Annotated in this window: 56 protein-coding genes, 1 pseudogene and 2 riboswitches (1 of these 59 running past the window's edge); of the genes and pseudogenes, 10 read left to right on the plus strand and 47 right to left on the minus strand. The window is 39.9% G+C overall.

The window, feature by feature from the left end:
• Positions 1–185: 185 nt before the first annotated feature.
• A complete protein-coding gene (locus JN080_RS19315) occupies positions 186–392 on the minus strand; it encodes a gamma-glutamyltransferase (protein ID WP_309144700.1) in 207 nt (68 codons plus the stop codon).
• 125 nt (positions 393–517) lie between these two features.
• Between JN080_RS19315 and JN080_RS19320 the strand changes: the two genes are divergently transcribed.
• Positions 518–1,567, plus strand: coding sequence for a DUF3231 family protein (locus JN080_RS19320; protein ID WP_256237613.1), 1,050 nt, complete (start codon positions 518–520; stop codon positions 1,565–1,567).
• A 40-nt stretch (positions 1,568–1,607) separates the two neighbouring features.
• On the opposite strand, the gene JN080_RS19325 is transcribed toward JN080_RS19320, so the two are convergent.
• The 6 genes from JN080_RS19325 to JN080_RS19350 all read right to left on the minus strand — a co-directional run bounded on the left by JN080_RS19325 (position 1,608) and on the right by JN080_RS19350 (position 7,635).
• Positions 1,608–1,733: a DnaB-like helicase C-terminal domain-containing protein gene (locus JN080_RS19325; RefSeq protein ID WP_256237614.1), complete on the minus strand. Its 126-nt coding sequence runs from the start codon at positions 1,731–1,733 to the stop codon at positions 1,608–1,610.
• 770 nt (positions 1,734–2,503) lie between these two features.
• The gene (locus JN080_RS19330; protein ID WP_256237615.1) at positions 2,504–3,298 is read right to left on the minus strand and encodes an XdhC family protein; all 795 of its coding nucleotides are present in this window, start codon (positions 3,296–3,298) and stop codon (positions 2,504–2,506) included.
• Between the two features lie 27 nt (positions 3,299–3,325).
• Positions 3,326–4,195: an FAD binding domain-containing protein gene (locus JN080_RS19335; RefSeq protein WP_256237616.1), complete on the minus strand. Its 870-nt coding sequence runs from the start codon at positions 4,193–4,195 to the stop codon at positions 3,326–3,328.
• Complete coding sequence (locus tag JN080_RS19340; RefSeq protein ID WP_256237617.1) at positions 4,180–4,656, minus strand: (2Fe-2S)-binding protein; 477 nt, start codon at positions 4,654–4,656, stop codon at positions 4,180–4,182. Before JN080_RS19340 ends, JN080_RS19335 begins: the two co-directional genes overlap by 16 nt.
• On the minus strand, positions 4,653–6,815 hold the full coding sequence (locus tag JN080_RS19345) for a xanthine dehydrogenase family protein molybdopterin-binding subunit (protein ID WP_256237618.1): 2,163 nt from the start codon (positions 6,813–6,815) through the stop codon (positions 4,653–4,655). The genes JN080_RS19340 and JN080_RS19345 overlap by 4 nt, the downstream gene beginning before the upstream one ends.
• Before the next feature lie 235 nt (positions 6,816–7,050).
• On the minus strand, positions 7,051–7,635 hold the full coding sequence (locus JN080_RS19350; protein ID WP_256237619.1) for a nucleotidyltransferase family protein: 585 nt from the start codon (positions 7,633–7,635) through the stop codon (positions 7,051–7,053).
• A 513-nt stretch (positions 7,636–8,148) separates the two neighbouring features.
• On the opposite strand from JN080_RS19350, the gene JN080_RS19355 reads away from it, so the two are divergent.
• Positions 8,149–9,591 (plus strand): DHA2 family efflux MFS transporter permease subunit, encoded by a 1,443-nt coding sequence (locus tag JN080_RS19355; protein WP_256237620.1) that lies wholly within the window; start codon positions 8,149–8,151, stop codon positions 9,589–9,591.
• Between the two features lie 288 nt (positions 9,592–9,879).
• Here JN080_RS19355 and JN080_RS19360 read toward each other — a convergent pair whose 3' ends face one another.
• The 10 genes from JN080_RS19360 to JN080_RS19405 form a co-directional block, all read right to left on the minus strand.
• Positions 9,880–10,668: a TerC family protein gene (locus JN080_RS19360; RefSeq protein WP_256237621.1), complete on the minus strand. Its 789-nt coding sequence runs from the start codon at positions 10,666–10,668 to the stop codon at positions 9,880–9,882.
• A gap of 89 nt (positions 10,669–10,757) precedes the next feature.
• Positions 10,758–11,339: a TerD family protein gene (locus JN080_RS19365; RefSeq protein ID WP_256237622.1), complete on the minus strand. Its 582-nt coding sequence runs from the start codon at positions 11,337–11,339 to the stop codon at positions 10,758–10,760.
• A 482-nt stretch (positions 11,340–11,821) separates the two neighbouring features.
• Complete coding sequence (locus tag JN080_RS19370) at positions 11,822–12,736, minus strand: VOC family protein (RefSeq protein WP_256237623.1); 915 nt, start codon at positions 12,734–12,736, stop codon at positions 11,822–11,824.
• A gap of 91 nt (positions 12,737–12,827) precedes the next feature.
• Positions 12,828–13,535, minus strand: a complete 708-nt coding sequence (locus JN080_RS19375) for a DNA alkylation repair protein (RefSeq protein ID WP_256237624.1) — start codon at positions 13,533–13,535, stop codon at positions 12,828–12,830.
• A gap of 29 nt (positions 13,536–13,564) precedes the next feature.
• On the minus strand, positions 13,565–14,776 hold the full coding sequence (locus JN080_RS19380; RefSeq protein WP_256237625.1) for a pyridoxal phosphate-dependent aminotransferase: 1,212 nt from the start codon (positions 14,774–14,776) through the stop codon (positions 13,565–13,567).
• A 385-nt stretch (positions 14,777–15,161) separates the two neighbouring features.
• Positions 15,162–16,544: an NADP-specific glutamate dehydrogenase gene (gdhA, locus tag JN080_RS19385; RefSeq protein ID WP_256237626.1), complete on the minus strand. Its 1,383-nt coding sequence runs from the start codon at positions 16,542–16,544 to the stop codon at positions 15,162–15,164.
• 707 nt (positions 16,545–17,251) lie between these two features.
• On the minus strand, positions 17,252–17,851 hold the full coding sequence (locus tag JN080_RS19390; RefSeq protein WP_256237684.1) for a molybdopterin-dependent oxidoreductase: 600 nt from the start codon (positions 17,849–17,851) through the stop codon (positions 17,252–17,254).
• Positions 17,852–18,680: 829 nt separating this feature from the next.
• Entirely contained in the window at positions 18,681–20,156 is a 1,476-nt protein-coding gene (locus tag JN080_RS19395; protein WP_256237627.1) for a sodium:solute symporter family protein, read from the minus strand.
• Entirely contained in the window at positions 20,153–20,353 is a 201-nt protein-coding gene (locus JN080_RS19400; RefSeq protein WP_256237628.1) for a DUF3311 domain-containing protein, read from the minus strand. Before JN080_RS19400 ends, JN080_RS19395 begins: the two co-directional genes overlap by 4 nt.
• Before the next feature lie 155 nt (positions 20,354–20,508).
• On the minus strand, positions 20,509–21,936 hold the full coding sequence (locus JN080_RS19405) for an amidohydrolase (RefSeq protein ID WP_256237629.1): 1,428 nt from the start codon (positions 21,934–21,936) through the stop codon (positions 20,509–20,511).
• A 277-nt stretch (positions 21,937–22,213) separates the two neighbouring features.
• Positions 22,214–22,315, minus strand: a riboswitch (glycine riboswitch).
• An 868-nt stretch (positions 22,316–23,183) separates the two neighbouring features.
• Between JN080_RS19405 and gad the strand changes: the two genes are divergently transcribed.
• The gene (gene gad / locus JN080_RS19410; protein ID WP_256237630.1) at positions 23,184–24,806 is read left to right on the plus strand and encodes a glutamate decarboxylase; all 1,623 of its coding nucleotides are present in this window, start codon (positions 23,184–23,186) and stop codon (positions 24,804–24,806) included.
• Positions 24,807–25,134: 328 nt separating this feature from the next.
• Entirely contained in the window at positions 25,135–25,305 is a 171-nt protein-coding gene (locus JN080_RS19415) for a hypothetical protein (protein WP_256237631.1), read from the plus strand.
• Positions 25,306–25,491: 186 nt separating this feature from the next.
• Here JN080_RS19415 and JN080_RS19420 read toward each other — a convergent pair whose 3' ends face one another.
• From JN080_RS19420 to queC, 5 genes are all read right to left on the minus strand, one after another.
• Positions 25,492–27,711 carry a glycerophosphodiester phosphodiesterase family protein gene (locus tag JN080_RS19420; RefSeq protein ID WP_256237632.1) on the minus strand — a complete coding sequence of 740 codons (2,220 nt, stop codon included), beginning with the start codon at positions 27,709–27,711 and terminating at the stop codon, positions 25,492–25,494.
• A gap of 341 nt (positions 27,712–28,052) precedes the next feature.
• A complete protein-coding gene (locus JN080_RS19425) occupies positions 28,053–28,493 on the minus strand; it encodes a YaiI/YqxD family protein (RefSeq protein WP_256237633.1) in 441 nt (146 codons plus the stop codon).
• Between the two features lie 599 nt (positions 28,494–29,092).
• Positions 29,093–29,818: a 7-carboxy-7-deazaguanine synthase QueE gene (queE, locus tag JN080_RS19430; protein ID WP_256237634.1), complete on the minus strand. Its 726-nt coding sequence runs from the start codon at positions 29,816–29,818 to the stop codon at positions 29,093–29,095.
• A complete protein-coding gene (queD, locus tag JN080_RS19435; protein ID WP_256237635.1) occupies positions 29,811–30,293 on the minus strand; it encodes a 6-carboxytetrahydropterin synthase QueD in 483 nt (160 codons plus the stop codon). The genes queE and queD overlap by 8 nt, the downstream gene beginning before the upstream one ends.
• Before the next feature lie 4 nt (positions 30,294–30,297).
• Positions 30,298–30,957, minus strand: coding sequence for a 7-cyano-7-deazaguanine synthase QueC (gene queC / locus JN080_RS19440; protein ID WP_256237636.1), 660 nt, complete (start codon positions 30,955–30,957; stop codon positions 30,298–30,300).
• A 56-nt stretch (positions 30,958–31,013) separates the two neighbouring features.
• Positions 31,014–31,056, minus strand: a riboswitch (PreQ1 riboswitch).
• A 543-nt stretch (positions 31,057–31,599) separates the two neighbouring features.
• On the opposite strand from queC, the gene JN080_RS19445 reads away from it, so the two are divergent.
• Positions 31,600–32,076 carry a metal-dependent hydrolase gene (locus JN080_RS19445; RefSeq protein ID WP_256237637.1) on the plus strand — a complete coding sequence of 159 codons (477 nt, stop codon included), beginning with the start codon at positions 31,600–31,602 and terminating at the stop codon, positions 32,074–32,076.
• An 84-nt stretch (positions 32,077–32,160) separates the two neighbouring features.
• Here the strand turns inward: JN080_RS19445 and JN080_RS29930 are convergent, their stop codons facing one another.
• The 23 genes and pseudogenes from JN080_RS29930 to JN080_RS19555 all read right to left on the minus strand — a co-directional run bounded on the left by JN080_RS29930 (position 32,161) and on the right by JN080_RS19555 (position 53,581).
• Positions 32,161–32,751, minus strand: coding sequence for an MFS transporter (locus JN080_RS29930; protein WP_375141706.1), 591 nt, complete (start codon positions 32,749–32,751; stop codon positions 32,161–32,163).
• A 244-nt stretch (positions 32,752–32,995) separates the two neighbouring features.
• Positions 32,996–33,325 carry an MFS transporter gene (locus JN080_RS29935; protein ID WP_375141707.1) on the minus strand — a complete coding sequence of 110 codons (330 nt, stop codon included), beginning with the start codon at positions 33,323–33,325 and terminating at the stop codon, positions 32,996–32,998.
• A 49-nt stretch (positions 33,326–33,374) separates the two neighbouring features.
• Positions 33,375–34,226, minus strand: a complete 852-nt coding sequence (folD, locus tag JN080_RS19455) for a bifunctional methylenetetrahydrofolate dehydrogenase/methenyltetrahydrofolate cyclohydrolase FolD (RefSeq protein WP_256237638.1) — start codon at positions 34,224–34,226, stop codon at positions 33,375–33,377.
• A 322-nt stretch (positions 34,227–34,548) separates the two neighbouring features.
• Positions 34,549–35,418 carry a formyltetrahydrofolate deformylase gene (purU, locus tag JN080_RS19460; RefSeq protein ID WP_256237639.1) on the minus strand — a complete coding sequence of 290 codons (870 nt, stop codon included), beginning with the start codon at positions 35,416–35,418 and terminating at the stop codon, positions 34,549–34,551.
• 215 nt (positions 35,419–35,633) lie between these two features.
• Positions 35,634–35,939 carry a HesB/IscA family protein gene (locus JN080_RS19465; protein WP_256237640.1) on the minus strand — a complete coding sequence of 102 codons (306 nt, stop codon included), beginning with the start codon at positions 35,937–35,939 and terminating at the stop codon, positions 35,634–35,636.
• A 256-nt stretch (positions 35,940–36,195) separates the two neighbouring features.
• Positions 36,196–37,680, minus strand: coding sequence for an aminomethyl-transferring glycine dehydrogenase subunit GcvPB (gene gcvPB / locus JN080_RS19470; RefSeq protein WP_256237641.1), 1,485 nt, complete (start codon positions 37,678–37,680; stop codon positions 36,196–36,198).
• Entirely contained in the window at positions 37,673–39,025 is a 1,353-nt protein-coding gene (gene gcvPA / locus JN080_RS19475) for an aminomethyl-transferring glycine dehydrogenase subunit GcvPA (RefSeq protein ID WP_256237642.1), read from the minus strand. The genes gcvPB and gcvPA overlap by 8 nt, the downstream gene beginning before the upstream one ends.
• A 1-nt stretch (position 39,026) precedes the next feature.
• On the minus strand, positions 39,027–39,419 hold the full coding sequence (gcvH, locus tag JN080_RS19480) for a glycine cleavage system protein GcvH (protein WP_256237643.1): 393 nt from the start codon (positions 39,417–39,419) through the stop codon (positions 39,027–39,029).
• A 128-nt stretch (positions 39,420–39,547) separates the two neighbouring features.
• Positions 39,548–40,660 carry a glycine cleavage system aminomethyltransferase GcvT gene (gene gcvT / locus JN080_RS19485; protein ID WP_256237644.1) on the minus strand — a complete coding sequence of 371 codons (1,113 nt, stop codon included), beginning with the start codon at positions 40,658–40,660 and terminating at the stop codon, positions 39,548–39,550.
• 423 nt (positions 40,661–41,083) lie between these two features.
• A pseudogene (locus JN080_RS19490) lies at positions 41,084–41,625 on the minus strand (PLP-dependent aminotransferase family protein); the annotation flags it as partial.
• Positions 41,626–41,995: 370 nt separating this feature from the next.
• The gene (locus JN080_RS19495; RefSeq protein WP_256237645.1) at positions 41,996–42,148 is read right to left on the minus strand and encodes a hypothetical protein; all 153 of its coding nucleotides are present in this window, start codon (positions 42,146–42,148) and stop codon (positions 41,996–41,998) included.
• A gap of 167 nt (positions 42,149–42,315) precedes the next feature.
• Positions 42,316–42,741 (minus strand): hypothetical protein, encoded by a 426-nt coding sequence (locus JN080_RS19500; RefSeq protein ID WP_256237646.1) that lies wholly within the window; start codon positions 42,739–42,741, stop codon positions 42,316–42,318.
• Positions 42,742–42,878: 137 nt separating this feature from the next.
• Entirely contained in the window at positions 42,879–43,193 is a 315-nt protein-coding gene (locus JN080_RS19505; RefSeq protein WP_256237647.1) for a cytochrome o ubiquinol oxidase subunit IV, read from the minus strand.
• Positions 43,194–43,796 (minus strand): cytochrome (ubi)quinol oxidase subunit III, encoded by a 603-nt coding sequence (locus JN080_RS19510; RefSeq protein ID WP_256237648.1) that lies wholly within the window; start codon positions 43,794–43,796, stop codon positions 43,194–43,196.
• Between the two features lie 12 nt (positions 43,797–43,808).
• Positions 43,809–45,794 carry a cbb3-type cytochrome c oxidase subunit I gene (locus JN080_RS19515; RefSeq protein ID WP_256237649.1) on the minus strand — a complete coding sequence of 662 codons (1,986 nt, stop codon included), beginning with the start codon at positions 45,792–45,794 and terminating at the stop codon, positions 43,809–43,811.
• 18 nt (positions 45,795–45,812) lie between these two features.
• Positions 45,813–46,718, minus strand: coding sequence for a ubiquinol oxidase subunit II (locus JN080_RS19520; RefSeq protein ID WP_256237650.1), 906 nt, complete (start codon positions 46,716–46,718; stop codon positions 45,813–45,815).
• A 270-nt stretch (positions 46,719–46,988) separates the two neighbouring features.
• Complete coding sequence (locus tag JN080_RS19525; protein WP_256237651.1) at positions 46,989–47,249, minus strand: hypothetical protein; 261 nt, start codon at positions 47,247–47,249, stop codon at positions 46,989–46,991.
• Between the two features lie 664 nt (positions 47,250–47,913).
• Entirely contained in the window at positions 47,914–48,726 is an 813-nt protein-coding gene (fdhD, locus tag JN080_RS19530) for a formate dehydrogenase accessory sulfurtransferase FdhD (RefSeq protein ID WP_256237652.1), read from the minus strand.
• A 44-nt stretch (positions 48,727–48,770) separates the two neighbouring features.
• Positions 48,771–48,905, minus strand: a complete 135-nt coding sequence (locus tag JN080_RS19535) for a hypothetical protein (RefSeq protein ID WP_256237653.1) — start codon at positions 48,903–48,905, stop codon at positions 48,771–48,773.
• 32 nt (positions 48,906–48,937) lie between these two features.
• Positions 48,938–49,147, minus strand: coding sequence for a heavy-metal-associated domain-containing protein (locus tag JN080_RS19540; protein WP_256237654.1), 210 nt, complete (start codon positions 49,145–49,147; stop codon positions 48,938–48,940).
• A gap of 19 nt (positions 49,148–49,166) precedes the next feature.
• Positions 49,167–49,661 (minus strand): helical membrane plugin domain-containing protein, encoded by a 495-nt coding sequence (locus tag JN080_RS19545; RefSeq protein ID WP_256237655.1) that lies wholly within the window; start codon positions 49,659–49,661, stop codon positions 49,167–49,169.
• Positions 49,636–52,617 carry a formate dehydrogenase subunit alpha gene (fdhF, locus tag JN080_RS19550; protein ID WP_256237656.1) on the minus strand — a complete coding sequence of 994 codons (2,982 nt, stop codon included), beginning with the start codon at positions 52,615–52,617 and terminating at the stop codon, positions 49,636–49,638. Before fdhF ends, JN080_RS19545 begins: the two co-directional genes overlap by 26 nt.
• 529 nt (positions 52,618–53,146) lie before the next feature.
• Positions 53,147–53,581: a cell wall hydrolase gene (locus JN080_RS19555; RefSeq protein ID WP_256237657.1), complete on the minus strand. Its 435-nt coding sequence runs from the start codon at positions 53,579–53,581 to the stop codon at positions 53,147–53,149.
• Positions 53,582–53,897: 316 nt separating this feature from the next.
• On the opposite strand from JN080_RS19555, the gene JN080_RS19560 reads away from it, so the two are divergent.
• Together JN080_RS19560 and JN080_RS19565 are read left to right on the plus strand one after the other, a co-directional pair.
• The gene (locus JN080_RS19560) at positions 53,898–54,551 is read left to right on the plus strand and encodes a DsbA family oxidoreductase (protein WP_256237685.1); all 654 of its coding nucleotides are present in this window, start codon (positions 53,898–53,900) and stop codon (positions 54,549–54,551) included.
• Between the two features lie 195 nt (positions 54,552–54,746).
• A complete protein-coding gene (locus tag JN080_RS19565; RefSeq protein ID WP_256237658.1) occupies positions 54,747–55,247 on the plus strand; it encodes a hypothetical protein in 501 nt (166 codons plus the stop codon).
• Positions 55,248–55,283: 36 nt separating this feature from the next.
• Here the strand turns inward: JN080_RS19565 and JN080_RS19570 are convergent, their stop codons facing one another.
• Entirely contained in the window at positions 55,284–55,709 is a 426-nt protein-coding gene (locus tag JN080_RS19570; protein WP_256237659.1) for a hypothetical protein, read from the minus strand.
• A gap of 284 nt (positions 55,710–55,993) precedes the next feature.
• On the opposite strand from JN080_RS19570, the gene yjcZ reads away from it, so the two are divergent.
• A complete protein-coding gene (gene yjcZ / locus JN080_RS19575; protein WP_256237660.1) occupies positions 55,994–56,134 on the plus strand; it encodes a sporulation protein YjcZ in 141 nt (46 codons plus the stop codon).
• 350 nt (positions 56,135–56,484) lie between these two features.
• Positions 56,485–56,898, plus strand: a complete 414-nt coding sequence (locus JN080_RS19580; protein WP_256237661.1) for a GlcG/HbpS family heme-binding protein — start codon at positions 56,485–56,487, stop codon at positions 56,896–56,898.
• A 418-nt stretch (positions 56,899–57,316) separates the two neighbouring features.
• Here the strand turns inward: JN080_RS19580 and JN080_RS19585 are convergent, their stop codons facing one another.
• On the minus strand, positions 57,317–57,553 hold the full coding sequence (locus JN080_RS19585) for a hypothetical protein (protein WP_256237662.1): 237 nt from the start codon (positions 57,551–57,553) through the stop codon (positions 57,317–57,319).
• Between JN080_RS19585 and JN080_RS19590 the strand changes: the two genes are divergently transcribed.
• A protein-coding gene (locus tag JN080_RS19590) for a hypothetical protein (RefSeq protein WP_256237663.1) crosses the window boundary here: on the plus strand, positions 57,543–57,671 show its 5' portion. The gene runs 75 nt beyond the window's last position; 129 of the gene's 204 nt are visible here — the first part of the coding sequence; it begins with the start codon at positions 57,543–57,545; the stop codon falls past the right edge of the window. The two genes, JN080_RS19585 and JN080_RS19590, sit on opposite strands and share 11 nt — an antisense overlap.

Consider the following 57,671-nt stretch of genomic DNA (forward strand, 5'->3'; position numbering starts at 1 on the left):
TATTAATTAAAATTTATATTCTTTCAGTTCAACTTAATTTTTACAGTTTTTTCGTAATCCATGCCTCTTCAATCTCCTTCTGAATATCTGCTACCAAACGAAAATGATTTTGATAATGAAAACCACAATCAATCCTGATACAACAACTCCCCCTGGAAAACCAGAATACCAGGATAATGAGTATATCAAGAAATCCTTCCATCCAAATTGATTAAAATATTCAGGATCGACAACGAAGCAAAGCCTTGTGTATTCGGCGGCAGATTATATACGCTGTATCCCCTGTAGTCCACCGAGATTGGATTAACCCAATCTGAAGCTTTGGAAACAAAGTCGTTATCGTTTAATAACCCTCCATTTTCCTGCAGGTCCGCAACGATTTTCTTGGCCAGCTTCCCCTAGGACTGTTTCGGCAGTCCTTTTTCATTATCGTTATAAGTTAAAAGTCAGATTTGTTGGAATTAAATTATTTTCCAATGGTAATCCTAAACAAAAATACGGGAAAAGGGGATTAGTTATGACCACGGATAAAGAATTAAATCCAATGAATGTGATGAAACCACTAAATATAAGTTCAAATGCATTAGATGAGACCCGACCTTTAACAACTTTTGAAATGGGTAAACTTTGGGCTACCTATATGGGAAACAGTATGTCAATTCAAATCTTAAGTTATTTTCTTCAACATTGCGAGGATGAATATATTAGGGCGCTATTGGAAAATGGTTTAGCTTTATCAAAGGATTTCACACAAAGGATTGAAGGAGTTTTTAAAAAAGATCATTTCCCTATACCTACTGGATTTACTAAGGATGATGTAAATCTTGGTGCTCCCCGTTTATACGCAGATGAATTTTACGTTCATTATTTAAAATATGCTGCTAAAGCAGGTATGAGCCTTTACGCAGTAGCAGTTCCATTAGCAATGAGAGAGGATATAAGAGAATTTTTTGTTTATTGTAATCAATGTACTACAGTCCTTCTAGGACAAATTAATGATGTTTTAATGGAAAAAAAATTTATTGCAGAACCTCCTATCATTCCAACACCACAAGGAATTGATAAAATTGATAACCAAAGTTACTTAAATGGATTTCTTAGAAATGTCCGACCATTACAGGCATTAGAAATCATTCATCTTTATGATAACATTGAGAATAACACAACAAGTAAGGCATTATTATTGGGATTCTATCAGATCGTTCAGGATGAAAAGATAAAGGCTTTGTTTAAACGAGGTTTAGACATGACTGATAAAGCTGTAAAGCAGTATATGGAAAAACTGCACATTGAACACATGCAACCACCGTCGTACATAGACCATTTGGTTTCAACATCTACATATCCTCCTTTTTCCGATAAAATAATGCTGTTTCACAAAGTGGACATGTTCGCAATGAAGATAAGGTCATTCGGAAACTCACTGGCGGTAACTGCAAGAAGAGATATCAATATGTTGTATGTAAGAACTCTTATAAACATTGGCTTATTTGTCGATGACGGTATGAATATCTTAATTGATAAAGGTTGGTTGGAATCACCACCAAAAGCGTTTGACAGAATGTAAGTATACAATTGGAACAGCTTGAACAACTTCGAATTGCAAGCTAGTCCCTTGCCATGGTTTTTAATCTCCTGCTGATTTCACTAATTTCCGTCTGGCGGATCGTTTTTCTACAAACATCTCCTCCAATGACTTTGTTTGATCGTTTTGTTCCTTTTTCTTGCTTCATCCATCGTCCCCATCTCTATCACCTTTTATATAAGGAGAAACATCAGCATTGGACAGGATAAATAAAAGATTTTTTTGACAAAGATGTGAACCTATGCTTTCAGCTTATGATCCAAAAAAAGAGTGCGAGCTTTGTTTCGGTCGCACTCCCTGCTTTCTATCGCTATCGGTCGATAAAATGGTCAGCAGAATCGTAAATCAGACGTAATAGATTCCTTTAAAGAAAAAATCGTATGGAATATTTTTCCCTTTCCACACGATTTGAGCACTTTATTATTTACTTCTACCTTTATCGTTTTCCGACAGAAGACTTCATCTGATTTATGTTACGGGCGCAAGCCCAATAAATCAGGTGGAGATGAATGTCGGTTAGCGTAAGCTAACATTATTGTACAATTCGAACAATTGAGCTATTCTACCATTGTAAGTCGTTCCTTGAAAACTGGATATACGAGGTTGTGACAAGAAAAAGCTTTGTCACGTAAAATATCCAAGCACTAATTTGCTACAACGTAAGGCTGTTGCTTCATGCATAGCTTAGTGGGTGCGTCAACCATCCGTGTGTACTCGACTAGTCGGGGCTTGTATGGATCTTTTTGGGAGATGCAAGTGGTACTTGAGTACCAACCAAAAACAGTGATTTGGGGATACCACTCAGAGCGTCACTCGTCTTAGTTTTAGACGAAAAGACCTGAATGGCTAACTCAAGCCCCCACTGAAACAGGAACCGTTAGGTTCTCAGTGGGGGTACGTTGACTTCTTCTGTTCTAATTATCTATCTAATTGTTTCACTTTTAGAGGCTTTTTTTCCCTGCTTGCTTTGATGATTTCTCCGATAATACTGATGGCGATTTCTTCTGTTGTTTCCGAGCCAATTTCCAATCCGATGGGAGAATGGACCTGCTCCAACTGCTCTTGCATGACCCCCTCACTTTTTAATTTTTCAAATATGCTGATCACCTTGCGTTTACTGGCGACCATCCCCACATAGGCACACGGAAATTGCAGAATCGTTTTTAATGCAACATCGTCCCGATCTTTTGTAGCAATCGCTGCATATGATTTTTCATTGAGGTCGGCTGAAAGCAGTGCCTTGCCAATATCCTCGTTCACAAAAAGATTGGTCGCATGAGGAAACCGTTCCTTTGTACAATAACTAACGCGGTCATCGACAATGCAATAAGGATATTCAAGAAAATCGGCGAGCTTTGCCATCGCATAGCTCAAATGACCGGCTCCAACCAGAACGAGTTCTGGCCTGCTTTTATAGATTTCAATAAAGACTCGTAACGTGCCGCCACAATTCATGTGAATTCCGTCTTTTGCCTGTTTATTTAATTTATATTCAATGATTTTCGATTGACCATTTTGGATTGCCTTTACACTTTCTTCGATGATATAGAATTCAGCCAAGCCCCCTCCGACAGTCCCTTCAATCGTACCATCACGGTATACAATCATTTTGCCAACATGCCTGGGAGTCGAGCCCTTTGATTCAATAATCATGGCTAAAGCAAAGGTTTCGTTTTGACGCGTCAGCATCGCCACTTTTTCCATCAGCAGCATGAATAGCTCCCACCTTTTTTGAAAAAATTAAGTCGGTTGATATTGCTTCAAGCTAAGAAAATAGCGTAATAGATTTAAGGCGACTGTTTTTCTGTATACTGCCGTGGAACGCTGGTCGTCGATCGGTCGAATGATTTTTTCAAAGTCTGCTACAATCAAACTGATGTCTGCATCCGGTAATGGGATTCGTTTTCCAAGCAACTTCTTCTCACTATCTATGGAACGAACCATTGTCGGTCCGACTGCCCCGAAGGCTAAGCGAATGTCGTCGATTCGTTCTTTGCTTATCCGGATGTATCCCGCAAACGATACTTTGGCTATGGCATCCGCGTTCCTGTTTCCTACTTTTTCAAAAACGACATGAGAACCATCTTCAAACACTGACGGTAAAATAATCTCAATCAGTATTTCATTTTGAAAGCGTTGGACCCGTCGCGGACCTTGAATATAATCGTTGATGGCAACTACACGATCTCCATTTACGGAGCGCAACAGAAGCTTTGCATTGTAAACATATAACAAAGGAAGTGAGTCCCCGGCTGGAGAGGCGTTACAGATATTTCCACCCAATGTTCCCCGGTTTCGAATGGCCGGGGCAGCAATTGATTTCATTGCATTCTTTAAGGCTAAAGGAGTTAACGGATTTTCAAGTAATTCACTATAGGTACAACAGGCCCCGATGTGTAGATCCTTGTGAATTAGATACACCTGCTTTAGCTCGGTTAGGTGATCAATAAAAACAATTGGTTTGGGAATTTTTGGAGGTACTCCCCTTCGACTTTTGTGAAGAACCATGACATCCGTGCCGCCGGCTATGATGGCACAGTCTTCTTTATTCAATTGGCTCAACGTTTGATCTAAACGGTCGAAGCGATACGCGGTTATTTTCTCTGCCATAAGCAGTCACCTTTTTTCGCCGCCAATTTAACTGCATCAACAATCATATTGTAGCCAGTACATCGGCACAGATTCCCGGAAATACCTTCACGAATTTCAGCCTCTGAAGGATGAGGATTTTGAAATAACAATGCTGCACTTGCCATAATCATACCCGGAATGCAATAGCCGCATTGCACTCCCCCGGCAATGGAATAGCACTCATCTAAAATCTTAAATTGCTCCATTTCAATTAGACCTTCTATCGTTTGAATATCGGTACCAGCAATCGAGCCAATTGGAATAAGGCAGCTGTTTTGCAGGAGGTTATTCACAAAAACACTGCAGGCTCCGCACTCCCCTTCACCACAACCTTCCTTTGTTCCGATTAACTCAAACTCATCTCTCAATAAATCTAGTAATCTGGCAGTGGCAGGGGCGTCCGTTTCTACCGTTCTTCCATTTAGTGTAAATTTAATCAACCATCAGCACCTTCTTCCATCCAAAGACTTTCCATAATGACTTCCGGTGTAATCGGTATTTGCTGATAAGAAGTTTGCAGTGCATTCTCGATTGCAGCTTGGACTGCTGGTGCCCCCCCGATTAAAGTCAGTTCGCCTGCGCCCTTTGCCCCGTATGGACCATCAGCATAGGGATTATCAAAGACCCTGCTTTCGATTGAAACAACATCCATTGAAGTCGGCGGTCCATAATCCGATATGCTTTTTTGTTGGATTCTTCCTTGCTTTGACGTCATCTTTTCTAGATAACCGTACGCTAACCCTTGAGCCAAACCGCCGTCAATTTGACCTTTCATAATCCGTTCATCGATGACTTTGCCCACTTCATAATTGCCGTATACTTTTTCTAACTTTACCATTCCTGTTAACGTATCAACTTCTACTTCAACGAAATTAACACCCCATGAATAAGCCGGGTAGGCATCTCCAGTGAAGGTCAACTCGTTCCATGGAATCATTTCACGGTGAACATAATTCTCTACTACTTCCTGTTCTACATTTGGTTGCCACTGAGCCTTAAGTTTTTTTGCCGCCCGTTGAAGCAATGTTCCAACAATCATTGTCGTCCTGGAGGCTACGGTCGGACCGGAGTCGGGAACCTCCTTTGTATCTGGATAAGGGTACACAATTTCTTCGTACGGGAGGTCTAGTTCTTTGGCGACAATTTTACACAGTGTCGTCAAAATGCCTTGTCCCATATCAGAATTTGAGATCTTTAACGATACCTTGCCGTCCTTTGATTTAACGAGCCTAACCTTTGCTTTAATATGATCTCTTTCGCCGTTGCCTGTAAATCCACAGCCGTGGAGGAACAGCGAAGTTCCGATGCCTTTCTTATAGCGATGATTTTGTTGATTATAACGGAGAAACTCCTCCTTTTTCTTTTGGTATTGTGACGAGTTAAGTAGGTCCTCAATCATCTCTTCCATTAATATTGGGTCTCGGAATTTTCCTTTGGTGATGGTGGGGTCTCCTCGTTTGACGAGGTATTTTCGTTTATATTCAAGCGGGTCGATTTTTGCCAGTTTACTAAGATGTCCAAGATGACTTTCGATTCCGGCAAAGCTTTGTGGAGCACCAAAGCCTCTGAAGGCACCGTTCGGAACTGTATTGGTTTTTAGACAAAAGCCTTTTGCATGAAAATGTGGAATTTTATAAACACCGGCACTGTTTATTAAGGCACGCTGCAGTACGACAGAGCTCAATCCCGCATTCGCTCCGCCATCAAGAAAAACGTCAACACACATGCTCAAAATATTTCCTTCCTGATCCAGGGCAGTTCGATATTTGAGTTTGGCCGGATGCCTTTTCGTCGTAACCACCATATCCTCAGAACGGTCGAACACGAGCATCACTGACTTTTTAACTGCTCTTGCAGCAACGGCTACGTGACAAGCCATCATTGAAGGATAATCTTCTTTTCCTCCAAAACCTCCGCCGGTAGGACTTTGCACAACTCTGACTTCATCGTCGCCACAGGCCAAAGCACTTAGCAATGCATTTTTTATATAATAAAGACATTGCATCGATCCCTGGACGACAATTTCATCATCCTTATAAATGGCGAGCATTCCTTGTGGCTCAAGGTAGACATGCTCCTGATAACCCGTATTATATTCTTCTTCGATGATTTCATGAGTACCCTGCTCGATCGCTGAAATGATTTCTAGGTTTTCACCAAATTCATAGCTTGCCATGGTAACCCCAGGTTTTGATTTTTGATTTATCGCTTCGTCCAATGTGTAAATCGCCTGATGTTCTTCAAATTCAACCTTCACTTCATTCAGCAAACCGTATAGGACATCCAGGTCTTTTCCAACGAGCATAAGAATCGGCTCTCCAATATAATTGACCCACTCATTGGCAAATATGGGCTGATCTTCTTTGATGATTTTGACATAATTCGGTCCGGGGATATGATCTGCTCCGACCGCTTCATACCCTTTCGGAAGGCTGGGTAGTTGAATGGATAGGATTTTTCCATAGGCAATTGACGACCGAACCAAAACACCATAAACCATATTTTCCACTTTCACGTCACTAATATAGGGCAACTGGCCCGATACTTTCCCTTTATGGTCTTTTTTGGGCACTGATGTGCTTATGTCTTTGAGATTCATTGCAACAACACCCTTCGACTCATTTTTTTAAAGGAGACATATGATTAATAAAAACCTCTTCCTACGATTTTATAAATGAGAATGATATTTTATGCTTCATTTTTGTGCTTGAACTAGGTTTATTTCTGCTCCAATCAACAGGTAATAAAATAGCCTCCAACAAAAATGCAGCCTGATTCAACCTGGAAAGCTGATCGAATCAAGCTCCGCTGATAAATGAAAAATATCGAAAAATTCACGTTTTATTATAATCTATGGCTTTTTGGTAATCTTCCGGAGTATCTACATCCAGTAATACTCCCGGATCATCGACATGAATGTATTTCTTTTCGTAACCGGAGAGGACCACACGCAAATTACTTTTTGGATTGGTTTCAAGTATTTTCTCTTTCACTTCGCTTGATAATTTGATGGGGTGACCACCTTTATCGTTAAAGCTTGGAATCACTACGTTTCCCGTGTGTTTTGCCAGCAGCTGAACGGTCTCTTTTTTAACAAGCGGACAATCTCCGGGTGTTAAAAAGAAGGTTGGGGTATTTACTTCGTTGCAGCCCTTTTGAACGGAACGAAACATCCCCTGGGAAAAGTTTTCATTAAACACAAACTTCATCTGAAATGAATAGGCATTTTTACTATTAATTTTTTCCATTTCCTCTTGGATGATCTCCGCTTGAAACCCAGCTACGATGATGACTCTGCTGCACAAACCTTCAAATTTAGCTATCGTTTGCTCCAACACTGTCATTTGCCCTAGTGGCAAAGTCATTTTAAATGCATTCGCTCGGCTGGAATATCCAGCAGCTAAAATGATGGCTTCCATGTTGGTCACCTCCAAGGATAGATCTTGTCTGCCTTTATTAAAAGAATATGATTATACCAATTAAAAATGATGCCACCATGGAATGGCTTTGTTAAGAAGATAGTTTTTATAATGAAGATTCACTCCACAAACCCATTAAACCCCCAGTACCGATCAATAAATAGCGAACGGTTACAGCCTTTCCATTTAAAAAAGTGGCTCACAACCGGGTAAAGCACTTGCTGAATCAGAAGTCCCATGTTTCTGTCAACGTAAAGTTAAACAGTGAAGGAGAAGTCAGATAATCATTTTCGGGTGTCCTACCAGCAAAATGCACTTTCTTGAGGGTACCCCACATTAAGTCCTCTTTCAAAAACATATTGGAAAAATGATTTTATGATAACATCTGCGCCATCATTAATCCCCACAATTAAATTGGATATTTCTCTTAAGCGTTTCATTGGAACTTAAACAGAAAACCAGTTAATCTGTAACAGTACGTTTTTAGAAAGGAACTTTTATGGGGGTGGATAAATGGCAGCATCAGCTAAAAAGCAGTCCACGATTGTGGGACTTTTGCTTGCAGGCACTTTTATTGCGATATTAAATCAAACACTGATGATTACAGCAATTCCTCCAATTATGGATGAAATGAACATAACCGCTAATAGTGCTCAGTGGCTGACAACTATTTTTATGTTGGTGAACGGAATCATGATCCCAATCAGTGCCTTTTTATTAGAACGGTTTACGACAAGACAGTTGTTTATTTCAGCCATGAGTATTTTTGCAGCTGGAACTGTTGTGGGCGGAATAGCTCCAAATTTTGAAGTCCTCCTTTTAGGAAGAATTATTCAGTCGTGCGGAGCAGGCGTGATGCTCCCTCTAATGCAAACTGTATTCTTACTGATTTTTCCGGTAAATAAACGTGGTGCAGCAATGGGGCTAGTCGGTCTAGTGATTTCCTTTGCACCTGCCATTGGACCCGCACTGTCCGGTTGGGTAACATCGCATTTTTCATGGAGAGTTTTATTTTTTATTATTTTGCCCATTGCATTGATCGATATCGTCGTCGCTTTCTTTACCTTAAAAAATGTCACAGTGGTTTCCAAACCAAAAGTAGATGTGATTTCGATTCTTTTATCCTCACTAGGTTTCGGAGGGCTTCTTTATGGATTTACATGTGCAGGAAATTACGGCTGGTTACACACAACAACTCTTCTATCTCTTTCTCTTGGTGGAGTAGCATTACTATTATTCATATTGCGCCAATTACGCTTGAAACATCCAATGCTGGAATTTCGCGTATTTACGTTTTCGATTTTTCCGTTCGCAATTAGTATTGGCATGATCAGCTTTATGGGCTTAATTGGGGCAGAAACGATTATTCCTTTATTCATGCAGCGCATGCGGGAATTTTCCGCTTTTGAGGCGGGGCTGGCTCTATTACCTGGGGCACTTGTTAGTGGGATGATGGCACCAATTGTCGGGAGAGTATTTGATAAAATCGGTGCAAGGTGGCTGGTGATGATTGGCTTAACTATTATGACTGCTGCTTCGTTTTCTTTTACCAATTTAGGCCCATCTACTTCGATGATCTACATTACAGTCTTATACAGTATTAGAATGTTAGGTCTTTCAATGGTCATGATGCCGGTCGCAACCGCCGCTTTGAACCAGTTACCAAAACGATTACTATCTCACGGAGCAGCCATGGATAACACGATGAAAATGATCGCAGCCTCGGTTGGTACTGCCATTCTTGTCACAGTCATGACAACAACAGCGGAATCAGCTAAACTGCGGCCGGAAATTTCTTATCCGGATATACATGGGGCTAATATAGCCTTTATGGTGGTTTCCATTCTTTCGTTACTTAGTCTGATCCTCTCCTTTTTTATTAAAAGTAACCGGCATCCTGAAGATGAAATTGAAAGGAAGAGACCAAGAAAAGCAACCATTAAAATCCAGGAGTAATTTCATGGTCCTGACACACATTTCGGCTGTCAGACACCATTTTTTATGGTAAGGATAAATGCGGATTTACAATCGCAGGGAAATTAAAATATGAAAAAGCCCAATTTCTCTGCATCAATTAAGAAATTGGGCTTTTTTCGTTACTCTAGGAAAGCGAGTTTAATGGAATAACTGATCTGTATAACTCATTCATTTCTCATCCAAGGGGTTTTATGTTAATGAGTTTGGGATTCCGGTTTTTCCCTTCTCATATTCCTCACTTGGTCAAATTAACCTATTGGCCGTCCTCTAATACAGACTGCGACTCCCGTCAGCTCCCCTTTTGACTTTTTTCTTGTTTTTAAAATGAACGATAAAGGTAGCGCCAAACGTTAATAATAAGATAATAAAAAAGTATAGATGGGCGATTTCGATATGGAAGACACCCAGGAACATCTTAACCGAGATAATAAGAATTAAAATATAGGCTGTTGTTTCAAGTTCTGGTACACGATCAATTAATGTCAAAAATACACCGGCAACACCCCGCATCATTAACACTCCAAGCATACCGCCAACAATTAGAATCCATATCTGGTTACTGACACCAAACGCTGCCAAAACGCTATCAACCGAGAAGGCAATATCCATGATCTCAACCGCCATTACTGTTCCCCAGAAAGTTCCAAATAAACGTATTAGCAGGCCGCTTTGGTTCATGCCCTCTACTTCCTCAACATCGTCTGGTTCCCCTTTCCTTTTGTCGATAAAGTACTTGATCGATAACCAGGCAAGATATGATGCACCTAATACCTTTACCCACCATAGCTTAATTAAGAAAACTCCTAAGCCAATGGCAATGAAACGGAAAACATATGCACCCAATAAGCCATAGAAGAGAGCTTTTTTACGCTTTTCAGGAGGCAAATGCTTTACCATTACCGCCAAAACAAGCGCGTTATCAGCCGAAAGTAATCCTTCAAGAATAACTAATGTACCAATAAGTCCCCAGCTAACCGGGTCTGATAAAACCTTTACCCACATATCCAAATTAAAAAATTGAGCATATGTGTCAATAATTCCTTGTAAAACTGACATTAAGTATATTCCTCCAAAGTAGTATATAATCTTGTAAATAAACTTTTTTTTAAAAATCTATTATTGATTGGGTCTCTACTATCTAGTGGTTAACCAATCCGCAATCCAAAATTAGTTGCTAAAGCAGCTAATCCACCTTGATAGCCGCTTCCGATTGCATTGAATTTCCACTCATTGTTGTGTCGATACAGTTCTCCAACAACAATAGCTGTTTCAATCGAGAAATCTTCACCTAAATCATAACGGATAAGTTCTTCTCCAGAAGTTTCATTAAAAATACGGACATATGAATCCGAAACTTGGCCGAAGTTCTGATTTCTTCCTTCGGCATCATGAATTGTGATTGTAAATGCAATGCGCTGAATGTTTGCTGGAACTCCTGTTAGATTAATCTTTATTTGCTCGTCATCATCTTCACCCGCACCGCTGCGATTGTCTCCTGTATGTACCACCGCACCATTAGCGCCTTGTGGGTTATTGTAAAAGACAAAATCAGCTTCATTTGAAACTTTACCATTTTCCCCCAATAAAAAGACAGATGAATCTAAATCAAAATCATTCCCACCATCATATTTATTGATGTCCCATCCAAGTCCAATAACAACATTCATTAAGCCTGGATTAGTTTTCGTTAAATCGACCTTTTGTCCTTTTGATAAACTTACAGCCATTTTTTTATTCCTCCATTTTAGGTAATAGTGTATATACGAGTCTCTCTAAAAAAGGTTCCAAAAGAATTAAATATATTTATTTTGCAGCACTGGTTTCTTATGCTTTTTCTTTAGATAAAAACCAGCCACCTAAAGCAATCCTTATTTAAGTATATAAAAAAGCGAGGAATCTCCAACATTTTTCAGTGAGATTTCTCGCTTTTACGAGTTTGCTATAATACTACTTTTCTAAAACCCTCGGGGAATGTATTCGGAAGACAATTCAGACGCGAAATTTATGGTTGTATTGGACGCTGAATCCGGAGAAAAAATTTCTGAATCTAGAAATTGGGAAGAATGAAAGCAACTCTGTTTACAGAATTGCTTTCATTCTCCTTTGGGGTGATCCTATAATGACGAAAGAGCTTTTAAGCATTTCATTTATCTGAACTCTTCCGTCATTTGTTTGACTCAACTCAGATCTTCCATAGGCCGTATTCTGATTATCCCTTGTATGCTTTTTGCAATTCCACAAGATCAAATTTCTTCATTTTAAGAAATGCTTTCGTTACGCGTGCAAGTTGCTCCGGTGTGCCTTTGCTCATCATCTCGTCCATCTCACTTGGAACAATCTGCCAGGAAATACCATACTGATCTTTCAGCCAGCCGCATTGTTCGGCTTTAGGAACTGCCGAGAGTCTTTCCCAGTAGTCATCTATCTCTTCTTGTGTGTCGCAGTACACCATAAAAGAGATGGCCTCGTTAAAACTGAATTTATGCTCATGTGCGCTATCCATTGCGACAAACCACTGATTTTCTAAGCGAAAATCAGAGAACATGATTGTACCTTCTTTGTCAGGCTCCATGCCTTTATGGTAGCGGGCGATAAGTCCCTGCTCTGCGTTCTTAAATACGGATAAGTAAAAATGGATTGCTTCTTCCGCATGGCCGCATTGATCTCCAACAAATAAAAGTGACGGCACTACTGCAGGTCTCTCTTCACCTTCTGGATTGGTAAGGATTAATTGCCAGGACAAACCATACTTATCCTGGATCCAGCCATACCTCTCACTAAACGGATACTGACCTAGTGGCATTAATGCTGTACCACCTTCGGACAATTTGTTCCAAACCTCATCAATTCTTTCTCTTGCGTTTTTTTCTCGCGATGGGTCAAAATTAACGATGAAAGAGATCGACGGATTGATCTTGAAAAAAGGTCCTGCGCTGATTGCCCTGAACTTCTGCCCCCAAAGCTCAAAAGAGACTATTTCAGAGTCGCCAGAGGGTGTGCCGTGAATTGTTGTTACATCTGAAATTTTTGAGTTTGGGAATATGGAAGCGTAGAACTCGGCTGCTTCTTTTGCCTCCTTGTCAAACCATAAGTGCGGAACGATTTTTTGATTTGTATTTGACATCGTTAAACCTCCTTACTGCTTGCGAGCAGCGACCTTCGAATCATGTATGGAGCGCTCATTTCAGTTAGTATAGTTACACTAACAAGCGTTGCTAACACCTGACATATTTGCGTTTGAAACCAAGTCTCCCTCTATCTATTTCCTTTTGAATATTTTCGGAAGCAAGCAGAATACTGCTTTTTTTCTTGTCCCTTCTTATTTCGACTGGTCCTACTGCCTTTGCGGTTTCAACAGCCTTATCATGGAGGGGTAAATAGGAAATTCCAACTGTGTACATAAAATTATTCATAGCGGATTTTGTTCGATCAGGAGAATCGTGTATCGTGTTTTCTACCTGGTCAAGCATACTGGAAATCTTGCTTGCACTAAATTCACTGTCAGGAAGATTTCCCAAAAGCCAGCAATAACAGCTCCATCCTGCTGACATTCTTAGTTCTTCACCGCTTAAGATCCATTTATCAGTAATATCTTGCGCAATATCGGTTTCAGCCAAAGTTACTGCAACCACAAAATCGGACAGCATATAAAAATATGCCGCATCCATCCAACGCTCAAAATCAGCCTCAGACATTGTCATTGGGTCAGCAATGATGCCGGCAAAATACATGGCATCATAGTTTCCAGTGGAGTATAGCTGCTCGGCTAAAGGCTGATTTTTCTTAATTTTCTTTGCGAGTGGCTTCATAGCGCCTGTGGCCACGCCAAAAAGCGGCTCGTGTGCGCCATTACTAAGGTAAGTCTTTTTCGTTCTTTCCTTGCCTAGCGCTTCCAATTCCTGCATAACCGTTTCACAATCCATCGTTTTACACTTCCTTCCTTTGTTTCATTTTAACGATTGAGCTTATTTTCAGAATTTCCATACTCAGTCCTGACGAATTGTTCCAATGCCGGCAGTGAGCGCTCCACTTTTTCCGTATCGATGCAATAAGCCATTCGGAAATATCCCGGACATCCGAAACTATCGCCCGGAACCAGGATCAGGTCATAGTTTAAGGCTTTCTGGCAGAAAATTTTAGCATCTTCCTCCAGTGCCTTTGGAAAAATGTAAAAGGTTCCTCCAGGTTTTACACAGGTAAAGCCAAGATCGATTAATTTCTGATAAATGAGGTTCATATTCGTTTCATAAACAGACATATCGGCAGTCAAATCCACCACCTCCGAAACTGCGAGCTGAATAATGGAAGGTGGACAGTTGTGCCCGATGCCCCTGGAAATCTGTCCGCACATACTGACAATCAAGTCGGAATCTACGCTGTCAGGATTCACAGCGACATAGCCGATTCGTTCTCCGGGAACTGAAAGAGATTTAGAATAGGAGTAGCAGGACAGTGAGTTGTGATAGAATTTTGACACATACGGTGCGTCTGCACCCTCAAATACAATCTCTCTGTATGGTTCGTCTGAGATAATAAAAATTTCGTGCCCATATTCCTTTTCCTTTTTACTAAGAAAATCTGCCAGTTTCTTAATGGTTTCCGTGGAATAAACAACACCAGACGGATTATTCGGAGTGTTAATCAATACGGCTGCTACCTTCTCCGTTAACATTTCGTCAAACAAAGTAAAGTTAATCTGAAAATCTTCCGTATTGGCAGGAACCACTTTCAGTACAGCACCTGTTAAATCGATATATGGATGGTACTCAGGAAAATAGGGAGCAAATGTCAGCACCTCGTCCCCCGGCTCCGTTACGCATCGTATTGCATGGGCGATTGCACCGGCAGCACCTGTTGTCATAAAAATATGGTTTTTCGTATAATTCATATCAAACCTTCGGTTCAAAGATTGTGCGATTTTTTCTCTAACTGAAGGAATTCCCAAACTCGGGCTATATCCGTGAAGCTCTTTCGGATTTTTACTGGACAGCAGATTCATCATAACTTGAGTAAATTCTTTTGGAACAGGAACAGACGGATTTCCTAAACTGTAATCAAATATATTCTCATAGCCGATCACTTTTCCACGTTCTGCAGCAAACTCAGCCATTTCTCTGATGACGGATTTACCTTCTAGCATTTTTTTGTATTGTTGTGCGATCATGATTATGTATCCTCCTTACTAAGATGGCAAAAACCATAGGTATCTTTTTACAATATCTCATCTCGGTAATATTTTCCATACCGGTCTTTTTTTCCTCATTTAACTAAAGTATATAGAATAATATAAACCTTTTGGTAACTGGAAAGGCAATAATATTTTTTTCTTTGTAAAAATTTAGAATTATCTGTATAAGGTGCCGTCAGCTCCTTTTAAAAAAACAATCCCTCAGATCATAGCCTGTGGCCCTCATATGAATATCTCTGTGAAAAACATTGAAGAAGGAAAGCAACTGATTTATTTTGAGAAAAAGGACCAACTTCTCACCCGCACATGCCCGGAAGAAAAAGTTAGTCCCATCATAAGCTTTCTTATTTTAAAGGATATGTTAAATAACGCCTTGAGCCATCATGGCATCGGCAACTTTGAGGAATCCGGCAATATTGGCTCCGTAAACTAAGTTATCAGGATGGCCAAATTCTTCGGCTGCTTTCACGCTGTTTTGATAGATGTTTTTCATAATTTGATGCAACTTTGCATCAACTTCTTCAAATGTCCAGGATAATCTGGCACTGTTTTGTGCCATTTCTAAGGCTGAAACAGCAACGCCGCCCGCATTTGCAGCTTTAGCTGGTCCAAAAAGAACACCGTTAGTTAAGAAAATATCAATTGCCTCCAGTGTAGTTGGCATATTGGCTCCTTCACCGATTGCGATTACTCCATTTGAAACAAGTATTTTCGCTGATTGTTCATTGATTTCGTTCTGGGTGGCACATGGTAAAGCGATATCACAAGGGATTGACCAGATTCCTGCACACCCCTCTACATATTGTGCACTTGTATGTTCGTTCACATATTCACTGATTCTTTTTCTCTCTACTTCCTTCAAACGTTTTACTGTATCTAGATTAATGCCATTTTCGTCATAAATGTAACCATTAGAATCACTGCAAGCTACTACCGTTGCACCAAACTGAGTTGCTTTTTCAATTGCATAAATGGCTACGTTACCGGATCCGGATACAACTACTGTTTTTCCTTCAAAGCTGAGCCCTTTTTCTATCAGCATTTCATTAACAAAGTAAACTGTACCGTAACCAGTGGCTTCTGTCCGTGCCAAGCTTCCACCGAAGCCAAGACCTTTGCCTGTTAAAACGCCAGCTTCATATCCGCCGCGAAGTCGCTTGTATTGTCCGAACAGGAAGCCGATTTCTCTCGCACCTACTCCGATATCACCTGCAGGAACGTCAACATCTGGACCAATATGCCTGCAAAGTTCGGTCATAAAACTTTGTGAGAACCGCATAATTTCTTTGTCAGACTTGCCTTTTGGATCGAAATCAGATCCGCCTTTCCCGCCGCCAATCGGCTGACCGGTTAAAGAGTTTTTAAGAATTTGTTCGAACCCAAGAAATTTAATGATACTTGCATTAACCGACGGATGGAAGCGCAAGCCTCCTTTGTAAGGCCCGATTGCGCTATTGAACTGAACACGAAATCCACGATTAACCCGAACCTTCCCATGATCATCCACCCAAGGAACCCTAAATGTAATCATTCTTTCAGGTTCTACAAACCTTTCAAGAATTCCCTGCTCCATGTATTCAGGTTTTTTTTCAAAAACCGGCACAAGCGAACTTAAAATTTCTTTTGCTGCCTGATGGAATTCATATTCTAATGGATTACGGGACTTTACATCCTCTAAAACCCTATTTACATAATCCTTGGCAATGGATGACCCTGATTTTGTAACTTCTTTAATATCAAGCATAAAATCTCATTTCTCCTCTTCTTTGAAAATTTAAATAAAATGGGCCTCTGATGGTGAATAGAGTATTTTAAATTTTTTGTAGATAATTGTAGATTTTTCTTTAAGTAATATTTTATAATTTAAGAATAATTTTGACAATACAAATTAACGAAATAATTAATACCAAAATTAGATTAATGAGAAAAAGGATTTTTCTTGGACTTAAGACAGATCCAATATTTTATCGAAGTTGGATCATTATCAACCATCATTAATCTAAAGCACTCAGTATCCAAACTAAAACTAAGCCTATTTCAAGGTTTTGAATGAAATCATTATGGAAAGATATTTGACTACCTCAACAGAAGGGAACCTTAGTGCGGCTGTTACCTCTGCTCCAAAAATTATAGCACGCTAATATTCATTGCAAATATTGCAGGACACACTCCACACATTACACTTGAAGGACCTTTCTTTGGTTGAGCCATAAATGACACGAACATCATCATTATAGAACTTTCCCCAATAAAGGAATCAATATAATAAGTTCCTTTGAGGAAAAAAAGAAAATTTGATTCTGAAAGAATACGTTATTTTTAATATTTCTTCACAAAAACGGCACTACTTATGGGACTATAAGCCGCATATTAGGGAGTAGTGTTTACTATTATGCATTTCTATCTAATCACTGATTACCGATATTCGTTATTCCTTAGTACTATTTCAAACTAAAAATCCGTCCGATATCGTTCTTCTTTAAATGGATTAGCTGTCATGGAATAGCCAAACTCTTCCCAAAATCCGGCTTCGTCTTCTTTCATAAACTCAATCCCTGATACCCACTTGGACCCTTTCCATAAATAAAATGTTTCTGGCGGAATGAACCTTAGCGGATAGCCGTGCTTTGGATCAATATCCTGCCAATCATGATTTTGATCCTTCCAACGGTAGACAAACAGAGAATCGTCCCCTAATAGCGGATCGAGCGGCAGGTTTGCAGAATAACCAAATCTGTCCCCATTGTAATAACCGTAAATTTTAATGTATTTTACACCCTCATTGATTTCAACCAATTTTAACAATTCTTTTAGCGCAATTCCTTCAAACGACGTATCGAATTTAGACCAGGTCGTCACACAATGCATGTTAACCGTAGATATCGTTTTTGGAAGTTCCATGAATTCTTTATAGGAAAGTACCTTTTCTTCTTTTACCTCACCAAACAGTTTAAAATTCCATGTGGCTTTATTAAATTTGGGGACATCTCCTTTGTGTAGGATTGGCCAGTTTTCTGTTTCGAATTGACCAGGTGGGAGCTGTTTTTTCATCATAAACACCATTCCTTTGTTTTAATCGTTACATAACGATAGCGCCTTATTTATACATTTTCAAGAATAGCCTAGGCAAATCGTTAACATTAGCAGCTATACATAATTGATCTATGTATGGACATTACCTTTAGGAAACCTTATCTAAACGTAGCTTTCTTAAAGATTGTTGCCAATTGAGAAAATAGAAGTTTGTCATTACCCATTTATCCTCTCCAATTTGAATCTACCATAGTAACGTTGTTTTTGTGCAGTTGACCACGAAGGCTTCATTTCCGGAGCAATGAGATATCCGCCGCTTTTCGGGATAAATCCGTATCCTTTATCCATATCCGTATCTTTCGATGAGATATCCGTATCCCCGCGCTGAACTCATGTTCAAAAAACAAAATTCCTCTTTAAAGATCCCCTCCCACAAACATATCCGTCTGATTATCGATTTTTTCCGTAAACCCACCTTTGTCCTTCAATGATATGCAGACTTGTCGTAAGCCAAAAATGAATCTGCCATACAATGATTGCCTCCCGAAGGCCAATTTTCATGGCTAAAGATGGAAGATTCCCAACGGGCGTTTCTGAACAATCGCTTTTTCACAAACATCTACTCCAATTTCTTTGTTTGCTCAATGGTTCTGTTTCTCTTTCTTGCTTCATGCATCGTCTCAAACTCCTTTCACCTTTTATACACAAATCAACATTGGAATTGGACAGGATGAATAGAAGGAAGTTGTGACAAAGATGGGGCTGTCCAGATGGTCAGATACTCTGACTTTCTGGACAGCCCCAAATATGAATCATCTTATTCCAAAAAGCAGCTGCACGAATGTATTCAAGCTGTTTTTGAATTTACATGGTTTGATTTAGCACTTTTAGAAGTAACTAGACTGACAATAACTGTTAACACAACATTTATCAATAAAGCAATAATACCAGAATTTAAATCTTTCATAACTTGAGGGAGCGATGGGAATAATGTTGCAATTGTCTCTTGTGTGAGAGTCATGTAGGCAACAGCGATCACCCCGGAAATCATCCCTACTGAAGCACCTGCTTTTGTCACAAAGTTATTTTTCATGAAACTAAAGAGAAGTGCCGGAAGCAATTGTGTAATAAAGCTGTATGCCATTAAAAGTAAGGTAACGATCCCTTGTCCACCGCTTAATGTAAAATAAACACAAATGAGAGATAATACGGGAACCAACCATTTAGCTAAAATGGATACCTGTCTATCTGTTGCTGTCGGAACCATAACTTTATAAATATTTTTTGCCACTGATGTCGAGGCAGACATTAATAACATCGACCCTGGTACAAGTGCGGTTAGTAACCCCGCAGCTCCGATTAATCCAACAAACCATGGATCAAACGTTTTGACAGAAAGCTTTAATAGTGCTAGATCTGTTGCCGGACCAGTGAGGCCTGGAACTTGCCCGATGGCCGCAAAACCTACGAAAAAGATGAAAAGCAACATTAATGTATAGAGTGGTGTTATGACTGAGTTTTTACGTATCGCTTTTGCATTCTTTGCTGAGTAGGTTGCATTAAATACGTGGGGCCACATGACCGCTCCTAAAACCGTCATAACCACTGTAGAAATAAACCAAGAAATACCCAAGCCACTTTTTGGAAGTGTTAAAAAGCCCGGTTTCGTTACCTGAATTTCTTTAAACATTGACTCTATTCCGCCATAATAATGAAAAGGAATATAAATACCAATAAAAAGGACAATCCCAAAGATCATAATGTCTTTAATCACTGCAGTCCATGCTGACCCGTGAATACCAGAAATCATGACATAGATGGTAACGGCAATGGCCCCTATCCAAACAGCGATGTTTGGGGATATCAATCCATAAGAAGCCTCCGAGACAATGATACCAAGTCCCTTTAATTGAAGAACAATGTATGGGACCATTGAGATCACCCCAATTAGGGCAACAATTATTCCGAGAAATGAACTTTTATATTTACTAGTGAAAAAGTCTGATTGTGACATTAAATTATGTTCTTTTGCATATTTCCAAATTGCAGGGTAGATCCAATAAGAAAAAGCATAAATGAGACTCAAATAAGCGATAATATATAGGGCTGGCCCTCCCTTTCCATACGCCCATGAACTGGCCCCAAGGAAAGTAAACGTGGTATACGTTTCACCCGCCATCAGGAGAAATACAAAGATTGTTCCAAATCCCCGTCCCCCAACAGACCACTGCTCCAAATCCATGCTTTTTCCTTTTCTGGCTCGAATGCCTAAGAAGATGGAAAAAAGAAGAAATCCAAAAATAATGTAGATAGCTGCATTCACTCTGTTTCACCCTCCTTATTCGCTGGATCCAGTTTATAGATTATAGCCATGAAAACAGACGTTAGGACTACCCACAATACAATCCAGAATAAGATAAATGGCATCCCAAGAACATAAGGCTCCACTTTGTTAACAACTGGTAACATCCCTAGCATGCCGATAAACGGAATGAGTGATAAAAGATGGATTAATTTCATAGAATACCCTCCCTAATTTTTATATGATTCCATATACTTATTTCAATTATTACAAGGATTCAAACAAATGTATATTGGGAATTATCGGAATATTATTAAAATGTATAATACTTTGTTTCGAACTCCGGTCTAATGTACAACCAAAACTGCAATTATTATAACATTCTAATTAAATCTGTCCTTTTGTTTACAGGGGGTTCTACTTCATCCGGAATTCCCGCTGTGTAAAGCTTCCCATTTGTACTAGCTTTAAATTCTTCTTTTGCTTTGTTTAAACTATTGTCTTTATTTTGTAACAAATCATAAGCAGTCAATGCCATCGTTTTTGCAGCTAAATGCATTCCTTTAAACCCGATGGAAGAACCAAACGACGCTGTTGCCTGCCAAGAATGCAGCTGTACCCCGGTTGGTGCACAGGTTGTCATGACTTGCGCAACAGGAGTAATCCAGCTAACATCACCCACATCTGAAGAGCCCGCTGATGACTTGCCATGTATTTGATTATTGAATTCTGATTCTGTTCGTAACAGCCCCTCCGTGGAAGCTCCAAACAAATTTTTTGACATTTTTACAATAGTAGGATCAATGGTGTCTACTAATTCTTGGGCAAACAATTTTTCCGTCTCTGTATATTCAAATGAATTTGCCATTTTTAAATTTTCAAACATGACTTCATTTAAAACATGATTTGGCAGAGTTTCATAGGCAAATGCTAATATTTCCGAATCAACCTCAGTTTCTGTCATCAAGGCAGCACCTTTAGCAATTTTTCTGATTCTTACGAGCATATCCTCTACTTGTTCTTTTGTAGCTGCTCGTAAGTAATACCATACACTTGCTCGATCAGGCACGATATTCGGTGCGAGCCCTCCATTTGTAATGACATAATGGATCCGTGTTCCGTCCAATACATGCTCTCTCATGTAGTTTGCGCCAATATTCATAAGTTCCACGGCATCAAGGGCGCTTCTGCCAGCATGTGGTGCTGCAGCAGCGTGGGAAGTAGTACCTTTAAAATGAAATTTAATAGAAACCATCGCTTGCATACTCATATTAAAAACGATATTGGAGGTTCCTGGGTGCCACGTTAGGGCGCAATCAAGATCATCAAATGCACCAGCTCTAGCCATATACGTTTTGCCGGAGAGAACCTCCTCGGCAGGACAGCCATAATAACGAATGGTACCACTTATATGATCACTTTCCATTTTATTTTTAAGTGCGATAACGGCCTCAACTCCTGCTGTGCCAAGCAAATTATGTCCACAACCATGTCCAGGTCCATTTGGAATGGCTTCATGGTGTTTCGTACTTACAGTTTGAGATAATCCAGGCAATGCATCAAACTCTCCTAAAATACCGATAATCGGCTTTCCTGATCCATACTCAGCAATAAAGGCTGTTTGTATACCGCCAATATTTGGTTTAATCGTAAATCCGGCTTCTTTTAAAATCTTCATCTGTAATTCTGACGCAAAGGCTTCTTCATAAGCGACTTCAGGATTTTCCCAAATTTTTTGAGCTATTTCTGTAAAAATAGCCTGATTGCTGTCCATCCAATCTAACAACATTTTTTTACTCATTTCTAATCCTCCCCTTTTTACAATTGTTCCATTCCCTTACCAGCAAAATAGTGGTTCAATCCCCATCTAAAACAAACGTTGGTTACATTCACCATTTGTTTTAGATGGGGCAATGCTGATTTCGGGTTTGTCGTGTTTTACAGGTATGTATGTTTTATAATAAAAAAGGACAGAAGAGGGCACTATTACCCTCTCTGTCCTTTTACCTGAAAGTTTGTTCTGCTAAAAGCAGATCCCCTTTGGTGGCATATGCAGACATATGCACTCTCCAGAGCTACGTCATGTAAAGGTCCTTTTACCTGAGAGATTTGTTCCAAGGCTTTTTATGGAACTTGCTCCTTCGGTGGCGATATTTATCACTCTCTCCCAATACAATCAACCGTAAACTATTTAATTGTTTAATACGTAAAGAATATCTTAATGCAATCTAAAATACTCGTTTTATGTAAGATTATCTAACATGGTTTTTTCTATTCGCAGAAAATAAAACTACTATCCTAAAAATGAGGATTTAAAATTCTAATATAATGAATAGTTTAAATATTGAAAATAATTCATGTTTTTATATTCACACAGACTCGTCCTCATGTCAATTTATTATTTTGAATTATTCAAAAATTTTAAATTCAAGTGAAAGCGTAAAGCCATCAAGCTTAGCTCATCGTATACGGTTTATGAAATCACTTTTTTGTTTGTAATACGAAGAAGAACACATTAAATCGCCCTTATCCCGCGGTGATAAATACCTCATCAAACTTTTTAATTAAAGAATTTATTTTTAAAAAATGATTCTGGTGTATAGGAATTTTTTAAATTTTTAGGCAAAGAATTAACTAGAGTAGTGGTACATCAAATAGTGGGTTTTAAAATTGAAGTTTTACAGTGGATTCTCCAGTAATGTTTTGGTCTCAGCAATTTTTTTGTAATAAAAGTCATTATAATTGTAGCCCGAGGATAACTCCAAAGTGTATAATATACCTCTAAACATTTCTACATATGTTCTATAGAAATTCCTCACTGAGTTGCGACTCACTAGGTTTAGAGGTTTCCGTGAGAAATGAACTTTATTCCTTTATCACCTTCTAAGAAAAAGATTCCAGCGCTCTCTTTAATACCTTTCAAAACTTGAATACCTAACAAACGTATGGCATTTAAAATTTGTGTCCCAAAAAAAGGTTTAGAGTATAAACTTCTAGATTAAGGTTTTTCCTCATAATTATTACTAATTGTGAAACAAGGAGGACCTTATGAACAGCCATGATAAAACCTATCGACCCTCTTTTAGCCCTTTTGATCCTTGCCCTCCAATAAAAACCCAAACATACTCCACTCCGCCCCATTTTTATATGGGCAATCAACCGCCAAACTTTTTACCGTCTACTCCCGAAGAAGCACGAAGGGCAGGAACCTTATGGAAACCATTATCTGTTCCATATTACCATCCTCATCAACCGGCATGGGGACACAACCCTGCTTGGCATCCGTGCCGTGTGCAAAGGCTGTTGCCTTACGCACTTGCTGTTAATCCTCCATTCGCTCGTAACGAAGAAGAAGCCGTTTCACGTTTTCGTTTGCGTAAACAAGGCATGCGACCTGAAACCGCGTATCAAATCATTCACGATGAAATCGTAAAAGACGGGAATGCCCGTCTCAATCTCGCGACATTCGTTACTACCTGGATGGAGTCCACCGCAAACCGCTTGTATGCCGAATCCGTCAACAAGAACTTGATTGATAAGGACGAATACCCGCAGACAGCAGCGATCGAGGAGCGATGTGTACGAATATTAGCCAATCTCTGGCATTCGCCCGGCCCCCATAATACGATGGGCGTTTCGACAGCGGGATCTTCGGAAGGATGTATGCTCGGTGGTCTTGCGTTAAAGCGGCGCTGGCAAAACGCACGCAAGAAACAAGGGAAGCCGACCGATCGGCCAAATATCGTATTTAGTTCCGCTGTTCAGGTCGTTTGGAAAAAATTCGCGAACTATTGGGACGTGGAACCGCGTTATGTGAACATTACTCCGGATCACCCTTATATGGGTCCTGAGGGTGTACTCGCTGCCGTAGATGAAAATACAATTGGTGTGATACCGACTCTTGGAGTGACCTATACAGGCCTATACGAACCTGTCGCTGCCATTTCGACAGCCTTGGACGAGCTTCAGTCCAGAACGGGCCTTGATATTCCGATCCATGTTGACGCTGCTTCAGGCGGGTTTGTTGCACCTTTCCTTCAACCGGACATAGTCTGGGATTTTCAGCTGCCGCGGGTGAAATCGATTAATGTGTCCGGTCATAAATATGGATTAGTCTACCCGGGGATTGGATGGATCATTTGGCGTGAGGCAAACGATCTCCCCGAGGAGCTCATCTTTCGGGTTTCCTATTTAGGAGGGAACATGCCGACGTTTGGCCTGAATTTCTCTCGGCCCAGTTCACAAGTGCTTCTGCAATATTATAATTTTCTCCGTTTAGGTAAAGACGGTTATTATCAGGTGCAAAAAGCTTCTCAGGCAGTGGCGCATTTCCTTGCCAAGGCGCTTCAAAGCATGGGACCTTTTGAACTCTTTACAGACGGCTCGGATATTCCGGTATTATCATGGCGATTAAAAGAGGGATATACTTCAAACTGGGATCTTTATGATTTGTCTCGCCAATTGCGTACGTTTGGCTGGCAAGTGCCGGCATATCCATTACCCCCAAGCATGGAAACTGTAACGATTATGCGTGTTGTGGTTCGAAATGGATTTTCCATGGAAATGGCTCAGTTTTTCTTGATGAATTTGATGCAAGCCGTCTCCTTTCTGGATTCAGTGAATAAGCCACTACAACATAACACAAAGGACAACAATGGTTTTCACCATTGATTTTGAACGTTCAAGAATGCAGCTCGGACTGATGTTTTATTATCAGTCCTTTTCACTTTCATAGTGTCGCCATGTTTATTCGTACAATTCGTTGCCATATTGTTTTTTATATTAATTTTTAAATTTTTTAACACAAATTTAAAAAATAGATTTTATAATTAACATGTCCTTACAAAAGGAAACCAAAAAATGGTCGACATGAAATGGCAAAGTAAAATTGTTAATAAAGAAACGTCCATTGCAAATTTCTATTTTTTTGACGGACAATAAACGTTTGGAACTGCTCTATTATTTGAATATTTAAAATGGGGGTCAAGGAGTGAAGAACTTGAAGATTTCTACAAATGATTTCATGGTCATTATTTCAGGCTTTGTCTATGGTATGTATGCATTATTTATAGATAATAACCATCGGTATAGTAATCAAATTGCTGGAATCCTATCCTTTATTATATCTATATGGATTTCTATTTCGTGTGCGCGATCTTTAAAGAACTAAATCCAATATTCTAAAGACAGCTTATGCTAATAATGCGGTACCCATAGGACTTTTTTCTAGATAAAAAAAGGGCCATCCCCCCTATCCCTTCATGCAGTGGAGGACAGCCCTACTTTTTACTTATCCGAATTCCATTTTTTCTAGTTAGACTTTGTTTCTAAAACCGACTTTACGGTAAACTTTTGCTTAATCTTCAATCTGAAAAGCCTGACTGTAATGGATTTTTCCATCCTCGTCTCGAATTTCTACTGTAGCCTGCTTGCTGGCAGGGGCGACTTTAAACACACCAAAGTTAAAGAAATTCCCTTCTGCATACATACTTTCCGGGCCGAAGGTTGGATCAAGCCCCGGTGGATTGATTTTTACAGCGCCGATTGGACCGCTGATGAGCTCATGATAATCGGTTTTACCGTCATGATTCGCATCATATTTAATTACTTGTGCAAAATGAACATCCGTTGTAACAAAGAATACATTCTTAATTCCGTTTTCCACAATAAAATCAGAGATTTCTTTGAACTCAGTTTCATATCCTGTTGGATCGTTCGGGTTAATTTCATTTCCATTCGCCCAGCCATCTCTGGCATTAGCCTTACCAGTTGGAACAGAGATTGGAACGGACGTCGCAACAAACTTAATTTTTGCATCTGAATTTAAAAGCTGCTGTTTCAGCCAATCCAGTTGTTCGGTCCCGAGCATCGTTTTATCCGCTCCATCTGGTTGAATATTCGGATCCCGGTAGCCACGGTTATTAAGAATCATCAGATCAAGTGTATTCCCCCATGAAAACGTTTGGTAGAGCTTGTCCTGATTACTTCTCTCATCTGAAATTGGCCAGTAGTCTTTGAATGCCCGAAGACCGGTCGGCGTTAATGGCTGGGATGGACCGGAAAAGTCATTGATCACTTCATGATCGTCCCAAATTGAATACGTAGAAGTTTTTTGTAAAAGACTGCGCAAACCCGCGTCGGTGCGATTCTCTTTATACTTTGCCCAGAAATCCTGTACCGTTTGGGATGGTGGTGTCGGTACAGCCGGTGTCTTATTATCAGCATAAATCGTGTCCCCACTGAACAGGAAGAAATCCGGATTTATTGCTGACATGGCTTGAAACGTTTTATATGGAGAAATTTCCCCCTGTCCGCCCGTATCACCGCCCCATACCATGGTCATTGGTTTTAAGCTGTTCTCTGCCGGTGCTGTTTTAAATGAACCATTCACGGTATAGTGGCTGGAAACAGCATGAGCCCGGTAGTAATAAGTTGTATCCGGATGCAAGTCATTAATTTTCACTTTAACCGCAAAGTCATGCTCCGCATCTGCATGGACTGTTTTGGTGATAAAAGGATGTTGAAAGCTGCTGTCGGTTGAAACTTCAAATTGGACATTTGCCTGGTCATTTGTACGGGCCCACAGAAGTGCGGATGTTTCTGTTACATCCCCGCTTGCTACTCCATGTGAAATAAATGGTTTTTCCAACAGATCGACTAACTGGTCAGGATTGTTTGTGAATTCGCCATCAACTCCAAGCGAAAGCAGGCCTGCTAAATCGTCCTGTGAATCGACGGTCCAGGGATGGACTAAAAGCTTGTTCTCATGCGCAGCCTCCATGAATGTTGGAACAACCAGCTCTTTACTGGGACCTATACCGGAAGCGTAATCAGAGACCCGCTTGAATTCCTGAAAAAGATCCTTTCCTTGCAGCATGCTTGCAGTGTAAAGTTGAATGAACTTTACATTTGGAGCCATCGTTTTCAACTTCCGAAGGCTGTCCTCACTGAATGATTCAAGAAATAATTTCTGATTATCCAGGACATTATTTGTTTTCAAGATTTCTATCAATCTCTCTTCCATTCCCGGATAGACATCTGGTGCTTTTGTTTCCATGTAGAGACCCACTTTTCCATGACCGTGCTGTTTTACAAACTGAATGGCTTCGTCCAAGGTTGGTACTTGCTGGCCTATGTATTCTTTTTTTGCTTTGTTGGGATAGGCGGCATTAAACCATGAACCGGCATCAAGCCGCTTGATTTCCTCAAGCGTAAAATCTTTTACACGCCATGGCGCGCGGTCTGGATACATTTGTCTTGCATTGGTCGTTCTCGCAAGTGTATCGTCATGCATCACAATTAATTGGCCGTCCTTGGTCATTTGCAAATCGAATTCCACAAAATCAGCTTTCATTTGAATGGCCTTTTTATAAGCTGCTAATGTATGTTCCGGCCCGTATGCAGATGCACCACGGTGGGCAATAACTGCAACATCGGAGGTAATCGGGCGTAACGTGGATTGTCCACTTTCAGTAACAGTGCTTTGGTTTTGGGTCTGTGCCATAACTGCCCATGGAGTTGCCGAGGCTACTGATAGAGAAACGAAAGCGAGACCGGCAATTATATTTTTTTTCACTTTTTATACATCCCCTTTTATTCATATATTTACAATTTTTAGAATATAGGAGAAATGTAAAATGAATTTAAATATGATATTAATGTTTAGTAAAACGATTAAAATAGTAAATTTTACTTATCATGATAGTGAGTAAGAATTCATATCCCCATGATAAATGTACTGAATCAAATAAAAATGAGCAGCTGTTGTCTGCTCATTTTTTTATCTTTTTAAAGATATGAAAGTAAAAAACATAACTGTGGGTACCTGCCATTCACCAAATAAAGTAACCCAAAAGAATCAAAGAACAGCTAAACCTTGCGAATCCAAAATAAGGAAAATAAACCTTGTGGTTATATTTATCGTGAAATAGCTCTTTTAAAAAGCTCCCTGAATTTCTCCCGATCTTCGGATGTAAAGGGCTTTGGTCCCTTTGTACGCTTTCCGCCTTTTCGAGCCATTGCACTTAAATAACGTGTTTGTAATAATTGATCAATGTTTTCATTTGTATAGCTAAACCCTTTATGGTGAAGGACTATACATCCTTTTGCCAAACCTAGCGAAGCAAGACCATAATCTTGTGTAACAATGATATCCCCTCTGTCTACTAACTTCATAATCCGATAATCCGCAGCATCTGCTCCAGAATCAACATAAATGGTTTCCACCCCTGATGGTTGTTCCTCATTAGTAAAATGAGGGAAGCTCGTAACAAGGATCACAGGAAATTCAGCATTCCTACCTTCAGAGATAATAATATCTTTTACCGGACAAGCATCCGCATCAACATAAATTTTCATTTATATCTCTCCTGTAAAATTAGTTCGAATGATTAGACGTGAAAAAATGAGAATCTAATGGTATAATTTCCCCTCGGGTGTCTGACCACCCAATGCGTAAATCAACAAGGGGAAACTGATCTCTCTTTTTTCTAATTTTTATAAAATAATGACCCCGTACTTATCATTAGCATCTTCAATACTATATACCGTTATTTTATCATCTTCGGACAGGTTAAGTGAATTCAAGGGCAATCGAATCTGAACCTGGGTCCCTTTCATCCATTCGAAAAACAACCATTTTTGCGAAAACAGCCTAAACAATAAATCTTATTTACATAATATTATTATAGTAAATTAGTTAAAAGAGTGGTCCTCTTTCCCTTGAAGGAGACGGCAGAGCGATGGTAAACAATTGCGCTTTCCATTAATGCTGAGCAGGATTATAATCCTTGCTCTTCCTCCAAAATTAGAAGTTAAAAAAAGACCTCCATCGGCCTTTTTCAAAAATTTATTGATTGGAAATATACGGGTATTTGCTGAAATGAATGCAAGTAATATACTATTCCTCGCATTCATTTCTCTTCGCCCTTTTCTATCATTACGAGGAGGCAAACTGTCTAAACCCCTCTTTTGTTTCCCCATAATAAAGTGTGCAATTGCGGAAGGACCTTGGCGTTATTAAAATCTGGATCGTCCATTACCTTATCAATTAAGATCTCGTATTTTTTTAAGAGGTGGGATAGCAGTTCCTGATTATTCGTCGTCGAACTGTCATCATTCCCAACCTGCAAGAAAAATGGGATATTCTGATAACGCTGGTGAACGCTTTTCGCATACTCATAGTCTAAGTCATCAAAGATGACAACCTTCAAACTGACATGTTGCCTTTGTTTGTTTTGTTCCAGATTATCAATTATTTTATCTAAAACGAGAAAATCAGTCACCATCGTAGAACTAGGTGGCTTAGGTGAAATTGTTAATTCATCAACCTTCCAAAACCAATCCTGCCACCTGCTACCTTGGGTTTCAAGCGCAATTTTAATATGATGATCCTTCAGGATCGTAATAAAATGATCTAGATTTAGGAGGGCTGGATTTCCTCCTGAAATGGTTACAAAAGAAAAATTGTTGCCGCCGATTCGCTTTAAATCTTCCCAAACTTCTTCTGCTTCTAACATCCGAATATCATCTTTTCCAGTCCCATTCCAGGTAAAGGCAGAATCGCACCAACTGCAGGAGTAGTCGCAGCCTGCCGTTCTGACAAACATCGTTTTTTGGCCGATGACCATCCCTTCGCCTTGAATCGTCGGTCCGAAAATTTCCATAACGGGAATTTTAGTCAATTTCCATCCACTCCCGTCTTGCTTCGGCGTAGCTGGTAGCCGTTTCGTATAATCGAACAAACTCTACTCTAGCTCCCTTGTATTTCATCTGATTTTCTTCCTGCTTCAATGAATCAGCCATTTTTTCATAAATCCACACGACGATGTTTTCGGCTGTTGTATTCATCGGCGGTAATGTTTCATTGAGATATCGATGATCAAGAAAGATTTCAATGTCATTTTTCCAAATTTCCTTAATATCTCCAAAATCTATCATCAGGCCCCGTTCATCGAGAAATCCACTTATTCCAAAAATTACTTTATACGTATGGCCATGAAGATTTTTGCATTTTCCTTCATAGCAATGCAAATGATGAGAGGCATCAAACGTAAATTCCTTACTGACCAGTACTCGTTTTGCATGGTATTTCAATTGATTACGATTGATATCTTCATCGATTTTCTGGAGTTTATCAACAATTCGAAAACCACTCATGCGATTATAACTCCTTTCGTGTGCTTAGGTATTGATCTAGACCACGTTTTCTTAATTTACATGCAGGGCATTCACCGCAGCCGTCTGCTATGATTCCATTGTAACAAGTTAAGGTCTTTTCTCTTACAAAGTCTAAAGCATGAAGTTCATCTGCCAACTGCCAGGTTTCAGCCTTATTCAACCACATTAACGGAGTATGAATAACAAACTGCTTATCCATTGACAGGTTTAACGTGACATTCAATGACTTGATAAAAGCATCCCTGCAATCGGGATATCCGCTGAAATCTGTTTCACATACACCGGTGATGATGTGCCTTGCTCCTAGCTGATGTGCCAATATTCCTGCAAACGTAATGAATAAAAGATTCCGTCCAGGAACGAAAGTGGAGGGCAATTCCCCATTTTCCCCTTCCTTCACTTCTATATCCTTACGAGTAAGTGCATTTGGAGCAAGTTGATTTAATAATGCCATATCTAAAATATGATGCTCAACTCCAAGTTCCTTGGCAATATTTTGAGCACATTCAATTTCGGCTTTGTGTCGTTGATTATAATTAAAGGTTACCGCAATGACCTCTTCAAATCGTTCTAATGCCCAAAACAAACAAGTGGTACTATCCTGTCCACCACTAAAAACAACAATTGCTTTGTCTTTTTTCATATAAAAGCACTCCTTTTAAACATAAAAAAACAGTCCTACTAAAGAAAGCAGTCCTGTTTTCCTTAGTTTTTTTTAGAGGGTAGCTAGAACCTCTACCGCGATTAGCGGATTTTTTATTCATAATGTAATGACTATATCACAATTCTAGAATTATTTCATCAATTCATCGACATCTTTCGACTCACTTTTCGATCATTTCTGGCGGTGTCCTCATTTTAATTCTCTCGGCATCGTTTCAACTTTTACTAACTTTCCGCTCACCTAGTAGGAAAATCCAAAGTCGATGAATATTTTAAAAAAATTTGATAAAGGTGAAAAAGTTTAAGCTTATTTAGGGAAGTTGGGTCGAATTCCTCTTTCCTCTCTTTTTGTTTTCTGGTTAATATTGATTGTCCTGTTTGCATGATAACTGGAGAAGTTGATGATTAATTAAGTATTTAAAATGAATGAATTTCGTATTGTGTATTGGACATAAGATGATCTAGCTATCTCAATTGTGGATAAAAATTATGAGATCGAAGTTGAAAATGTCATCAGGGAGACTTATGAGGTTGATAAAGGATGACATCAGCATGGTTGAATAAGGTAAAAGCAAATTCATACCGAGATTATAGAAATGGACTAAAAGAATAGGGGAGAAACATGGAAGGTAAAACACATATTGTTGGAGGCTTAGCAGCTGGCGCTCTATATTTAAACTTGGGAGGAGCCGTTGGCCATGAAGCTCTTTTTTTTGGCAGTTTAGCTCTTGGTGCTTTAATACCGGATATCGACCACACCGGTTCTTTGATTGGCCGAAAAGTACCGTTCGTTGATAATATAATCAGCTCGGTATTCGGCCATCGTTCCTTTACTCATAGTCTTTTGTTTTTAGTTTTAGCATTCTTCTTATTTCAGCATACTTCCTGGCCTAAAGATATTGAATTAGGAATCTTGCTGGGGATGTTCAGTCATATGGTCCTGGATATGCTCACAAAACAAGGAATTAAGTTTTTATGGCCTTTAAAAATCCATATAGGTATACCTGGTGGAATTCGTACCGGCGGTGCAATTGAACGAGGTTTTTTCACCGTTTTAGTCGTTTATCTTTGTTATGTTGGTTATCAAATTTATTTATAAATCCCGAGGAAAATTACAACACGGAATATGGAGCATCACGACCCACACATTGATCCGATATTTATGATTCCTGTTATGAGTAGTTTAAAGAGCCTTCCTTTCTTTTATTGGTTTCTTGACACCTGCTTTTGGAATCACCGTTACAACAGCTAATAAAGCTAGTCCAGCAAAAATAGCGTTTGCAAGCAGTCCGATACTTGCGGCTGCTTCCATATTTCCAGCCTTTGCAATTGCACTATAAACAGCAACAGATAGCGCTAAACCAAATGAGCCGCCAAGTGTACTAGACATTTTATAAATACCTGCTGCCTTTCCTGCCTTCGCTTCCGGAACATTGTCTACTGCTGTATCTGTTGATGGGGTTGCGTAAAGGCCAAGTCCAATCCCATAAACTGTAAAACCAATAAAAACAACAATAGAATAAATCGAATTTGATGGGGTAAAGGTCATTAAGATAATTCCAGTGATCACTAAAAGACAAGCTAAAACCATTGGCTTTCTTGGACCACTTCGTTGTAATATTTTTTCGCCAACACGAATCATCGCTAATACAGCAACTAAATAGCCAAGTGATAGTAACCCAGATTGAAACGAACTGTAATGTCTTGCCTCTTGGACATACGTATTCGCAACAATGAGTGCTCCAGCTACAGCATTTAGTAAAAAATTTGACACAGCAGCGCCAGTAAAATAATTATTTTTAAATAAAGAAAGATCGACAAATCCGTTAGATTTTCCCGTTACAATTTAAAAAAATACCCCACCGCCAATGACCGCAACAGCCATTAACGTTAACGAAATAGGACTTGTCCAACCGAAGTCCCCTCCACGTGTAATAACAGTTTCTAAGGCAAGCATCACAAGGGCAAAGACAACTAAGCAAGCATAATCAAATTTTGATGACTTGATTTGTTTTGCTTTAGCTCTCTGGTATTTCTTTAATCAAGAACCAAGATAACAAAGTGAAAATGATGGAAAAAATGAAGATCCAACGCCATCCCAAATACGTAGCAATTAGACCCCCAGCAAACGAACAAATGCCCCCGCCGCCCCATGATCCAAAAGACCAGTAGCTAATGGCTCTTTGGCGATCAGCACCTTCAAAATAGGTTTTTACCAAAGCAAGCATCGCAGGCATAATACACGCTGCCGAGAGGCCTTGAATCACACGCCCAATAATTAAGAGAGCCGTATCATGTGCAAAGATGAGACAAAGTGAACCAACTTTTTTTAAAGCTCCATAGGGCACGAGGTGCGGGCGGGGCTTACTATCATGATGGAAAAGGACAGCTGCTTTGTTATCTTATGCTTTCCTTGGCAGATTTTAATGTATTATACATCAGCATGGTTATTGTCATCGGGCCGACCCCTTTTGGAACAGGGGTAATATATCCCGCCTTTTCACTCACCTCATCAAAGGCAACATCTCCGCAAAGCTTGCCGGCTTCATTGCGGTTAATCCCGACATCAATGACGACAGCACCTTCTTTTATGTGTTCTGCTTTGATAAAGTTTACTTTTCCAACAGCAACAACCAAAATATCCGCCTGTGTTGTATGTAGTTTTAAATCCTTCGTTTTAGAGTGACAATAGGTAACCGTGGCATTCTGGTTTAGTAATAATTGTCCAATCGGTTTTCCAACAATATTGCTTCTTCCGATCACCACAGCATTTTTGCCGGAAATAGAAATTCCTGATTCTTCCAATAACACCATAATCCCATATGGTGTGCATGGGAGGAAGGCATTTTGGCCCGTCATCATTCTGCCGATATTGATTGGATGAAAGCCGTCAACATCCTTTGCCGGAATTATTGTTTCAATAACCTTTATTTCATCAATGTGTTTTGGAAGCGGAAGCTGAACCAAAATGCCGTGGATTTTTGGGTCCCCATTCAATTCTTCAATCTTTGCCAGCAATTCTTCCTCACTTGTTTCTTCAGGCATTTCAATTAATAAGGAGTACATTCCAAGTTCTTTACATGCTTTTTGTTTACTGTTTACGTAAGTCCGAGAGGCTTGGTTATTCCCGACGAGAATCACCGCCAATCCAGGAGTTACACCCTCGGCTTTAAGCTGTTTAACTTCTTCGCCGATTTCTATTCTTTTTTTTGCGGCAATTTCTTTTCCGTTGATGATTTTAGCTGTCATTTTTTTCTCTCCTTACCTTTTTGTACTCATCAAGCAATCTTCATCCGGAATATTTTGCTTACCCTTCGAAAGAACACCCTTCACAAACTTGCTTGGCTGGTCATACACATTCATGATCTTCGTTAAAGAATTGTGAGAAACAACCCTTTTTTTCTCCTCCCTACTTTCTTTTGAAATCCTTTAAGCCAGTGGCATCATTTATAGAATTTCAATCAACAAAGTAGAAACGTAAAAGCATCTACATCATGGCAGACAGTTCTTGACTACATCTGTTACAATATGAAATCAGCATTTTGCACGACAGCCGCCCTATAAAATTAACTCATTTGAATACAATCGTTTTATTACCATGGACAAGTACTTTATCTTCTACATGCCAGGCAACAGCTTGGGCGAGAACCCTCTTTTCCACATGACGTCCGGCAGTCTTTAAATCTTCTATTGTATTGCGATGACTAATCCGTTGTACATCTTGTTCAATAATCGGCCCTTCATCAAGATCATTCGTTACGTAGTGGGCAGTTGCCCCTATTAACTTTACCCCCCGGTTAAATGCCCTGACATAAGGATTCGCTCCAGCAAATGCCGGTAAGAAAGAGTGATGAATGTTAATGATTTGATTTGGAAACATTGAAATAAATTTTGGGGAAAGAATTTGCATATATCTCGCTAAGACAATAAAGTCTACTTTTCCTTTTAATAGCTCAACTGCTTTTTGTTCGGCACTTTCTTTTTCTTCTTTAGACACTTGAATATGATAAAAAGGGATTCCGTAACCCTCAACTTCTTCTTTTAGATCAGGATGATTACTTATTACCATAGGGATTTCTACTTGGATTTCCTTTGATTTCCACCGCCAAATAAGCTCCCAGAGGCAGTGATCTGTTTTTGAAACAAAGATGGCCATTCGCTTTCTTTTTAAGTTATTACTCAACCGCCAATCCAAAGTATAATTTTCCGCCAACGCATGTAGATCTTGTTCAAGTTTTTCAAATGAAGCATCGAAGTCTTCCAAATCAAATTCGATTCGCACAAAAAATACACCTGCTCGTGGATCAGTTGTATATTGGTCAAAATGGACAATGTTCGCTTTGTGTGCTAATAAAAAATCCGTTACAGTAGAGATAATACCAGGCTTTTCAGGACAAGAAATTAATAATCTTGCACGGTTAACAGTTTCTGCTTTATTCAATGCTCTTCCTCCACTCTTCTCATTGTTATAATTTAGTTATATATAGTATTGAAACCATTTGAATTATTATGCAAACTTCACCAACGAAAACGTCTAAGCTCGTCCAAGCTCTTGTAATAATAACTTAAATCGTCTTGCAGGTTTTTTGCTTCTCTCATGAGTTCCTCTTCTCTTCGTTCATTCTTACTACTTTACGTTTGCTGCATCTTTGCTTCTCAATCTATTTCAATTGCACATGCACTTGAAGTAAAAGTCTCTCCAACGAGAAAACCGTGTTCATCGGTATAATCAATTTGCGTCTCTTCATCTAAATAACGTTTTGTAAAGCGATCGATTCGAAACTGAATTCCTTCATATTCAATAACCATATCATTTCGTCTCAGTTCATCAAAAACAAGAGTAAATTTGACAGACAGCCCGCATCCACCGGCTATATCGGCATCAATTCGAGGAGAATATTCTTCCTTCAACTCCATTGCTTTTAGCTTGTTTAATGCTGCCTGCGTTAATGTTATAACCATCGAATCATCCCCTGCTCGCCAATGTCCCATCTTACAATAATTACACATCCACTTTTGCTGCCAGGACCTGTTCATCAGCATCATAGGATGGGTGAACAAGCGGTCCTGCTTCACAATGGCCAGGTTTCTGAACATACTCAATAGAGATATCTTTCACTCATATGGAACAGGCATGAAGTTCTTGGTGTTATTTAAACCACCAAGAACGAAATTTTTAACTTAACTTCATTCCCGGTGATTCGTGCTTAATCATTTGTTAAGTCTTTACGGTCTCTTTCTTTTCTGCTTCTTCTTTTATATATCGTAAAATTGGTTGTCTGGCGGCTTTAACTTCATCCAATCGGCCGATCACCGTGGTATGTGGTGCATCTAATACGATTTCAGGATTTTCTTCTACTTCTTTTGCGATTTGAATCATCACATCCGCAAAGGCATCGAGAGTTTCCTTTGACTCGGTTTCTGTTGGTTCAATCATCATACATTCTTCTACATTTAGTGGGAAGTAGATGGTCGGCGGATGGTATCCAAAATCCAGCAACCGTTTTGCCATATCGAGTGTTCTTACCCCTAACTTTTTCTGCCTGGATCCGGATAACACAAATTCGTGCTTACACACTTGCGAATACGGTGCTTCAAAATATGGCTCAAGCTTCTTTCGAAGATAGTTCGCATGAAGGACTGCATCTTCCGATACTTGACGTAATCCTTCAGGTCCCATTGTGCGAATATAGGTGTACGCACGTAATAGAATGCCGAAGTTACCATAATACCCTTTCACACGGCCGATTGAAAGCGGCTGGTTGTAATCCAATACATATTGGCCATTTTCCTTTGCCACTCGCGGAACTGGTAAAAATGGAATCAGCTTTTCCTTTACACCGACAGGACCTGCACCAGGGCCTCCGCCGCCGTGAGGACCAGTGAAGGTTTTATGCAGGTTCAAGTGCACAATGTCAAAGCCCATTTTACCAGGAGTTGATTTTCCTAAGATGGCATTTGCATTGGCACCATCATAATATAATAATCCTCCTGCTTCATGGACAGCATTCGCGATTTCAACTATTTCTTTTTCGAAAAGTCCCAGCGTATTTGGATTTGTCAACATTAGTGCTGCTGTATTCTGATCTACATGTTTCTTTAATTCTTCCAGATCAACTAACCCATGTTCATTGGATGGAATCGTTACGGCTTCAAAACCCGCAACCGATGCACTTGCCGGATTGGTTCCATGTGCTGAGTCCGGAACAAGCACTTTGGTTCTCACTTCACCTTTTTGCTTATGGTAGGCTTTGACCAGCATTAACCCTGTCCATTCACCTTGAGCTCCTGCAGCAGGCTGCAATGTTACGGCGTCCATTCCTGTGATCACGGCTAATTCTTCCTGCAGTTCATATAAAACCTCTAATGCACCTTGCACTGTTTCAGCTGGCTGGTATGGATGAATGCGGCTGAATCCATCCATACGTGCAACATCTTCATTAATTTTCGGATTATACTTCATCGTACAAGATCCAAGTGGATAGAAACCGTTATCAATTCCGTAGTTTTTATTCGAAAGCGCTGTATAATGACGAACAAGCTGTAGCTCTGATACTTCCGGAAGTTCCGCCGGAGTTTCACGAATTAAATGCTTCGGAAGTTTATTATTGATATCGACTTTATCAACGTCACTTTCCGGAAGGCTTGAGCCTACGCGTCCCTGACGGCTAATTTCAAAAATAAGGTGATTATATTCAACCATTTACAGCAGCCTCCAATACCTTGATAAATTGATCAATCTCTTCTCTCGTCCTTTGCTCGGTCACGGCAATGAGCATTTGATTTTCAAAGCCGTAATCACCTGCTAAGTCATAACCTCCGATGATACCCGCCTCAAGCAGTTTTGCATTGACCTCTTTAACAGCAGCAGGAAGCTCTACTACAAATTCATTAAAGAATGGTGCATGATTCGTCACGATAAAGCCTTTCTTTTGCAGACTTTTTGCCATGTAATCAGCTTTTTCAAAGTTAAGTTGAGCCATCTCACGGATTCCCTGTTTGCCTAGTGCACTCATACAGATAGTAGTTGCAAGTGCATTTAATGCCTGGTTCGAACAAATATTGGATGTTGCTTTATCCCGGCGAATATGTTGTTCGCGTGCCTGCAGTGTTAATACAAATCCACGCTGCCCTTTCTCATCTGTCGTTTGACCGACAATCCGTCCAGGGATTTTTCGCATGTATTTTTTATTTACTGCAAAATAACCACAGTGCGGCCCGCCGAAGGACATTGGGACTCCCAATGGCTGCATATCTCCGATCACAATGTCTGCCCCGAGCTCGCCTGGAGCCTGCAGTAAAGCCAGTGCCAGCGGATTGGCACTCACGATCAAAAGAGCTCCATTTTCTTGCGCAATTTTCTTAATTTCTGCCAAATCTTCAATTGATCCGAAGAAGTTAGGATATTGAACAATAACTGCAGCAGTCCCTTTATCAATCTGTGCCTGCAGTTTTTCTAAGTCGGTAACATCAGTAGCAAGATTCACATCCTCTACTGTATATCCATGGCCACTGGCCACCGTATTTAAAATCGCGCGCGATTCAGGATGCACTGCTTTTGATACAAGCACTTTTGAACGTCTTGTTGATGCAGCCGCGAGTGATGCAGCTTCAGCAAGTGATGTAAACCCATCGTACATCGAAGAATTTGCAACATCCATTCCAGTTAACTCACAAACCATAGTTTGAAATTCAAAAATCGCGTGTAATTCACCCTGGCTGATTTCCGGCTGGTATGGTGTATAGGCCGTATAAAATTCAGAACGGGAAATCATAGCGTTGACTACACTTGGAACATAATGATCATAGGTTCCCGCACCAAGGAAGGTTGGGTATTGATTCACATTTTTGTTTTTGGAAGCAAGCCTATACATTTTTTTCAAAAGAACTGGTTCAGGGTCCGCCATTGGGATATTCAGCTCACCTTGAACCCTGATCTCAGCTGGAATATCTGCAAACAGCTCATCGATAGAAGACATATTTAAAAAAGCGAGCATTTCCTCTTGATCTTGTTTCGTATCTGGGAGGTATCGATAAGTGGACGTCATTTTATTCCCCTCCTTCATTAATAAGGGCTTGGTACGAATCTTCATTTAAAAGAGCCTTCAGTTCTTCCGGACTTGACATTTCTACCTCTACTAACCAGCCTTTGCTTAATGGAGATTCGTTAATGGTCTCAGGAGCATCATCTAACTCCTCATTGATCTGAACAATCGTACCTGATATAGGAGCGAAAATTTCAGAAACTGCTTTAACCGATTCGATTGTTCCCATTGATTCACCCGCCGTTACTTTATCATCCACTTGCGGATTTTCAACAAATACGATATCTCCCAGCTGTTTTTGTGCATAATCAGTAATCCCTATTCGCACTCGATTTCCGTCTAATTGTAAAACCCATTCGTGTTCCTTGCTATAAAGTAGATTTGTTGTATTTGTCATTTTTTTCTTCCTTCCACCAATGGTATTTTATAATTTTGAGTGTTCCGTATATATTTGACTTAGCATTTTTTACACTTACACCTGCATCAAGAGACCTTACTCCGCCATTTATTATGAAAATGTCGGCACTAGCCCTTTTTATAGAAAGGTGATTTAACAACAACAGCGTCAATCTTTTTATTACGGACTTCAACTTTGACTGGAGTTCCTATTTCAGCATATTTTGTCAATACGACCGCAAGGCCTAAGCTTTTCTTTAAAGTCGGAGAATGAGTGCCAGATGTAATAACCCCAATTTCCTCCTCATCTGCTGAAAACACCTTGTAGCCGTGGCGAGGAATTCCCCTTCCCGTAACTTCAATCCCTACTACCTTCCGTTTTAATCCTTCCTCTTTTTGTGCTAGTAGACTATCCTTGCCGATAAAGTCACTTTCTTTTTTCGTTTTGACAGCAAAACCAATTCCGGCTTCAAGTGGGCTAATTTCGCTGGTAAGCTCCTGGCCATACAGAGGAAGACGTGATTCAAAACGAAGCGTGTCACGTGCACCAAGTCCACATGGTTTTAATCCATCTTTCTTTCCCGTATCTAGAAGCTTCTCCCAAAGTGCTTCCGCCTTATCTGCCGCTAAATAAAGTTCAAAACCATCCTCCCCTGTGTAACCTGTACGAGATACAAGAACGTCTTTAACTCCGTCAACATCAACATGTTGTGCGAAGTGGAAAAAGCCAATTTTAGATAAATCTATTTCCGTTAACTTTTGTAAAATGCCCTCTGCCTTTGGACCTTGGATGGAAAGTTGAGCAATGTTATTAGAAATATTTTGTAGCGTTACTTCCCCTTTTTTATGCTGTTTCATCCACTCGAAATCTTTTTCAATGTTTGCTGCGTTAATCACGAGTAGATATTTTTCATTCTCTAATTTATAAACAAGCAAGTCATCAACCGTCCCACCATCCGGATAACACATTGCTGTATACTGTGCCTGATTGATCGTTATCTTTGTTACATCGTTTGTCACAAGGTAGTTAATAAAGCTTTCAGCATCTTTTCCTTCAACAAGCACCTCACCCATATGCGAAACATCAAAAAGTCCTGCTTCCTTTCGGACAGCCTCATGTTCTTCTAGTATGCTGGAAAACTGTACCGGAAGTTCCCAACCACCAAAATCAATGATCTTTGCACCATATTTTTTATATGCTTCAAAAAGTGGTGTTCGTTTTAACTCAGTTTCTACTCCCATTGGATAGACCCCCTGTCTAAGATTTTAAATAATTGTTCCTTCACCTGTTTGATTGTCTCTTTTTTGCTAGTCCTTCAAGCACTGGTTCCCGAAGTGTTTTAGGCATATCTTTATAACTCGTGTTTCGCTGTCACGATTGTTATTTTAAGATGGTTATACTATTTGCAAATTCCTTTGATTTCAAACTGGTACTGCCTGCCATACTCTTTTGCTATCTTCAACAAATGTTTTCTCCGTGAATCATCGGTAACTATCCCAAGTAATCACCCAAGAGGCGCTTTATCTGTTCCGTGGGCCTGAATAATGTTAAAACAACTCTGAAATTCCAGCAGCATGCCCCTTTCTTACACTGTGACTACCTGCTGAAATATTGGATAGGCATCACAAATCGATTTAGTGGTTTCCTTTGCTTTTTCAAGCACCAGCGAAATCAATCTTTCTAGGGTAAGCACTTGCCCCCGCAATGATCAATTTAGGTTTTTCCTTTTTGGCGATCGCTTCCAATTCATCATAATCAATCAATTGAGTATCTTTTCTCACGCCGTAGGACACAACTTCAAACCATTTTCCCGAAACACTTACAGGGCTTCCGTGAGTTAAATGCCCGCCTTGCGAAAGGTTCATCCCCATTACTTTATCTCCAGGCTGAAGCAGAGCGAAAAATACGGCAAAGTTTGCTTGTGCACCTGAGTGTGGCTGAACATTTGCATATTTGGCGCCAAACAGCCGAGTGACGCGGTCAATGGCTGTTTGTTCCGCCACATCTACAAATTCACATCCACCATAGTAGCGCTTTCCGGGATAGCCTTCTGCATATTTATTCGTCATCACACTTCCCATTGCTTCCAATACATCTTGACTGACAAAATTTTCCGAAGCAATCAACTCTAGTGTGTTTGATGTTGTCGTTTCCTTTCGTTTTCAATTGCTTCAAAAATGATTCGATCACTCGACTGTAAACTCATTGTTATTACCCCCTCTTTTTTGATTGTCACTGCCAGATTTGTCCCTTGTTTTTTCACGCAAAAAGGGACAGAAAAGGGTAGGACAACACTCCCTTCTCTGTCCCTAACCTGAGTGCTTAACTCTAATAGAGTATTCCCCTCTGGTGGTGTTTTATTTAACGCCAGTTTTTGTTGGTTGAAAGTGGATTCCATCCTTGCTTCCGTGGAAATAGCGATGGTCCCTCCAGATACAAATCCCCCCTAAATTAAAGGTCCTGATGGTGGGAAAGTGCTGCAGCACTTATCTCTCTAGTTGGGTAAATAAATTTGTCCTGGAGGCGCGGCAGCACTCCCATCCCCATTAAAGTACCTCGTTCATTGAAAAAAGCGTCTACTCTTCCATAAATACTCGTGCGTAGTATTCCGTTTCTTCATCCAGCTTATTCTCTTTTCTCAATTCATCAATGGTTCCTTTTCGGTCATCTTCAACGATTTGAAAACTTCCTGATACATTTGGTACTGTTTTCCCTTTGTTTTTATCCATAACATTCGCCCCTATAATTCATCTTATTATTTTGGGAAATCATTTCCCTTTTCATTTTGTGCTTAATTTACCACTTTATACGAACCAATAGTTTATACTTGCCCCTATCTGCAGGGGACAGCCAGCAGTTCTCGACTTACCTCGCCGAAGGTCAATTTCACGAATGATTATGATGAAATTAATGAAACCCCCAAAATTCGAGCAGTTGTTTTAAGATTATCCTGGTTTACCTTTATAAGCTTTGTAATTTTTGATTTATTCTTGCTTCTGATGGCAGCTTCCAGTTCATCGTATTTTTTGTGTATATCATCTGCATACGCTTTGCCTTTTTTCGCCGTTAGCGGAGGCAAAATGGCATCGTGAAACTCATCATAAAGGTTACGTGATATGGTTGTTGCCGATGCATAATCCTCTCTTGCTATATATTTCTCAATTTTTGTAAATCCATAAGAAATATCCGAGACTGGCCTTGTTAAGGAAGACTGAGCGGAATTTATATTTTGAGATTGAACTTTGTTTAGCCCATCACCACAACCTGCAAGACAAAGGACTGATAGTGTCCCCATTATTGCGATCCATATTTTTCTATTCATTTTACACTCCTTCAATATATGTGTTTAATCTTTCATCGCTCGATTAAACACAAAAATGGCCATGATCAGCGTCATTCCAAACAACCCTAAAATAAGAAAAAGTCCGTAATTCATTATTTTCACTCCCTCATTAATTCTTATTGCACCACTTCATTAAATTCCATGATCCAAATAGCACCGATAACGATGGTTAAAACGAAAACGATGCCTAAAATGAGTGCTGCTGCATTGTATCTTGGTCCTTCTCCATCACGAATATGCATGAAGAAAAATAGCTGAATGACAAATTGCAAAACAGCGGCAAGCAAAATACTAATCATTAAAGGCACTTTAGATAACATGTGGTTTAAGACAAGAAAAAGCGGAATAATCGTTAATATAATCGAAAGAACGAAACCAGTGATATACGCTTTTAGGGACCCAGTATGTTCAGCGTTTTCATGATTTGACATTTACATCACCCCCATTAAATAGACAACTGTAAAGATGAAGATCCAAACAGCATCTAAAAAATGCCAGTACAAACTAATAATCGAGATTTTCCGTTTAGTAACCGTGGTGATCCCCCTCTTTGAAAGTTGAACGATCAGGCCAGCCATCCAAAAAATGCCAAAAGTAACGTGGCATCCATGTGTCCCGACAAGAGAGAAAAATGAGGTGAGGAACGCACTTTTCTGTAGTGTGGCCCCTTCTAAAGCCATACTGGTGAACTCATTAATTTCAAGAGCTACGAAAACAGCACCTAATGCAGCGGTAACAATCAGCCAGCCAATAAGACCTTTTTTGTTTCCTTTATGCATTTGTAAAACAGCAAGTCCGCTCGTAAATGAACTAACCAACAATACGAAGGTTTCAATAATAAATCCGGGGATATCAAAATCTTTTGCAGTAAAGCCGCCATTCGTATGACTATGCAAAACGGCATAAGCCGAAAAAAAGGTAGCGAATAAAAGACAGTCGGTGACAAGAAAAATCCAAAAACCTAAGATTTTTAACTCATCCTCGTCAACATGGCCATGCTCGTGACCAGCATGAGCAGATATGCTTTCTTGCATATTTCCAACCTCCTAGGTTACAGTTTGAGGAACTGAACCTTGATTTCTTAAAGCTTTTTCCGTTTGTTCGATTTCTTCAGCAGGTATGTAAAAATCGGTGTCGTACTGGAAAGAACGTACGAATAATGTTACGACTACACCAATCAACCCAGTTATTCCCATCCAGAACCATTCAAATGTAAATCCAAATCCCGCGATAAAGAAAAAACATGCCATGATAAAAGGAATACCAGTGTCTTTCGGCATATGAATAGGTTCATATTTAACTGGTTTTGGTTTATATCCTGCTTTTCCCATTTCCTGTTTTTGATACCACCAAGCATCGCGTCCGTGGACAATCGGAAGTATTGCGAAGTTGTACGCTGGAGGCGGTGATGGAAGCGACCATTCTAATGTGCGCCCATCCCAAGCATCACCCGTAACATCACGTTCGCCGTGTTTGATGCTATAAAGGATTTGCCAAACCTGAAAAATAAAACCTATTCCCATAAAAAAGGCACCGATTGTTGAGATAAAATTTAGCGGGGCCCAGCCCATATCCCAGCCCATCGTTTGGTTGTAGGTATAAATTCTTCTTGTCATTCCCATGAAACCAAGGGCATATTGCGGCATAAAGCATACATAGAAGCCAATTTGCCACAACCAGAATCCCCACTGACCCAATGGTTCATTTAACTTAAAGCCGAAAAGTTTTGGCCACCAGTAATACAGACCTGCCAGATAGCCGAACACAACACCGCCAATTAATACCTGGTGGAAGTGGGCAATAAGGAAATAACTGTTGTGATATTGATAATCCGCAGGTGCGGCAGCAAGCATCACCCCCGTTGCACCGCCAACGAGGAAACAGGGAACAAATCCACAGAACCATAGCATTGGTTGTGTCACGCGAATGCGGCCGCGATACATTGTAAACAGCCAGTTAAATACTTTCACACCTGTTGGAATCGCAATAATCATGGTACAAATCGCAAAAACGATATTTACGTCCGCGCCGGCACCCATTGTAAAGAAATGATGTACCCATGTATAGTAAGACACTACGGCAATGGCAATCATCGAAAATACCATTGAGGCATAGCCAAAAATACGTTTTTTGGAGAATGTCGCAACAACCTCTGAGAAAACACCGAAAGCAGGTAACACTACGATGTATACCTCAGGGTGGCCCCACATCCAAATCAAGTTTACCCACAACATTGGATTTCCGCCGGCATCCATGGTAAAGAAATGTCCACCAAACAAACGGTCAATTGTCAGCATAATCAACGCAACAGTAAGAATAGGGAATGCACCTAAAATAGCAATTGATGATGATAAAACGGACCATGTAAATAAAGGCATATCCCTTAATCGCATTGATGGTGTGCGCATTTTTAAAATAGTTACGACAAAGTTGATTCCCGTCGCCAAACTGCCGATACCAGAAATTTGGATACCCCAAATCCAGAAGTTTTGTCCCGGACCCGGACTAAATTGATCTTCCGATAACGGCGGATAAGAAAGCCAGCCTGAATCGGCTGATCCGCCGATCACAAAGGAAAGATTAAAAAGCATTGCTCCGATAAAGAACAACCAAAAGCTGACAGCATTTAACATGGGATAGGCAACATCCCTTGCTCCGATCTGCAGCGGAACAACCATGTTAAATAAAGCAAACATGAATGGCATTGCCATGAACAAAATCATAATCGTTCCATGCGTCGTAAAAATCTCATTATAGTGTTCCGAAGCTAAAAACCGATTATTGGGAATCGCAAGCTGCAACCGCATTAGAATCGCATCAACACCACCCCGAAATAGCATCAGCAGTGCTGCCAGCAGATACATAATCCCAATTTTTTTATGGTCAACCGTTGTAATCCATTCTCTCCACAGCCACCCCCATCTTTTTAAATAGGTAAGTGCGGCCACTATCGCAACAACTGCCAAGGCAATGGAAACATCCGCCCCATAAATCATGGGATCGCCAGTTACAAAAAAGCCCGATGTATTCATGGAATTATTCCCTCCTTTTTAATAGTGTTTTTGCATAGGCATATTTTCACCCATATGATGCATATGGTGGAAATACTTTCCCCCGTTTTTATTTACGATGTTTTCATATAAGCTCTTAGGATAAGAAGAAAAGCTTAATTCCTTCACATTTCCTGGTTTAGCTAAATCTGCATATCTCACATTTGTGAGCGCAGGCGATGTTTTCTTAAGGTCGGCTGCCCATTTATTGAAATCCGCTTGCTTCACTGCTTTTACTCTAAATTGCATATGGGCAAATCCTTTTCCAGTAAAGTTGGCGCCTGAGCCAAAATAATCTCCTATTTTATCTGCTTGCAGCCACAACCCCATTGACATGCCAGGCATCGTATACTCCTGGCCTCCCAACTGCGGTACCCAGAATGAATTCATCGGGGCATCAGATGTTAAAACGAACTGAATGGGAACTCCTGCAGGAATGACCGCATAGTTGACAGTCGCAACCTTTTGTCCGGGATACGTGAACAGCCATTTCCAATCCAATGAAGTAACTTGTACAACAACTGGCCTTACATCCTTAACAGGCGGCTTAGTTAAATTAAGGGTTATTTTCGCAGTATAAACTCCGAGAATCGCAACGATAATAATTGGAATTCCCCACCAAACAATCTCCAGGACCTTGCTATCGGCCCATTCAGGTTGGTACGGTGCTTTGTTTTCTGGCCTATCTTTATAACGAATAAGTATATAAACAAAGATCCCCATGACCGGAAGAATCACAACTGCACATAAAATGACAGAAATAATGATTAAATCCAACTCTTGATGGCCGACAGGTCCTTTGGGGTCAAGAACAATATATTGACTTTTGTCACAACCAGCCAAAAAAAGTACTGTGATCATTAAACCCAAGCTAGAAAAATAACTAAATCTTCTCCATTTTCCCACTTTAACTTCCCCCCATCTTTCTCATTTGTTGTCGTTAATTCAAACAGATTTATCAATAGCAGGAAGTACATCCTGACTCTGTAGGCTTCTTCATTAATTGCATTAGAAAAGCTGCCAATGTGACAGCTCTGTTTATACATAACCTAAAACAAACACACTTTTCATCGGACATCGACAAAGGACTATCCTTTGTTAACTGAAATATATGTAAATCAACTTTCCCATCCTTTACATTTTCTGATATACAAATGTTTCAAATTGACCCAGAGTTCATGTCTTCTTTTCGGGAAGGCGATTTCGTTTTTCATGTGTATGATTTTTCCTTCCGATTGATCCAATCACTCCTCCCAATATTAAGGTAAACCCTGCCGCGGTGAAAAAACCAAGTGCTATGTTAAAATGGAAGTTTTCCTCCATTGTCCACGGTACTCCGCCGGCTGACCATGGTTTTCCGGTAAAAATATCATAAAGCAAAAACAGAATTCCGATAACCAATTCTACAAGTATTAATTTCATTGTAAGTCTCGCCATTTTCATACCTTCTCTGCTTATTGGATAATTCTAGAATTTCCTTAATCGAACTGGATTATGTATAAAAGATCGGTAAGCATAAGCTTCCAGAAAAAAAAACAATTAAGGAGTGCTTAAGCTATTCCTCGTTTATTTCAATTGATTTCGCAAATAATAAATTCAGTTCAGTTAACCCGTTCACGTTTAGCCCCTACTGAACGAAAGCCAGCCTCCATTCTGCTTCAGTTGCTGGCTTTTCACCTTTAAGAGTTAAAACCATTTTTTTTACATTAGCGAAGGATGATAAGAATGGATTATTATTATCTGTATACTGTTGCCTATCTCGGCTTGTTTGTAGCAGCTATGGTGACAGCTTCACTTATGTTTTTCAAGATGATGAATGAATAAAATAAGCTCTAAATTTTCAAAAAAAATCTCTTTTATGATAAGAAAAAGCCGGGCAAAAACCGCCCGGTCCTTTTTTGTTTAGCAATATTCGTACTTTATGCTATATACATTTACTTTTGAATTTTTCCCAGTGTTGATGTGGTCAAAAAAAATGCGTTTTACACTATTTGTCTCCATATGTGAAAATAAATACCACAGTATCAAGGACTGTCGTGTGACAAAACTTTATAATTTCTTATATTTTAAAAAAAGAATTCTTCTTACCGGCAGGATTTAATCATGTTGATTCCTTTATAAATATGTCCGATATACGTTCGGGACGCGTATAAACATTCAAAGACTCTCCACGAATGAACCCGACTGTAGTAATACCCAATTGTTCTGCAAGCTGCAAGGCCAGCTCTGTTGGAGCAGACTTAGATAGGATCACTTCGCAGCCAATTTTGGCGACCTTTAATAGGATTTCCGAAGAAATCCTGCCGCTGAAGACAACGATTTTGTCAAAAATCGAAAGATTACTTTTTAAACAGTAGCCATAGATTTTATCCAGAGCATTATGCCTTCCAATATCCGTCCTGCTGACCATTAATCCGTTTACATCACAGACAGCCGCATTATGCGCACCGCCTGTTTCGTGAAACAAAGCTGCTGACTTTTCCAAATCATTCATTAATCGGAACGCATCATCAATGGATAGCCAGACTTGTATCTTGTCCATTTTTTTTGCTTTGAGGGCATCGTTTACAAACACAAATCCCGGCCTACTCATTCCACAGCAGGAAGTAACGTAACGACGGTTTTGAAAGCTTTGATAATAAGGATTCGTTCTATGTGTTTTTATATGAGCAATTCCATCCTTTTCTTGAATCCATAGGTCCTCAATATCCTGAAGGCTGTTGATAACACCCTCAGACGATAAATAACCAATTACCAAGTCTTCAAGATAGTCAGGGGTACAAACTAATGTAATGAACTCCTGTCCATTTATTTTGATGGTAAGTGGATACTCTGTCACGATTTTGTCCTCTGTTTCCACGGTTGTGCCATTTAGATAACGAAGAGTTTTTCGTTTGGCCTCAATTGGTTTCACGCACTAGTCCCTCCTAATAGGATTAAAATAATTGAGGGCATTATTCATGACGATTCGTCAGCGCTGATTTTACGATCATTTCGGCAATTTTCACAAATATGCAGAATAGCAGACTGTAAGACTTGTTCATCCCCATTTTCGATCTCTTCCTCAAGACCACACACTTCACAAACCAGCATAGCCTTCACCTTCTTCCATTGAAAAAAGAAATTTAACTCCTGATTCCAAAACCGATTTCCGTAATCGCCGCTTCAAAGTCCTGCTCCGAGGCTGCCTTTTCATCATATCTGAAGGCAGCCTCATGATTATTCAGATTGACTTTGGCATCAAGAACTCCCCATACTCCATGAAGGGCATTGAGAACTTTGTCTGCATCCTGCCGGGACTGAATTCCATCGATCTTAATTATCCCTGTTTGCATTCTTTGGTTTCCTCCTCCCTTATTGAGGCATCTTTTCATCCTGAAAGGCTTCGCCAAGCCCGTGAAGTACATCCACCATGGTCGATAATGATTTTTTCACTTCGGGATTTCGCATACTGGTCCCTAATTCCCAAAGACTCGGGTTTTTACCCGATTCAAGCCGTTCCGTTGCATATCCCAGTCCTTTGGTTAGCCCATCTAAGATGGATTGCATATGATTTGGGTCCATAGAACTCAAAAAATTGAATACACTCATAGCATTTTTTAACACATGCTGCATGCCAGGCTGGTTCATTTGCTGAATCGCAATAGCTCCTACCTCTGTTCGCTGCTCGAGCATTGCATTGACAGCATTTAACGCGCCCATTTCATGCAGATTCTTTAAAATATCAAGGGTCAAAATAATAGCTTCACGGTTTTCACTAAGTGCCTTTACAATATCATTTGCCGCCTGCGCCTGCTCTTCGATTGGATTAGGAACGCTTTTGTTAATGTGCCTTATCGGTTTCGCCAAATTCCTCGCCCCCTAAATCAATCAATTCTGGAATAGGTGTAAAGTCCGCCCGTTTCCACTTTTCTTCCACTCTTACACTAATCTGTGGCACCCGGTGTCCGAAGCGGTAATTCACTTTTGGCAGCGGAGGCTCCCCCTTGATTTCGAGTATATCCATTTTTACTCCGGCTTCTTTATAGCTCGGCGTATGCGTAATTTTGTCGTGATAGCTGCTTGTCAGGCGATTTACAGCCTCCGTGGTCTCTCTTGTATTCATGGTTAAGTACATTTCATTTCCTTTCACGCGGTCCGTAACCATCGTACGAACTTCTACTTCTCCGTAAGGTGATGTTAATCGAACAAGCGAACCATCCTCAAGGCCCCGTTCTTGCGCCAATTCCGGAGATACTTCAAGCCACGGATGAGGGACTTTGTGTGTAAGTCCTTCCGATTGGTATGTCATATTTCCTTCATGGAAGTGTTCGAGTAAACGTCCATTGTTCAGATGCAGGTCAAATTCTTTCCCTGCAATAAATGGTTCTGTCCATTCCACTGGAAAGAGACGGGCTTTGCCATCGGGGAAGGCAAACTTGTCTGTATAAAGGAGCGGCGTATCGGTTCCGTCCTTTTTCACTGGCCATACCAGGCTATTCCAATCCTCCAAACGTTCATAGCTGACCCCTGCAAAAGCGGGGCAAAGAGAGGCCGCTTCTGCCATAATTTCACTTGGATGCCGGTAGTTCCAGTCTGCACCTAGACGGTTGGCCAGCTCCTGAAAAATCAGCCAGTCAGGCTTGGAGTCGCCAAGCGGCTCAATAACTTTGTAGAAACGCTGAATCCGCCGTTCTGTATTCGTAAAGGTCCCATCCTTCTCCAGGCTGGGCGCGGCCGGCAAAATGACATCGGCGTATTGTGCCGTCCGTGAGAAAAAGACATCCTGAACCACGAAAAATTCCAGTTTTTCAAACTCGGCCTCGACATGATTGGAGTTGGAATCAACAAAGGCCATATCCTCACCAAATAAATAGAAGGCTTTAATTTTTCCATTCTGAACCCCTTCAATCATTTGATGGTTATTAAAGCCCGGATGCTCCGGAAGTTTCACACCCCAGCCTTTTTCATACCGTTCCCTGATTTCCTGATCCTGAACAGGCTCATAGCCTGGAAACCAGTTAGGCATTGTTCCAAAATCACACGCACCTTGCACATTGTTGTGGCCTCTTAATGGGTATGCTCCTGTTCCAGGCCTGCCGAAGTTTCCCGTCACAAGCAGCAGATTGGCAATCGCTGTGCTGGAATCCGTTGCTCCCATATGCTGAGTAATTCCCATCGCCCATAGAATACAAACCGTTTTTGCCTCATGAATCATCTCGGCAACTTGAATCATCTCTGCTTGGGTCAACCCCGTTTTTTCTTCGGCATAGGAAAGGGTAAATTTGCTCAGGGATTCAATGTATTTTTCCACATTGTTTACGCGGCTTTTCAGAAACTCTTTATCTTCCCATCCCTGGTCAATCATATATTTCGTAACCGCTGAGAGCCAGATGATGTCAGTGCTGGATTCAGGGTGTAAGAAGAGATCCGCACGCTCTGCCATTTCGTTTCCCCGAAGGTCTGCGACAATCAATTTCTGGCCATGCAGCTTGTGGGCCCTTTTGATTCGGGTAGCCAGTACCGGATGCGATTCAGCGGGATTCGCGCCAACGATGATAATTAACTCCGACTTTTCAATGTCCTTTATCGTGCCTGAGTCTCCGCCGATACCGACAGTCCGCATAAGGCCTGCGGTCGCGGGCGACTGGCAGTACCTGGAGCAGTTATCAATATTATTGGTTCCCATGACAGCCCGGGCGAATTTTTGAAATAAGAAGTTTTCCTCATTTGAACATTTAGAGGAAGCAATATAGGCAATGGAGTCGGGCCCATGTTCCTCTTTCATTTGTGTCAGCCTAGAGGCAATCAGATTTAGAGCTTCATCCCATGTGGCTTCGACAAATTCTTCGCCCCTGCGGATTAACGGTTTTGTTAACCGCTCTTCACTGTTAACAAAATCCCAACCCCACTTTCCTTTGACACATGTAGAGATTCCATTTACCGGTGCTTCAACCTGTGGTTCTATCTTTAAAATTTTACGGTCTTTCGTCCAAACTTCAAAGCTGCAGCCCACCCCGCAATAGGTACAAACCGTTTTTGTCCGTTTAATTCGTGATTTCCTCATGGCTGATTCCATTTCTGAAATAGCAAAAATCTCTTGATAGCCCGGCTCGATTTCCTTTGTCAGATCAATCATTGGTTCAAGAACTTTTGGCGGTATGGCCGTTAAAAACCCGGCTTCTCCCAGCATTGATTTTTCCATTAACGCATTGCAAGGGCAAACCGTTACACAATGGCCGCAAGATACACAAGAAGATTCATCGATAGGCACATCATGATCCCAGATGACACGAGGGGCTTCTCTCGACCAATCAATCGTCAATGTTTCATTCACCTGTAAATCCTGACATGCTTCCACACATCTTCCACAAAGGATACATTGGTCTGGCTCATACCTGTAAAACGGGTGAGAATTATCGGGTGGATATGGTTTGGCTTCAAATTTATATTTTTGATGTTCGACTTCTAAATACTCCGCTGTGTTATGAACAACACAGTTTCCATTGTTGTTATCACAAACTGTGCAATACAATTCATGATTTTTTAAGATTCTGGACATCGCTTCATATTGGGCATCTTTTACCGGTCTCGATAAAGTATCCACATCCATTCCCGGTTCCGCTTTCGTGCTGCAGGCCCTAACCAACTGACCGCCGACATTTACCAGGCAAGTATCACATGTTTGAATCGTTCCGAGGTTTGGATGATAACAGATGCTGGGAATAATATAATCCTGTGACTGAGCCACCTCTAAAATGGTTTGCCCAGGCTCAGCTCTATACGTTTTTTTATTGATATGAATGGAAAAATTAGATTCATCCATATTTTTCACCCTATTTCTTGGTTAATATTTATGTTGTATTATCTACTATTTGAGAAAAATTATTAAGGAAGAAAAATGGGAAATATATCGAGAGAATTCATTTTTAAAAATTTTGGGGTAAGTGATGCCACTGGTACTATCCTTGTTGGTGTCCCTTTTGTAACTGCAAAAAGGAACCCAAGTAATGTTTTGCTTTTTCTGATGGATTTTTCCTGGGGATTTATGGGAAAATAATAATCCCTTCCATTTTCGAAAGAGATAGACTATCGACAAATTCGAATAAAATCGGGTTTGCCGACAGTCTGAATGGCTCAGTTCATTGAACTGAGCATTTTCTATTGTTTATTTTTAATAACTTTTTAAACTAAGACAAATCAAACTCCTCTTAATCCGCAATTAATTCCTTACAGATGTTTTCAACGAACTGTTTAAACTGGATTTTTTGTTTAAGATATCCTTTCTTTTGACGCAAAGTATGAAGCTATGAAGAAAATAAAAAAATCCCACAAATTGTGTGGAACTTCATTTTTTACCAACTGTATGCACTAGGACATTCTTTCGGCTCATAATAACAATGCTGTTTATATTGCCCTGATGCTGGTTGACCGTACCATGTTGGTGGACATGGAGCATGAGGATTAAAATACCATAAGGAATGTTTGGCTGGGAAATTCCTCCAGTAATCCAAAGTTTTTTTTGCTAATCTTTTCTCTACTGTTCTCGCAGCTTGGTAAAACACATTACCCTTTTGAACAGCTTCAAAAGAATAATTTCCTCCTTGTACTTGAAAAATTACTTGTGGAATTGTCCTTAGTCCTTTAAAGTCTAAACAATCTGCTTTTACACGATTAACGATTACATTCCCTACAAGCATCATTCCCAACTTTCCTTCCCCTTCAGCTTCTGCTCTCAGCATCCTTGCCATCAGACTTACATCCGATGATCTATATTTTGCTCTCGGCATCCTTTTCACCTCCGATTTAAATGTATGATGAAAAGCCTATATTATGTTAACGGGTTCTGTTTTGAAGTAAAAAATGTTTGCCAAGTGGAGAAATCACACAAGAATTAGTACCCTTACTTAGCAAGCTAATGAACAACTGCCATGCTATCTGGTCTCAATCAGGATTACCCACAGATTATTGGACACGTATTCTAGCAACCTAATCAAATTGTGTGTAAATTCTAAGCACAACCCCTATACTATAGGGGAATACCGAAATGGAGGGATTACTATGCAGATTGAAATGTGGACTGATTTTGCTTGACCATTTTGCTATATTGGCAAAAGGCGTCTGGAGGACGCCATTAAGCAGATTGACCATCCCATTGAAGTGACGTATCGATGCTTCGAATTGGATCCAACAAACGAACGGGATGTAAAAGAAAATGTTTACGAAAGTTTAGCCAAGAAATATGGCATGAGCATCGCCCAGGCAAAGGCGAATACACAACATGTAGTAGAAATGGCAAAGGACGTTGGGCTGGATTATCAAATGGATACCATGATTTTAACAAACACCTTTGATGCTCACCGTTTGGCAATGCATGCGCAGACACAGGGTTTAATGAAAGAAATGACGGAAAGGATTTTACGTGCCTATTTTACCGAATCCAAGCATATTGGTGACCATGAAACATTGACCGATTTGGCTGCAGAGGTAGGATTGAACCGTGAAGCTGTAGAAAAAATGCTGGCAAGCGATGAGATGGCGGATGCCGTTCGTACTGATGAGCAAACAGCACGACAGTATGGCATTACATCTGTCCCCTTCTTTCTGATTAATAAAAAATACGCCCTTACCGGTGCTCAGCCAACTGAAGTGTTTGTTGGGGCATTGAAAAAAATCATCGCAGAAGATCAAATCGTCGTTTTAAACAATCAGGGCGGACCGATCTGTGATGAAAATGGATGCGAAATTCCTAAGAAGTAATACGATTTTAACTATACTCTGCATCTAAAAAAAAAGAACCAGCCACGTTCCCATAACCAGGAAATCGCAGCCTGGTTCTTTTTATAATGTATTTCCAGGACCAAAATCATATAATAAAATGAAAATAACGGGGAGTCATCTTAACTTCTTAGCGAAAACCAAAATGCCCAATTGTAACAGGAAAGAGGGATTTGCTTGTACCATAGGCTTTGGACGATTGCCAATGTTATTCTTATTCTTGGATCGATTCTTTATATCTGGTTTTTTCGACCGCATGATAGCACACTAATCATTATCAGCCAGTTTTTGGCTCAAGCCGCTATGATTTTATTTATCTTTAATGTGAATATGTATTTTATATTCTTGATTATTCGAAAAACAAAACAAAGAAATGTTAAGGTTCGGCTTGCCACTTTCTCCAGGTACTTTATGAAATGGCATATTAAGATGGCTATAACGGCTTCCATCCTCATCCTTGGTCACGTATTGATTAACCTTGTTAAAATCGGTCCCATCAGTGGATATAATCATCTCAAGATGTTGCTGGGGTACACCTCCGTAACCTTTCTTGTGATCACTTTACTTGCTGGATACTTGCGCCATAAAAAGGCATCTGGATTTCGCAAAAAGTTCCACCGAATAATGGCGATGGCTTTTACTGTTTTATTTTTACTGCATATGCTTATTCCTTTGTGAGCGATTGGTTGATTTTGAACTGTCCCTTTCATTTGTTCAGACTTTTAACAGAAGTTTATCCAATTCTCGTACTTGATCATATGCTTTTCCTAGATATTCAGGTACCAGTGTTCTTCCATACTCCCAGGCATTCACTTCGATTTCTGCTAAAAGCTGTTCCTTTTCTTCTTCTTCACCATAAATAAGAGTCCTTAGAACTCGTGTATTTTTTCTAAAATCTAAATAATAACCGAGCTCATGATAAAGAATAATTTTCACGAAATTTTCATCTGTTTCTTTGATTTTAAAGTTAATTTTAGCGTTATATCCGTTAATTTGTATGTAGTTAAACTTTATCGTATTTGTCGATACGTTATAACTCATAGGTGCAGTGAGTTTATCGCTGAATTCAACATTTATATTTAGTTTAAGCTCTTGTAATGTATTTTTAATGATCTTCTCAATATCCCATATATAGAGCATTTTTCTTTACCCTTTCTAAAAAACATTTTCAACAAACGCAAGAAAACCTTATCTTGCTCCGATTTATTATATCCTCTCTTAACATTATATTACGCTTCATAAGGTAACAAGAGCCATTTTTCATAATTTTTTATTGAACTAAACACACGTTACTTGAATAAGAAAAATACCTTGCTCCCATTGTTAAAGCAAAGTAATCCGTTAGCTTAATAAGGAACAGTGTTCACCCGCCTAGAACGTTTCAGCATATGTTATACTAACGCATTTATAAGGTGGTGTTTTTTATGTTTAGTGGATATGGCGGTGGTTACGGATATGGCGGCGGCTTCGGATATGGCGGGGGCCTCGGAATGGGCGGTACTTTTTTACTAATCATTGTACTTTTCATTTTGTTGATAATAATTGGCTCGATCATTTGTTTCTAGGTGCAATTGCATAGCCATATCCAAACCTTTAGCAGTATAAATTTTTTAGAGCCACTGGTCTTACTCTCTATAATTCTATATTCTCTATATGGATTACCTCAATTTGCTCATATAAGAAGTTCGTTACCTATCTTAGGATCTGGCGGGGCAGTTACCTCCACTGTCCCAGCTCTAAAATTAACGTACTTCCCTTTCTAAACATTTGTTAAGCTCCTGTTAATTTTATTAATTTTATTAATTTTGCTGATTTCATTACTTTTTGCTTAAGAATTCACATCAAAAAACTAGTATAATACATTTTGAATAAATTATTACAAATTAAGGAATTAATAACATCAGGAGGGATTTAAGTGAGTAAACTAAACTTGGAAGTAGCTAAAAAATTAATTGAGAGTGCAGAAGCAGAGGCAAATAAGCTTGGCGTTTCTATGGTAATTACTATACTAGATGAAGGCGGAAACTTAATTGCTATTCATCGTATGGATGATGCATGGCTAGCTAGCATTGATATTGCTCAAAATAAAGCTTGGACATCTGTGGCTCTAAAAATGCCAACTGCTAATTTAGCTGATGTGACTGTACCGAATACTGAATTATATGGAATAACTACAACAAATAATGGTCGCATTGTTGTTTTTGGCGGAGGAATTCCTCTTGTCAAGGATGGAAAAGTAATAGGTGCGGTTGGAGTAAGCGGTAGTGCGGTAGCAAACGATGTGAAAGTGGCAGAGGCTGCTGTTAGAGCTTTTGAACAATATATGTAACTACATAACATTCTATTTGAATAAAATGAATTGATTTACACTTTATAAATGAATGTTAAAGAAAAAAAGAAGCGTTAAAATGCCTTCGTGTTGAAGGAGCATTTAACGCTTCTTTTTGCCAAGTCAGCTATTCTTCTTTTATCCAAAATTAACCATATGCCAATAATTTAAAAATATAATAATTTTTTCATTTTTTAAAGGTATTTAGTACTAATTTAGCCACTAATTTTCCTCATTGACAGAAAGTACGTTCATATAATTCTGTTGATTATCCTTTCCTTTTTTCCAGCACACGGTCACCTCTAATTTTGATATAAGGCATTTGTATTCTAACTACATTATGTACTTTACCTAAACTGCCATTAGTTTAGGTACAATACTTCACAGCTTTTTTCAAAATAAGAAAAGGTCTGTCAGATCAGCCTACCTTTTCCCCTATAAAATTAGCTGTTTTCCATTCCATAGCTTCTTTTTCGTGTCTTTCGAATATTTCTTCTCGTTGCTCATTCTTAATCAGTCCGGGTTTAAAAGCCTGTTCTGCTTGTAATTGTTCTTTTTGATGTTTCCGTTGTAATGCCGCTCTATCTATATTCATAATAGAAAATAAATTAAAAGTGCAAACTATTTTAAAGGGAGGTGAACACATGCCAAACATGAAAAATATACTAGGTTTAAAAACAGCAGCTCAACCGGAAGGCGGGGAAGGTAGACCATCTGATGCAGGTTCCATTTCAAGTGGTGTTGAACACACAGGAGCAACCGCTCATAGTGGA

Origin of the sequence: Bacillus sp. EB600, from assembly GCF_024494385.1 — a bacterium.
Taxonomy (GTDB): Bacteria; Bacillota; Bacilli; order Bacillales; family Cytobacillaceae; genus JAEVLT01.

Coding starts and splice junctions, on each gene's coding strand:
- JN080_RS19500 (WP_256237646.1), bottom strand. CDS start 42,741: ATGAATAGAAAAATATGGATCGCAATAATGGGGACACTATCAGTCCTT.
- JN080_RS19405 (WP_256237629.1), bottom strand. CDS start 21,936: ATGAGTAAAAAAATGTTGTTAGATTGGATGGACAGCAATCAGGCTATT.
- folD (WP_256237638.1), bottom strand. CDS start 34,226: ATGACAGCTAAAATCATCAACGGAAAAGAAATTGCCGCAAAAAAAAGA.
- JN080_RS19525 (WP_256237651.1), bottom strand. CDS start 47,249: ATGGCGAGACTTACAATGAAATTAATACTTGTAGAATTGGTTATCGGA.
- JN080_RS19365 (WP_256237622.1), bottom strand. CDS start 11,339: ATGGCTGTAAGTTTATCAAAAGGACAAAAGGTCGATTTAACGAAAACT.
- gad (WP_256237630.1), top strand. CDS start 23,184: ATGAACAGCCATGATAAAACCTATCGACCCTCTTTTAGCCCTTTTGAT.
- yjcZ (WP_256237660.1), top strand. CDS start 55,994: ATGTTTAGTGGATATGGCGGTGGTTACGGATATGGCGGCGGCTTCGGA.
- gcvPB (WP_256237641.1), bottom strand. CDS start 37,680: ATGGTTGAATATAATCACCTTATTTTTGAAATTAGCCGTCAGGGACGC.
- gcvT (WP_256237644.1), bottom strand. CDS start 40,660: ATGGGAGTAGAAACTGAGTTAAAACGAACACCACTTTTTGAAGCATAT.
- JN080_RS19325 (WP_256237614.1), bottom strand. CDS start 1,733: ATGAAGCAAGAAAAAGGAACAAAACGATCAAACAAAGTCATTGGAGGA.
- JN080_RS19335 (WP_256237616.1), bottom strand. CDS start 4,195: ATGGCAGAGAAAATAACCGCGTATCGCTTCGACCGTTTAGATCAAACG.
- JN080_RS19585 (WP_256237662.1), bottom strand. CDS start 57,553: ATGTTTGGCATGTGTTCACCTCCCTTTAAAATAGTTTGCACTTTTAAT.
- gcvH (WP_256237643.1), bottom strand. CDS start 39,419: ATGACAAATACAACAAATCTACTTTATAGCAAGGAACACGAATGGGTT.
- JN080_RS19495 (WP_256237645.1), bottom strand. CDS start 42,148: ATGGATAAAAACAAAGGGAAAACAGTACCAAATGTATCAGGAAGTTTT.
- JN080_RS19465 (WP_256237640.1), bottom strand. CDS start 35,939: ATGGTTATAACATTAACGCAGGCAGCATTAAACAAGCTAAAAGCAATG.
- JN080_RS19360 (WP_256237621.1), bottom strand. CDS start 10,668: ATGTCAGTTTTACAAGGAATTATTGACACATATGCTCAATTTTTTAAT.
- JN080_RS19555 (WP_256237657.1), bottom strand. CDS start 53,581: ATGCCGAGAGCAAAATATAGATCATCGGATGTAAGTCTGATGGCAAGG.
- gcvPA (WP_256237642.1), bottom strand. CDS start 39,025: ATGACGTCCACTTATCGATACCTCCCAGATACGAAACAAGATCAAGAG.
- JN080_RS19535 (WP_256237653.1), bottom strand. CDS start 48,905: ATGCTGGTTTGTGAAGTGTGTGGTCTTGAGGAAGAGATCGAAAATGGG.
- JN080_RS19390 (WP_256237684.1), bottom strand. CDS start 17,851: ATGAAAAAACAGCTCCCACCTGGTCAATTCGAAACAGAAAACTGGCCA.
- JN080_RS19445 (WP_256237637.1), top strand. CDS start 31,600: ATGGAAGGTAAAACACATATTGTTGGAGGCTTAGCAGCTGGCGCTCTA.
- JN080_RS19400 (WP_256237628.1), bottom strand. CDS start 20,353: ATGAAATTAATCCATCTTTTATCACTCATTCCGTTTATCGGCATGCTA.
- JN080_RS19350 (WP_256237619.1), bottom strand. CDS start 7,635: ATGGAAGCCATCATTTTAGCTGCTGGATATTCCAGCCGAGCGAATGCA.
- JN080_RS19330 (WP_256237615.1), bottom strand. CDS start 3,298: ATGCTGCTGATGGAAAAAGTGGCGATGCTGACGCGTCAAAACGAAACC.
- JN080_RS19505 (WP_256237647.1), bottom strand. CDS start 43,193: ATGTCAAATCATGAAAACGCTGAACATACTGGGTCCCTAAAAGCGTAT.
- JN080_RS19355 (WP_256237620.1), top strand. CDS start 8,149: ATGGCAGCATCAGCTAAAAAGCAGTCCACGATTGTGGGACTTTTGCTT.
- queD (WP_256237635.1), bottom strand. CDS start 30,293: ATGAGTGGTTTTCGAATTGTTGATAAACTCCAGAAAATCGATGAAGAT.
- fdhF (WP_256237656.1), bottom strand. CDS start 52,617: ATGGATGAATCTAATTTTTCCATTCATATCAATAAAAAAACGTATAGA.
- JN080_RS19425 (WP_256237633.1), bottom strand. CDS start 28,493: ATGAAAATTTATGTTGATGCGGATGCTTGTCCGGTAAAAGATATTATT.
- JN080_RS19515 (WP_256237649.1), bottom strand. CDS start 45,794: ATGAATACATCGGGCTTTTTTGTAACTGGCGATCCCATGATTTATGGG.
- JN080_RS19510 (WP_256237648.1), bottom strand. CDS start 43,796: ATGCAAGAAAGCATATCTGCTCATGCTGGTCACGAGCATGGCCATGTT.
- JN080_RS19320 (WP_256237613.1), top strand. CDS start 518: ATGACCACGGATAAAGAATTAAATCCAATGAATGTGATGAAACCACTA.
- JN080_RS19370 (WP_256237623.1), bottom strand. CDS start 12,736: ATGTCAAATACAAATCAAAAAATCGTTCCGCACTTATGGTTTGACAAG.
- JN080_RS19380 (WP_256237625.1), bottom strand. CDS start 14,776: ATGATCGCACAACAATACAAAAAAATGCTAGAAGGTAAATCCGTCATC.
- JN080_RS19570 (WP_256237659.1), bottom strand. CDS start 55,709: ATGCTCTATATATGGGATATTGAGAAGATCATTAAAAATACATTACAA.
- JN080_RS19345 (WP_256237618.1), bottom strand. CDS start 6,815: ATGAATCTCAAAGACATAAGCACATCAGTGCCCAAAAAAGACCATAAA.
- gdhA (WP_256237626.1), bottom strand. CDS start 16,544: ATGCTTGATATTAAAGAAGTTACAAAATCAGGGTCATCCATTGCCAAG.
- queC (WP_256237636.1), bottom strand. CDS start 30,957: ATGAAAAAAGACAAAGCAATTGTTGTTTTTAGTGGTGGACAGGATAGT.
- JN080_RS19540 (WP_256237654.1), bottom strand. CDS start 49,147: ATGCAAACAGGGATAATTAAGATCGATGGAATTCAGTCCCGGCAGGAT.
- JN080_RS19375 (WP_256237624.1), bottom strand. CDS start 13,535: ATGGATTGTGAAACGGTTATGCAGGAATTGGAAGCGCTAGGCAAGGAA.